Here is a 57,478-nt window from a genome sequence, read left to right as displayed (position 1 = left end):
CGCGCACTTGGTCTGAACGGCGGAGCCGGCGAGAACCTCCCCGGACCGTGCATTGCCAGGGATGGCAATGCCGAGCCCCCAGGGATGGGTTCACGGCGTGTCCGGGGAGGTTCTCCCCGGCTCTGCCCGCCCCCAAAACCAGAGGCGCTAGTCCGAGCTAGGAAGAGATCAACGACGCTTCATGGACTGGAAGAACTCGTCGTTGGTCTTGGTGTCCCTGAGCTTGTCCAGCAGGAACTCGATGGCGGCGGTGTCGTCGTCCATGGAGTGCAGGAGCTTGCGCAGGATCCAGACCCGCTGGATGTCCGCCTCGCTCATCAGCAGATCCTCACGACGCGTGCCGGAGCTGCGGATGTTGATCGCCGGATAGGTCCGCTTCTCGGCAATCTTGCGATCCAGATGGATCTCCATGTTGCCGGTGCCCTTGAACTCCTCGTAGATAACCTCGTCCATCTTGGAACCGGTGTTGACCAGCGCCGTGGCAAGGATGGTCAGGCTTCCGCCTTCTTCCACGTTACGGGCGGCACCGAAGAAGCGCTTGGGCTTTTCCAGGGCATGGGCGTCAACACCACCGGTCAGGACCTTGCCGGAGGACGGAATCACCGTGTTGTAGGCGCGAGCCAGACGGGTGATGGAATCCAGCAGGATAACCACGTCCTTCTTGTGCTCGACCAGACGCTTGGCCTTTTCAATCACCATTTCCGCAACCTGCACGTGACGGGCCGGCGGCTCGTCAAACGTGGAGGCGATGACCTCGCCGCGCACGGTGCGCTGCATCTCGGTCACTTCCTCTGGCCGCTCGTCAATCAGCAGTACCATGACATGGCACTCTGGATTGTTGCGGGTGATGGACTGGGCAATGCTCTGCATCAGCAGTGTCTTACCGGCCTTGGGCGGAGAGACGATCAGGCCACGCTGGCCTTTGCCGATGGGCGCTACCAGGTCCAGTACTCGCGAAGAAAGATCCTCGGTGCTGCCGTTACCGGCCTCGAGCATCAGACGCTCGTCCGGGAACAGCGGCGTGAGGTTCTCGAAGAGAATCTTGTTTCGGGCGTTATCCGGCTTGTCGAAATTGATCTCGCTGACCTTCAACAAGGCAAAGTAGCGCTCGCCGTCTTTAGGCGGGCGAATCTTGCCGGCGACCGTGTCGCCCGTGCGCAGGTTGAAACGGCGGATCTGACTGGGGGAGACGTAAATGTCGTCAGGTCCTGCCAGATAGGAGGCGTCAGCGGAACGGAGGAAGCCGAAGCCGTCCTGCAGAATTTCCAGTACGCCGTCGCCGTAAATGTCTTCGCCGCTTTTTGCGTGCTTCTTCAGGATGGTGAAGATCACATCCTGTTTGCGCGAACGAGCCAGGTTATCGAGGCCCATCTCTTGCGCAATATCGAGCAATTCGGGCACGGATTTCTGCTTGAGTTCAGTAAGATTCATAGTTTGTTGGATTTTCAGGAATGGAAGTAAACGAGTATTGGAATGACAGGGGTGCCCCTGAACGTATTGATCGTAAAATAACGCTGAACTTGGTGCTGGCCAGTTGGAGCAACCGGTGTAGATGGAGTCCGGAATTAAGGTACTGAAGCCAGAGAGTGGGAACAACCGTTCGCCGGGCAAGAGCGATCATCGGCCACCTGACTGGCGAATGTCAAGTGCACTGCACAAATTAACAGCAATTTCACGCCAAACCGGCCACAACCCGCCTTTGGCGCCTCCCCCTGATGGGTTACTCCCTTCCATTGGAAGCCCGTGATGGCGATACTGGCGTATAACAACCTTTCAACGATTCTGGAGCCCATCCATGAGCAGTGTACCCAGTACCGAAATGAAACCCCTGAACGTTGCCCTGCTGACCGTCTCCGATACCCGTGGGCCTGAACAGGACACGTCCGGGCAGTTTCTGGAGGATAGCGTGGTCGAAGCCGGCCACAACCTGGTCGCCCGGCGGATCCTGCCGGACGACGTCTATCTGGTGCGGGCGCTGATGTCCAACTGGATCGCCGACCCGGAAGTGCATGTGGTTATTATTACCGGTGGTACCGGCCTGCTTGAACGGGACAGCACACCGGAGGCCGTCAGGCCTTTGCTGGACAAGACCGTCGAGGGCTTTGGTGAGGAATTCCGTCGACTGTCCGCCGCCGAGATCGGATCTTCCACCGTGCAATCACGGGCGATGGCGGGAATGGCAAACCATACGGTGATTTTCTGCCTGCCGGGTTCGACCGGTGCCTGCCGCACCGGCTGGGAAGGCATTCTCCTCAGCCAGCTGGACAGCCGTCACACACCGTGCAATTTCTCGGGGCTGGTCTTGCGCAAGCCCGAGAAGCCAATGTCGCGACTCAACGAAGTCATTGGACAGCGCGCCAAGCGCTGAGGCAGAAGACATCCCGATCGGAGTTAAGATTTGATGGCCAAGCCAAACCTCACGCCCCTGGAAGATGCCCTGGACCACCTGTTGGCGAAAGCACCGGTGGTTACGCAGATTGAAACCGTCGCCCTGGCCGACTCCCTGGGCCGTGTCCTTGCCGAGAATCACTATGTCCCGGCTGACGTGCCGCCGGCCGACAACAGTGCGGTGGACGGATACGCCCTGCGCAAGCAGGATCTGCATGGCGACGCGCCCATACCCGTCTCGGCCCGGATTCCGGCCGGTGAAGCGCCGAAGCCCCTGGAACCAGGCACTGCTGCGCGCATTTTTACCGGCTCCGAGATTCCCGAGGGTGCCGATTCGGTGGTCATGCAGGAGCGGGTTGAGGTGACGGACTCCGGCATTCTTGTAAAAGCGGAGGTAGACGAAGGGCAGAATATTCGCCGCCGGGGGCAGGATCTGACCCGGGGCGATCTTGCTCTGGCTAAAGGTACACAGGTGCGTCCTAACGAGATGGGACTGCTAGCCTCCATGGGCGTTGCCCAGGTCGCCGTCCTGGCGCGGCTGAAAGTCGCGATCCTGTCAACGGGAGATGAGCTGGTGGACCCTGGCTTGCCGCTCGGGCCGGGCCAGATTTACAACAGCAACCGCTTTAGCCTGATGGGGCTGCTCACCGAAGCCGGTTGTGAGGTCGTGCTGTGCGAGACACTCAGGGACCAGCGCGAGGCGACCCGCGAAACACTGCTGCGTGCGGCCGAGGCCGCTGACCTGGTTATTACCAGCGGTGGCGTATCCGTGGGCGAAGAGGACCACGTGCGCGCAGTGCTGGAGGAGTCCGGCGGTCTGTCGCTCTGGAAAATGGCTATCAAGCCCGGGAAACCGGTGGCTTTTGGCGCCATCGGGGGAACCCCGGTGCTGGGACTGCCCGGCAATCCGGGGTCTGTGCTGGTCACTTTCCTGATGGTGGGCATGCCCTATATCCGGAAACGCCAGGGACGCAACCTGAAAGCTCTCTCAGGCGAGCGGATACCAGCAGACTTTACCATTGAATCGCCGTCGGTACGCCGGGAGTTTGTCCGGGCGCGCAAGGAACCCCGGGAATCCGGGCCGGTGGTGGCCGCATATCCCAACCAGAGCTCCGGCATCCTAAGCTCTACCTGTTGGGCCGACGGCCTGGCCGTGGTGCCTGAAAACAGCACGGTCCGCCCCGGCGACCTGCTAACCTACTACTCGTTTGCGGAACTGTTGAGCTGACCATGAGTGATAACACGATTACGGTGCGCTTCTTCGCCCGTCTGCGCGAAGACCTGAAAACCGACCAGTTGGCTATCGACGCCAGGCCTGGCCTGACAGCGGGCGATGTAATTGCAGAGCTGGCCAGCCAGGGCGGCCCCTGGGATCAGCTGCAGGGCGACCAGCCGGTTATGATTGCGATCAACCAGGCCATGGCGAAACCGGGCTCTGAGGTGAAAGCCGGCGATGAGCTCGCCTTTTTCCCGCCGGTCACCGGAGGTTGAGATGATTTCGGTCCAGTCTGAAGATTTTGATGTGGCCGCTGAATACGCGGCGCTGCGTGACAGTGGCGCCGGCACCGGCGCCATTGCAACATTTACCGGCCTGGTGCGGGACAGCGGTGACTTGCAGGGTGTTACGGGGCTTTATCTGGAACACTACCCCGGAATGACCGAACAGGTGATCCAGGGGCTCATTGATGATGCCTCGAAGCGCTGGGATGTGCGCAAGGCCCGGGTGGTTCATCGGGTGGGCAGGCTCGCGCTGTGCGACCAGATTGTCTTCGTCGGGGTGTGCAGCGCCCACCGTGGGGACGCGTTCGCGGCCTGCGAGTTCATCATGGACGCTCTGAAGACATCCGCTCCGTTCTGGAAAAAGGAAATCACCTCAGACGGAGAGCACTGGGTGGAACAGAAAGAATCCGATCGGGCGCGCTCCGAGGACTGGAAGTAACTGGCCATAAAAAAACCGCCCGTGAACCAGTGCTCAGGGGCGGTTTCTGGTGACCTGCCTGCAATCAGAGATTGCTGTCCAGGAAGGCCGCCAGCTGAGATTTGGACAGTGCGCCGACTTTCGTGGCGTCCACGTTGCCGTTCTTGAACAGCATCAGGGTGGGGATACCGCGGATGTTGAACTTCGGCGGGGTCTGCTCGTTCTCGTCAATGTTGAGCTTGCAGACTTTCAGTTTGCCGTCGTATTCGTCGGCAATCTCTTCAAGCACCGGGGCAATCATCTTGCAGGGGCCGCACCACTCTGCCCAGTAGTCCACCAGTACGGGGACGTCGGACTGCAGTACATCCTGCTCAAAAGAAGCGTCGGTTACATTTACGATATTTCCGCTCATTACCTTTTCCTGATTCATGCACTACTGCTGCACATCGGCATGTCCCTTTCAGGGAATAACCTGCCGGGCACAGGTGCTGTTGACTGTCGCTGAAGGCTGTCCGGGTTATACAGACAACCTTTCACCCAAATCACGGTAAGACATACTTTACGCGATTGATCAGCCGGATGTGAAGCGGTATGAACCGATCCATGCCTGACCCCAGTCAAATGCGCGGTTTTCCGGTTACTGACAGGCCTGAGGGATTTCGCTTATAGTACCTCGCACGTTCATCTCAAAAGGATTCCGACCACGTGACGGCCGCATCCACCGCCGAAAACGCTGCCGCCTCATCCGAGGTACTCGCAGCCATCGACATGGGCTCGAACAGCTTCCACATGGTGGTTGCCCGACTAGTGCATGGGGAAATCCGGACCCTCGAGAAGATGGGAGAAAAGGTTCAGCTCGGAGCCGGGCTGGACCAATACAACCGGCTCACTGAAGACGCCCAGGAGCGTGCCCTGGCCTGTCTGGGACGCTTCGCCCAACGGCTCAAGGGGATGCCGCCAGAGGCGGTGCAGATTGTCGGTACCAACGCGCTTCGCGTGGCGCGCAATGCCCATCAGTTCATGGCCCGGGCCGAAGAAGTGCTGGGCTATCCGGTAGAGATTATTGCCGGCCGCGAGGAAGCACGCCTGATTTATCTGGGGGTTTCCCATACCCTGTCCGACGACATCGGGCGTCGGCTGGTTATTGATATTGGCGGTGGCAGCACCGAATTCATCATCGGCCAGCGGTTTGAACCCCAGGAGCTTGAAAGCCTGCACATGGGCTGCGTGTCGTTCCGTAACCGGTATTTCCCCGACGGCAAGATAACCAGGCGGCAGATGGACAAGGCAGTGACCCACGCCGAACAGGAGCTGCTCAACATCCGCCAACATTACCGCTCCGTGGGGTGGCAAAGTGCGGTGGGCTCATCCGGCTCGATCAAAGCCATTGCCAGCATATTGGCGACCCTGAAGATCACCGACGGCACCATTACGCTCGCCGCCATGCAGGAGCTTCGCAAGCGGCTCGTCGACATGGGTAAAACAGAAAAACTGGGCGATCTGGGCGTACGCTCGGACCGCCAGAGCATCTTCCCGGCCGGATTTGCCATCCTGATGGGGGCATTCCAGTCCCTTGGCATCAAGGAGATGGCGTTCGCCGATGGTGCTCTGCGGGAAGGTTTGCTTTACGACATTGTCGGGCGAATCCAGCACGAGGATGTCCGTGAGCGAACCATTTCCGCGCTTCAGGAGCGCTACCATGTTGACCAGGAACATGGCGCCGCCGTTGAGGAGACCGCCGTGGCGGCCTGGCAGCAGGTTGCCGGCGCCTGGGCCCTGAACACCCCGGCAGATGAAGAAGTGCTGCGCTGGGCCTGCCGTCTGCATGAGATCGGCCTGACCATTTCCCATAGCCAGTACCATAAACACGGCGCCTACCTGTTACGCTACTCGGACCTGCCCGGCTTCACCCAGCAGTTTCAGCGCGACCTGGCCACCCTGGTGCGCGGCCACCGGCGGAAATTCGCCTCGGCAATCTTCGAGGGTCTGGACCCGGAAGACATTGCCAGGCTGCGTTACCTCTGCGTTCTGGTGCGTCTGGCGGTTCTGATTCAACACCCGCGCAACATGGAATCGCCTCCGGCCTTCACCCTGACTGCACACAAAGACAAGTTGGTGCTGGAGTTTCCTTCCGGTTGGCTGGATGACAGGCCACTGACCCTGGCCGACCTGGAAAACGAGCGGGACTATCTCGCCAAACAGGACTTTGTTCTGGAACTGAACGGCGGCTGAGCGCGCTCAGCCAGCCAACTCGGCCTCCAGGGACTCCACCTCTTCGCTAACTTCAAGCCACTGCGCCTCCACCTCTTCCAGGCGGGCGGTTGCGGTGGCCTGCTCCGCCAGCAACTCTTTCAGACGGGTCTTGCCGCTGTCGTCGTACAGGTCAGGGTCGGATAGCTGCTCTTCCAGAGCTGACAGCTTCTGCTGAAGCTGGTCCATTTCCCTTTCCAGGGCACTCTGTTTTTTACGATAGGGGCTGAGTTTCTGGCGAAGAGCCGCCTCCGCCCGCTTGCGCGCTTTCCGATCTTCGGCACTCTCGCCCACAGCCTCGGCGGCCTCGGCTGCCCCCTGCTGGCCGACCGGCATTCTCCTCGGCGCCTCGGTTTCGTCTTTCCGGCGGTCCGCCAGCCAGCGCTCATAGTCTTCCAGATCGCCCTGGTACTCCGTTACCCGACCATCATTGACCAGCCAGAACTCGTCCACGGTGTTCCTGAGCAAGTGCCGGTCATGAGAAACCACCACAATAGCGCCGTCAAAGTTCTGCAGCGCCATGGTGAGAGCCTGGCGCATTTCCAGGTCCAGGTGGTTGGTGGGCTCGTCCAGCAGGAGCAGGTTGGGTCTCTGCCACGCGATCACGGCCAGCGCCACGCGAGCCTTTTCGCCACCGGAAAACGACCGGATGGCACTCAGGGCTTCATCGCCATGAAAATCAAAGCCACCAAGGAAGTTCCGTATACTCTGTTCTGACGCCTTCGGGGAAAGCCGCTGAAGATGCAGGAACGGGCTGGCATCGAGATCCAGGGATTCCAGCTGATGCTGGGCAAAATAGCCGATGGCCAGATGCTCACCACAGGTACGATCACCAGACATCAAGGTGTCCTCACCCCGAAGTGCATCCATCAGGGTGGACTTGCCCGCACCGTTGGGACCCAGCAGACCGACCCTGCTGCCGGGCAAAAGGGTCAGGTTGATGCCGTCCAGGATTGCGGTACCGCCGTGCCCGGCCTTGCCATTGCGTATCGACAACAGCGGATTGGAAACCTTCTCGGCCACCGGAAACTCGAAGCTGAACGGCGAGTCGATATGGGCCGGGGCAATGCGCTCCATCCGCTCCAGAGCCTTGACGCGGCTCTGGGCCTGGCGGGCCTTTGTGGCTTTGGCCTTGAACCGGTCGATGAACCGCTGGATTTCGGCGATCCTGGCCTGCTGGCGTTCAAAACCGGCCTGCTGCTGGGCCAGACGCTCACTGCGCTGACCCTCAAAGGCTGAGTAATTACCCGTATACAGTTCCAGGTTACGACGATCGAAATGCACGACATGGGTAGCGACCCGATCCATGAAATCGCGGTCGTGGGAGATAAACAGCAGGGTCCCGGGATAGCGCCGCAGCCAATTCTCGAGCCACAGACAGGCATCCAGATCCAGGTGGTTGGTGGGCTCGTCCAGAAGCAGCAGATCGGACGGTCGCATCAGGGCCTGGGCCAGGTTCAGGCGGATTCGCCAACCACCGGAAAACGCCGATACCGGTCGGTCCGCATCTTCGTCCGAGAATCCCAGCCCGCGGAGCAAAGCCTCGGCCCGGCGGCCGGCAGACCACGCCTCGTGCACATCCAGCTCGCCGTGTATGCGGGCAATGGCATGATCGTCACCTGCGGCCTCGGCCCTGGCAAGTTCACCTTCCAGGCGGCGCAGATCCAGGTCGCCATCAAGAACAAAATCCCGGGCGCTGCGCTCGGTGGCCTCGACCTCCTGGGCCATGTGGGCAATTCGGCAACCACCCGGCAGAGAGACCGCGCCCTGCTCCGGGGCCAACTGGCCCAGCAAGAGCTGGAAAAGACTGGATTTGCCGGCACCATTGGCACCGACTATCGCGACACGCTGGCCGGGTTGCACCGTCAGGCTGACGGATTCTAGCAACCAGACGCCGCCCCGTTGTAAACTGAGATCGGTTATCGTTAACATGTTTTCATTTTATCAACGTAAAGTGTTCAGGGAAGGCACAGCGCCTATGTCGGTCGGCTCGGCTACCATCCCGGATTTCTCGACACCGCCGCTGGAATTGCCGGCAGATCTGGAACCGGAGAACCCGCTCTGGCGTTTTGCTTTGGCGTTCTGGAAACGTCCGGACGTGCAGGACAGCTGCCTGGCCCTTCAGAATCAGGGCTGGAGCGTAACGCGGATTCTCAGTGCGGCCTGGCTTGCACTCTCTGGCAGGGTCTTCGCCGGGGTCGAGGACGCTACGGTAACAGAGTGGCGCGACCGTGTAACCGTTGCCCTCCGGAGTGCGCGGAAATCGCTGCCCGGTAGCGCCGATAACTGTCAGAAGCTTCGCACCGGCATCGCCGGCCTGGAGCTTGAAGCCGAACAGATTGAACTGGCCCTGAGCTGGCGAACGCTAATGACCATCAACCCGGAACACGCAGACATGCAGGGACGCGACGCACTGATCATCAACAATCTGTTTGCGGCAGCACCGACCTTACCCATTGAGGACGATGCAAGGCCCTTGCTGAATACACTGGCCGATACTCTGGCCCACTTTCCCAAGGGAGACCATCAGCCATGATGATGAAATGGCTCATACGGCTCTCGTTCCCGGCTCTCGGGTTGTTGCTGTTGCTGATTTTCTTCGGTCTGAACGACCCGGAGCAGGTCTCCGAACCTGTGGCAGAGCACGAGCAGCCCGAGATTCCCGCGTTTGAAGGACTGGTTCCGTCCCCGATTCCTACCGAGGGTCCCGAGATCGTGTTCAAATGGCAGGATACCGACGGCAACTGGCACTACGCTGACCAGCCGCCCGAACAGGGCCGCTGGAACACCCTCGCTATCGAGCGACGTGACAAGGCCTTCCCCCGGATTCAACCGCAGGAGCCGGAAACAGACTGGCAATCGCCCTATAGCGCACCTTTCTCTCTGGGCCCTTCCGCTGCCGGCACCAACGGCAGCTGAGCTGACACGTCCGGTTTCTTAACACATGTTCAGTGGCATCTGATGCCGGAACCCGTTACCTTCTGCGTTCTGACAAACACAACGCGGGGCCCCGCCCCAAGCACCGACGTTAAAGGATAATGCAATGAAGAAAACGCTCCTTGCACTGGCAGTCACCGGCCTTGTGGCCGGCTGTTCCACACCACCCGAAGCCCCGGAACAACCGAAACTGGATTCCACCGACCAGAAGGTGAGCTATGGCATGGGCCTGGTTCTCGGTGAGCGTATGGGTAACGACCTGCCGAACCTGCAAATGGACCAGTTCCTCCAGGGCATCCAGCACGGCCATGCCGGCGATGAAGAAGCCAAGCGCATGAGCCGCGAGGAAATCCAGCAGGCCCTGATGACCTACCAGCAGCAGCTGCAGGAAGAGCAAGGCCAGCAGATGGAAGAACTGGCCCAGAAGAACCTGGATGCCGGCGAAGCCTTCCTTGCAGAGAACGCAGAGCGTGAAGGTGTGGAAACCACCGAGTCCGGCCTGCAGTACGAAGTGCTTGAGCAGGGTGACGGCGAAAAGCCGGCAGCAACAGACACTGTTCAGGTGCATTACACAGGTGAACTGCTGTCCGGTGAAGTATTTGACAGTTCCCGCGAGCGCGGCGAGCCGGTAACCTTCGCCCTTAACCAGGTGATTCCCGGCTGGACCGAGGGCCTGCAGCTGATGAGCGAGGGTGCCCGTTACAAGCTCTACATCCCGTCCGATCTGGCCTACGGCCCGGGCGGCAACAGGGCGATCGGCCCCAACGAGACCCTCGTATTTGATGTCGAGCTACTCGAGATCAACCCCGGCTCCGGAGACTAAGCGCCCGGACAGGCAGCTGTCAGTTCTGAGGCTGCCACACGAAAAAGCCCCAGCCGGCGATGCCGGACTGGGGCTTTTTTTGACTCGGGTATTTCTCAGGCAGAGGCCACTTTGCCGGCATGGGCATTGTGCAGATGCTCGATCAGGAAATCCTCCATCTCGAACCGGGTCTCCAGAGTTTCACCCAGCTTCGACAATTCACCGAACAGTTCTTTGACATCCTCTTCGGACAAATCCCGGCCATCCAGCCGGTCATTGAAGTTGAGGGCAACCTCGGTGGTTTGCTCAATGCGGGGATAAACCTTGGCAGCCAGCTCCAGCCCGCCATCGTTGAATTCCCGGGCCTCTCGCACCAACTGCTCGTAGATCTCGAAATGACCGGTAGACACGTAGTCCACCAGAACTTCACACAGGCGTACGAATTTTTCTCTCAATGCTTCGGTCTGCGAGAAGTCGCTTTCTCCGGACAGGTCGCAGTAATGCACCAGAAGCTCCTGACGCTCCTTGAGCCAGCGATCAATCAGATCGCTGACGCCGCCCCAGCGCTCCCTGGCATTTCGGCAATTTTCCAACATGACGCCTGTTCTCCGCTTGTCTTGGCTACTTCTGTTTCGGTTTTGATTTTTATTAGGTTTGGATCAAGTTACCCCATGGCTACGGTTCCCCGCAACCGTTTCAGCCTCGAATCCATTCCCGGGGTTTTTGCCGGCGAAACATCAAAACCAGACCGGTGATGACAAGCAGCGAGAAAAAGACAGCGGTCCAGCCGGGAATGCTCAAACCCAGGAACCGCCATACCACTTCAGCGCAGTCCCCGGTGCCCTGGAGCGCGGTGGACAGAACCTCGAACCACGGCAGAACATCCAGCATGTAGTCCACCGAAGGCCCGCATGCCGGCACCTGGTCCGCCGGCAGACTCTGCAGCCACAACTGCCGCGCGGCGACACCCAGCCCTGCTCCGGCGGTCAGCACCAGCAGTAAACCGTAGATTCGAACGCCAAACCCGGTCGGGCCCTGGAGAAAGGCCAGGAAACTGACCAGACCGGCACCCATGAAGCCGAAGCGCTGTAACCAGCAAAGCGGGCAGGGCTCGAGCCCCATCACATGCTCCATATAAAAAGCCACACCAAGGAGTGCGGCACATACAAGGAAAATAAGCCCGAAAACCCATCTGCTGGTCAAAAGAACACCTCGAATCGTGAATTGAAACTGCAAGCGGCCACAGGGCCTGCTATTCTCGTCACTTAACCCTAAACCACGATCAACTTCAAGCCTATGACACGCCAGCCAAAATCTGTTCTGACGCTTCTTTTTCTGTTGTTTGCAACAATCTCTTTGCCGGCCGTTTCCCAGGAAGAGGAAAATACCGAAGAGGACGTGGCTGAAGAAGAAAACAGCTTTACCGACTACATCAGCATGGATCCACCGTTCGTGACCCATGTGGGCACGCCCGGCAACAAGCCAACGTATCTGAAAGCCGCGGTCAGTCTGCGGGCAAACAGCGCGAGCGCACGACCTGCCGTGGATGCTCACATGCCCCGATTGCGACACGAACTGGTCATGCTGTTTGGTGAGCAAACGGATACGGATCGCCTCACTTCGATGGAAGGCCAGGAGGCGCTGCGCGAGGAAGCCAAACAGAGAATCAATGCGGTACTGGAGGAGCAGCAGACCGGCGAAAGCATAGCCGGCGTGCTGTTTACGGAGTTTGTGGTGCAGAAGTGAAGCTGCAACCGGTCAGAGGTTCAGGCGATACGCGAAAACAGATCGTCTGACTGGCCCCGGTCATCACGGGACATCTGATCGGCATCGTCCCAACCGGCTTCCCAGGCCGCAATAACAACTTCCCCACGATAGGGGCAGCGGGATTTGTCCATGCCCATGTTGGCAGCCATATAGCCCTGACGGTAAGCCTTGTTCAGGGCTTCCACGTCCCAGCCGAGTTTGATATCCCTTGCCATCGCAATCCCCTCCCGATCCTGATGTTACAAAAATTAACAGCCGGACCGGAGGGAGACAAATCTTTGTTTGGTTTCTGTGCGTCAGGTCCGCAGACTCCTGCGACGCCTCCCAAACTCAAGGCTCAAGAGCGCAGGTAGTGTTCCAGAAACTCGCTGAACGACAGAGTATCGGCTCGTTCCATTTCGGCCTGCTCGGTCAGGGATTCTGACGTCATGGCCTCAAACGCCTGGCGCACATCGACACCAAGACCTTCCTGCCTCAGGTTCTGCTGATGCTGCCGCGCCATTTCCATACCCCACTCCCGGTGACCCAGGCCAGAGGAACGCATTGCATCAAGAACCCGGGCAGACGGCACGGTCCATTCACCGGTCAACACTTCGCGCTGGGTGGCAAGGGCGTTGCGGTAGGTGTCATCACCCCGCCAGCTGTCGAGCAGTTCCGCCAGGGGCTCCAGCTGCGACAGAATGTCGTTCGCAGCGTTGGATACCGGGGTACGATGCCCACCGCGGCAAAGCGCCAACTCGCGATAACGCCCATTGGCAACCACATCCTTGTAGTTGTCATCGAGGCGCTCACATTCGGCATCGCCAATGCGGGGAGAGTCCGACAACAGGCAGTCGAGCAGGAACAGATCCAGGAAATCAATCTGGGCCTCGTTCACACCAACCGGAGAGAACGGATCAAGGTCCAGGCACCGCACCTCAATGTACTCCACACCCCGGGCTTCGAGGGCCTGGATGGGCTTTTCCTCACGCTGCGTCGTGCGTTTGGGGCGCACCGCGCTGTAATACTCGTTCTCGATCTGCAGTACGCTGGTGTTGATCTGGATAAACTTGTCGCCCCGGCGGGTGCCGATCGACTCATACGCCGGCCAGGTGGTGTGAATGGCCCGATCCAGAGTCTGGGTGTAGGTACTCAGCTCGTTGAAACAGATATTCAGGGATGCCTGCGCGTTGTTGTGGTACCCCAAATCACCCATCCGCAACGAGGTTGCAGACTCACCGAACCAGGTGCGCTCATCAAATCGTGAGAGATCATGGTTTACGCCGGCAACAAAGCTGGCATCCAGGGCTGGCGAGGCGCCGAACAGCAACATCAGCAACCAGCTACGGCGGCGGAAATTGCGAATCAGCCAGAAATACTGGTCCGACTTGAAGTCTTTCAGGCTTTGTTCGTTGCCCAGCAATTCCTGCCACTTATGCCAGAAACTGTCGGGCAGGGACAGATTGTAGTGTGCGCCCGCGATGCTCTGCATCATGCGGCCGTAGCGCACAGCCAGTCCCTGCCGGTAAACATGCTTGAGCTGGCCAATATTGGAACTGCCATACTCGGCGATAGGGATACTCGGGTCACCATCCAGCTCACAGGGCATGCTTGTCGCCCAGAACACTTCGTCACCCAGGTTCTGCTGCACAAAGGTGTGGATATCCCGCAGCGATTTCAGCATACCTGCCGTGCTGTCGAACACCGGCGTGATCAGCTCCAGCAAGGCCTCTGAATAGTCGGTGGTAATCCTCGGATGGGTAAGCGCCGAACCCAGGGCTTCGGGGTGCGGGGTCTGGGCGATGAAGCCGTTGCGATCCACCCGCAGCCCTTCTTTTTCGACACCCTTGAGAAAACCATCCCAGTCGCTGGCAGCGAACTGACGAAATACGGAATGGCGGGATCCAGCCATGGTCGGACTCCTGCTGCGGCCGGCTCTGTCTTGTCAGCAACCGGCCGGTGAAAAGATTGTAAACCCGTCAGCTGTCCTTGCGCGCCGAGGCAAGTGCCTGTGCCAGCGCACCAGCCATGGCGCCCTGTGGGGATTTCTGGCCGGAACCGCCATTACCGGCGTTCCGGTTACCGCCCTTGCGATTCGCTCCCGTGCGATTGGCGGCCATCGGTTTGCCTTCGTTTTTCTCGCCGGGCTGATCATCCATACGCATGGTCAAGGCAATTCGCTTGCGCGGGATATCCACATCCATCACCTTGACCTTGACGATATCCCCGGCCTTGACCACTTCACGGGGATCTTTGACAAAGGTATGGGACAGCGCGGAAATATGCACAAGGCCGTCCTGATGCACGCCAATATCCACAAACGCGCCAAAATTGGTGACGTTGGTTACCGAGCCTTCCAGCACCATGCCGGGTTTGAGATCGCTCAGGGTTTCGACCCCTTCCTCAAAACTGGCGAACCTGAATTCCGGTCGCGGATCCCGGCCCGGTTTCTCCAGTTCCGAGATGATGTCCTTGATAGTCGGCAAGCCGAACTGATCTGTTACGTAATCCTGGGGATTCAGACCACGCAGGAAAGAGGAATCGCCGATGATATCGCCCACTTCGCGATTATTCTTCCTGGCGATGGCCTCGACCACCCCATAGGCTTCCGGGTGAACGGAGGACCGGTCCAGGGGATTCTCGCCACTGGCGATGCGCAGAAAACCCGCCGCCTGCTCGAACGTGCGGCCCCCGAGACGGGTGACCTTGAGCAGCTGTTTCCGGTTGCGGAACATGCCGTTCTGGTTGCGGAACTCGATGATGTTCTGGGCGATGGTCTGGTTCAGGCCGGAGACCCTTGCCAGCAATGGCGCTGACGCGGTGTTCAGATCCACGCCCACGCCGTTTACGCAGTCTTCCACCACGGCATCGAGGCTTCGTGAAAGCTGCACCTGGGAGACGTCGTGCTGGTACTGCCCTACCCCGATGGATTTCGGCTCGATTTTTACCAGCTCGGCCAACGGGTCCTGCAGTCGACGGGCAATAGAGACGGCACCACGGATGGTGACATCCAGGTCCGGCAGCTCCTTGGAAGCAAACTCGGATGCTGAGTACACGGAGGCGCCAGACTCACTGACCACAATCCGGGCCAGCTTTAATTCGGGGTAACGCTTGCTGAGGTCGCCGACCAGCTTCTCCGTTTCCCGGGAAGCGGTGCCGTTGCCGATGGCCACCAGCTCGATCTTGTATTCCCGACACCAGGCCGCCAACTGTTCGATGGAATGGTCCCATTGGTTCTTGGGCGCGTGAGGATAAATAGCACCATGACCAGCCACCTGTCCGGTTCCGTCAATGACGGCCACTTTTACGCCGGTACGCAGCCCCGGGTCGAGCCCCAAGGTCGGTCGTGGACCGGCCGGTGCCAGCAGAAGCAGGTCTTTGAGATTGGCGGCGAACACGTTGATGGCTTCGGTTTCCGCGGCTTCGCGGACCTGTGCCATAAGATCGGTTTCAATCTGGGTGGAGAGCTTCACCCGCCAGGTCCAGCGAACCACGTCCGAGAGCCATTTGTCGGCGGCACGACCGTTGTCCCGGATATTCCAGCGAGCGGCAATGCGCTGCTCGGCCGGGTGGGGCGCACGGCGGTCATCCTCGGCATCACCAATAACAATAGTGTAGCCAAGAACGCCCTCGTTCCTGCCCCGCAGGATGGCCAGGGCACGATGGGACGGAACTTTCTTCAGGGGCTCAACGTGGTCGAAATAATCACGGAACTTGGCCCCCTCATTTTCCTTGCCTTCCACCACGGTGACTTTCAGCTGGCCTTCCTGCCAGATGAAGTCCCGCAGGCTGCCCAGCAGCTCGGCATCCTCGGCAAAACGCTCCATCAGAATGTAGCGGGCGCCATCCAGGGCAGCCTTGGTATCGTCGACGCCTGCGTCTTTGTTCAGGTAGCCCTGGGCAGTGGTTTCAGGGTCCAGGGTCGGATCATCGTAGAGAGCCTCAGCCAGCGGCTCCAGACCCGCTTCCCGGGCAATCTGGGCCTTGGTCCGGCGCTTGGGCTTGAAGGGGAGGTAAAGATCTTCCAGGCGGTTCTTGGCATCTGCTTCGTTGATGCTGGCCTTGAGTTCATCGGTCAGCTTGCCCTGCTCCTCAATACTCTTGAGGATGGTGGCACGACGGTCTTCCAGTTCCCGCAAATAGCGCAGACGCTCTTCCAGGTTCCTCAACTGGCTGTCGTCCAGTGAGCCTGTGATCTCTTTCCGGTAACGGGCGATAAACGGAACGGTCGCGCCCTCGTCGAGCAGAGCGGCGGTGGCATTAACCTGTTGCTCGCGGACACCGAGTTCGTCGGCGATACGCCTGGAGATACTGTTCATGCAACCTCTGTCTGATGCTTTGCCAATAAACCAGCAAAGGTACAGCGGCTTACTGCTGCAGGCAAGCGGCCTGGCCCCGCTTGTTCAGGAATTGCACAAGATCGGCCCAGGGCATGGGCCGGGCGTAGTAGTAGCCCTGGATTTCATCGCAATGCTGCTGGCGCAGAAATTCCAGTTGCCCCTCGGTTTCCACGCCCTCGGCCACCACACTGATCTGCAGGCTGTGGGCCAGACTTATGATGGCCCGGATAATGTGCTCGGCGTCTGCCGAATTGCCCAGCTCCTGAACGAACGACTTGTCGATCTTCACCAGCGAGATAGGAAGATGCTGAAGATTGCTCAGAGAGGAAAAGCCGGTCCCAAAGTCGTCAAGGGCGAAGCTGATACCCAACTGGTTTAACTCCCTCAGGCAGCGCTGGGCATACTCCGGATCGTGCATCATGGCGCTCTCGGTCAGCTCCAGCTCGAGCAGACTGGTATCCACGTTGGCGTTAAAGATGATGCGAAAAATGGTTTCGGTCATCTTGCGATCGTGAAACTGCCGGAACGACAGATTGACCGCGAACACCAGCCCGGGGAAACCGAGCTCGGCGGATTCCTGCAGGCGCTTGCAGGCCTGTTCGATAACCCAGTAACCAATGGGCACGATCAACCCGCTGCGCTCGGCCACCGGAATGAATTCATCCGGCCCCACCAGCCCACGCTCAGGATGATTCCAGCGCAACAGGCATTCCACACCCCGCACTTCCTCGGTAGCCAGATCAATCCTGGGCTGATAGTAAAGTTCCAGTTCCTTGCCCCGAAGGGCGTTGCGGAGGTCCGCCTCCAGACGAAGCTGGTAACCGGCGGAAATGTGCAGCTGGCGATCGTAGAAACGGTAGCTGGTGCCCGGGTCCCGTTTTGCTTCAAACATGGCACGGTTGGCCCGTCGTAACAGGTTTTCCGCGCTGTCGCCGGCTTCCGGGTAAGTTGCAACGCCAAGGCTGGCACTGACCACTACGGTCTGGCCATCTATGGTAACCGGCTCATCAAGGGCGTTGACCACCTTGCGGATAATCTGGGTGATATCCAGGGAGTCCTCGACCTTTTCGACAATAATGGCAAGCTCGTCACCGCCAATTCGCATCAGCGAATCCACGCGCCGGAGGGAATGACGAAGTCGCTCTGCCAGCTTCATCATCAACTGGTCGCTTTTCTGGTAACCGAACGATTCGTTAATGCTTCGGAAGTCATCAATATTGAGATGCAACAGTGCGAGCCGATGGCCTGCGCGCTCGGCTCGCAGAAGGGCCTGCTGGAGACGATCGAAAAACAGGTCGCGGTTGATAAAACCGGTGGCGACTTCACGGCCCAACTGACCGTGGGCAGACTCGGACAACTGGTCCCGATACCACAGGCACTTCACGGCCCGTCGGAAATTCCAGTGGTCCAGATTCTGGCGGCAGAGGTAATCGGCGGCGCCGGCAGCAAGCAATTCGGGCGCCCGCTCCCCGGGAGGCTCGGCGCTCAGGGCCAGCACGGGCTTCTCATTGCTGGCGACAGCCAGGTACTGCAGGAAAGAGGCTTCAGACCCACCGTGAAACACGCAGTCCCAGACGATGACATCAAAGCTGGCGTTGCGGATCAAATCATCACAGTCCACCAGATCCGGGCACCAGGTCGCGTCCGCACTGATTTCGACGTCGCCCGCCAGAAGAGCATTCAGCCAGAGAAAATCAGCGTAATCTGGTGTCAGAACCAACAGGCGCAACTGTCCGGGCCTCATGGTTTCCAGTGGCAGTGTCATCAAGCAGGATCCATTTATGCGTGAACAACCGAGTCCGTTCTGTTAATCATAGTCTATAGATCCCCAAGGTACAGTAACTCTGTCTGGTGTAGAATAAGCCCACGTCCGTTATCCCCACTTCGTTCCATTCTGGCCATTTATTTGTGAACAAGCTCAACCCGAGACAAAGCGAAGCAGTCCGCTATGCCGATGGCCCCATGCTGGTGCTCGCGGGTGCCGGCAGTGGCAAGACCAGCGTGATTACCCGCAAGATTGCCTATCTGATTGAGCAGCTCGGAATTCCGGGGCGTCATATTGCCGCAGTGACTTTCACCAACAAGGCTGCCCGGGAGATGAAGGAGCGGGTTGGCAGGATCGTTGACCGGAAGCTCACCCGGGGCCTGATTGTATCTACTTTTCACAATCTTGGCCTCAATATGATCCGGGAGGAGCACACGCATCTTGGCTACCACCCGGGCTTCTCGATCTTTGATGCCGAGGATGCCAGGGCCCTGTTACAGGATCTGATGCTCCGGGAAGCCAGCGCCGAGGCCGGGGACGAACTCAACGATATCCAGATGACCATCTCCTCCTGGAAAAACGCCATGCGCGGGCCGGCCGAGGCCCTGAGCAAGGCTGCGGATGAGCGCGAACAGCGTATTGCGATCATCTACAAGAAATACAACGAGTACCTGAAGGCTTACAACGCGGTCGATTTTGACGATTTGATCCTGCTTCCCGTGATGCTGTTCCGCTCGAATCCGGACGTGCTCGCGAAATGGCGGCGGAAGATTCGCTACATGCTGGTGGATGAATACCAGGACACCAACGTGTGCCAGTATGAACTGGTCAAGCAGCTGGTGGCCGAACGAGCCGCGTTTACCGTGGTCGGGGATGATGATCAATCGATCTACGCCTGGCGCGGAGCCCGCCCGGAGAACCTGGCCCAGCTCAAGGAAGACTTCCCGAGCCTGAAAATCGTCAAGCTTGAGCAGAATTATCGGTCCACTGCCCGGATCCTGCGCAGCGCAAACACAGTGATCGCCAATAATCCCCACGTGTTTGAGAAGGCGCTGTGGAGTGATCACACCATCGGCGAAGAAATCCGGATTGTCCGCTGCCGCAACGAAGACGCAGAAACCGACCGCGTTGCCACCGAGATCCTCGACCAGAAGCTGAAGAAAGGCCTCGATTTCCGGGACTTTGCCGTGCTGTATCGGGGCAACCACCAGGCACGACTGCTGGAAATGAAGCTGCAGGCCTACCAGATCCCCTACCGAATCTCCGGCGGCCAGTCGTTTTTCTCGAAGAACGAGATAAAGGACGCCATGTCCTACCTGCGCCTGCTGATCAATCCCGACGACAACGCTGCCTTCCTTCGTGTGGTGAACGTGCCGCGCCGGGAAATCGGCCCGCGCACCCTTGAACAGCTCAGCCACTATTCACGCTCTCGAAATATCAGCCTGTTCAAGGCCCTGGGTGACATGGGCGCAGAGACCCACGTGACCGAGAAGGGGCTCGACCGCCTGCGGCGTTTTGCCCACTGGGTGGATGCCACCTGCGAACGGCTGCACAGCGAGAATCCGATACCCGTGATCAAACAGCTGTTCACGGACATCGAATACGAGGAGTGGCTGCACCAACACTCCGGCACGCCCAAACAGGCCGAGCGGCGGATGGAGAATATCTGGTACCTGGTGGAGTCCATCCAGCGCATGCTCGACGACGGCAAGGGCACGGCCGATGAGCTCGGCATCGAGGATGCCATCACCAAACTGATCCTTCGGGACATGATGGAACAGCGGGAAGAGGACGACGACAGCGACAAGGTTCAGCTGCTCACACTGCATGCGTCGAAGGGACTGGAGTTTCCCCACGTGTTCATTATGGGGCTTGAGGAAGAAATCCTGCCCCACCGCAGCAGTATTGAAGAAGGCAATATCGAGGAAGAACGGCGACTGATGTACGTGGGTATTACCCGCGCGCGGGAAACGCTGACCCTGACCTACGCGGCGACCCGGAAACAGTACGGCGAGAAACTCGAAACCATCCCCAGCCGCTTCCTTGATGAGCTGCCCGAGGAAGACCTGAAGTGGGAAGGGACTGGCGACCTCGACGTGGAGGCCAATCAGAAAAAGGGAAAAGCGACTCTCAGTGCCCTTTTGGGCGATCTCGGCCTTTAAATTTCAAATTTTTTTACAATCACTGCAACTTTCTGAAGCCCTGATCCGTTTCTGCAAGCGGGATACCACATCCCGCTTCGACAACAACAAGATCAGGAGGACTTCATGTCCAGAAATTCCAATCGCTTGTGTCAGCTTACCGGTTCACTCCTTATCATCACTGCAGGGGCCACGCCAGCCAGCGCGGGGCTCCTTGGCGGGCTACTCGGATCATCTACCGATGATTCAACAGTGCAGACGAACCAGGACAGAGACCCGGCAAAAGGCTACTTCAGCGAACCTTTTGCGGAACCAACCATCATCGTCGACGGTGAGGCTGTTGAAACCGACGAAAAATGCATCACCCGTGCCGATGGCATGGATGAGTGCAAACCGGCAGCAGGCACAATGGCTCTGCTGAAAGACGGTCGCCTGCTTTATTTGAACGCGCTGGAAGGCACTGAGAATGTTGAGCTATCGATCATCGCCGAATTTGGCGAAGTTTCAGTCAATGACCAGACCCGGGTACTGTCGCTGGATGAAAACGACAACCCGTCATGGCTCAAACCCTCTCCGCTGGATGCCGGCGCCAACCCGGACGGCAATGACAGCGAAACCCTGCTCAACGGCACCGAACTCGACGGCTTGATCGATACTGCAGATAACACCAGTAAAAACGACGGTGCCCTGTTCTGCTCCGATGTTATCGGCCTCGCAAACGGCGATGTCATGGCCGTCGGCGGCACGGATTATTACTCTGAGCCGGGCATTGACGGCCTGCCCCTGGGTGTCGCGGAACTGGAGGGCATCAAGAATTCCCGGATATTTGATGAGGCGACCAACACCTGGCGCCAGAGCGGTGACATGACCTACGGCCGCTGGTACCCGTCGCTGGTAACGCTGGGCAATGGCGACGTTTTTGTTGCCAGCGGAGTCACCAAGCTCCTGAAACCGGTCTACCCGGATGAACCGCTGAACAGCGGTCGTAACGTGGTTCAAACGGAAACCTACAACCCTTGCGCGGGGTCGTGGACAGAGAACCCCTCTACCGCAGACAGGTCGCTGCCGCTATACCCGCGCATGCATCTACTGCCCAACGGTCACGTGTTCTATAACGCCGGCGGCCAGGCATTCAATCCATTTGGCCAGGGTTATGACCAGGCCTTGTGGAACATTGTCGCTAGCTACAATCCCGCAACCCAGCGCTGGAACGACATTGGCTATGCCGGACTGCCCCTGAGGCTGGATGAAGTCGGGCTGGGCCAACTCAGCAGCACACTGAATATTACCAATCTTTCCCTGGACCAGATCGGCTCAATTGTGGGCGATGTACTGAAAGCTCCGTCCGATTTACTTGAGAGCGGCGCAGAGCTGGGCGTTTCCGAGGACGACCTTCGAATGGCCATTGCCGGTGGCATGCGCGGCTCCACATCCTCAACCATGCTACCCCTGAAGCCAAACGCCAACGGTGAATACACGGACGTCGAGCTTCTGACTGCCGGTGGTGTGCCCAGTTACGCTCTGCTGACCAATCCCGGCGGCTACCTGCCCACGGACCAGAGTCGGATCGACCGCATTACAACTAACGGCGATGACATCGGCTACGAATCACGACTCACTGGCTCGCTAAACCAGCCCCGGTGGTATGGCACCAATGTTCTCATGCCAGACGGCAGCGTCATGGTATTCAGTGGCGGCAACCGTGATGGTGTCGTAGCACCCGGCCTTGAGGGCCCGATTCGCAAGGCCGAGCGCTTTGATCCTGAGACGGGAACCTGGACTGAAATGGCCACTGGACACCGGGCGCGGACCTACCACAACACGGCCGTGTTGATGGAGGATGGTCGTGTGATGATTGCCGGGCATTCGCCAATCAACACCGCTTACCTGACCTTCGTGGACCTGCAGGATTTCGGCCTGGCACCCTATGACGGTCGCGACCCGAGTTTCGAAATCTACACGCCGCCCTACGCCATGCGTGATGATCGCCCGACGATCCAGAGCGCGCCACGCAACCTGACCGTTGGTGATCGTTTTAACATCAAGGTCGATCAGGCGGATGAGATCGACAAGGCACTGTTGATTCGCCGAACGGTGATGACTCACGTGATTGACGGCGACCAGCGCGCCATCGAACTGATCATGGAACGAGGCAATGGCAACAAGCTGACTCTGACAATGCCAGACAACCACAATGTTGTTCCCGCTGGCGAATACATGCTGTTCGTGAGCAAAGAGACCAGTGAAGGATGGGTGCCGTCTGTGTCCGCTCCGATCACCGTGGTCAATGAGAACCTCGAATGCATGGTGCCAGCCCAGGTGGCAGGAGATACAACCACAGTCGACGGCATTGTCGAATCAACGCTTGAGGTTCTGTAATCAGACCAAGGGGGTCAAACGATGAACACCGAACGAATCATCACTGGCGGCTTGCCACTGGTTTTGTTCGGCCTGATGCCCCTGCTGGCTTCTGCGCCAGCGGGGGCGCATGGAGCGCCAGACACCGAAGGCGCCCCCGCAGAAATCCTGCAGGCCCGCATTACCGGACAACCGGACATTCAGGGATTAAGCACCATGATTCTCGACGCTCCCCGGCCCGGGATCCTGTTGAGCTATCAGGGAGAAACGCCTTTGACCGTGCTTGGCAACGAAAACGAGGCTTTCCTCAGGTTCACGGGCAAAGTCGTTATGGTGAATCGGGATAGCCCGAGCTGGCGAAACCTTCCCAATGCTTCCGATCTCTCGGGAATGATCGCCGATGACAATGAGACATGGGCGCTGCTGTCCCAAAGTGCCAGTTTTGGCTGGCTGGATCCACGCCTGGACGCCGCAGAGGCAATGCACCATTCGGGCTCAGAGCCAAGGAGCTGGTCAATTACGCTGCAGACCGCTTCAGGCGAAACAGCAAAGATTGTTGGCGAGCTGAGGCGAAAATCGCTGCCCTAAAAAACACGAGGCAGTGTCCAAAAAAAAAGCCCCCGGATGTCGGGGGCTTTGTTGTTTTGCAAACTCGATTTATTGGCCTTGGTCGACAAGGTACTCAACAGCGGCCTGAATCTCTTCATCCGGGCAGTTTGCGCAACCACCTTTGGCAGGCATCGCGTTAAAACCATTGATCGCATGGCTGACCAGCGTCTCGAGGCCCTTGTCGATGCGGGGAGCCCAGGCAGCGGTATCGCCAATCTTGGGTGCACCGGCAGCGCCTGTGGTATGGCATGCCATACACACTGCATCGTAAACCTCACTGCCTGAACGAGGGCCAGAGCTGGCTGCCTCGGTCGGAGCGGCGGCACTGCCACATTCGTCACCCTGCAGGCACACTTCGCCAACCGGCTGGATACGTGCACGGATTTCATCTTCGACGCTTGCCATTACGGCGCTAGCTGTCAGGCCTGCAACGACCAATACAGCAGCCAGGACTCTCTTCATCTTCACAATGCACCTCGCATTTGAGCGTTATAATCTTCGGTCGCCGCATTATAGCGACTGAAACCTGGCAAAAAAACCAAACAGCAAAATCATAAATTGATTTCAACCATTTTAATTGCGATTTCGTAAGTCAGAGGGTGTTTCGCGAATAATCCGGTTACCATGGTGTTCGCCGACGTTTCATCATTCAGGACCTGTTTCCATGACCAATTCGGAACCGACTTCACCCCACCCGTTGCGCAAACCGCTGCTGATTGCCGAATTTACGGCGCTTGCTGTTTTGCTGGCTTCCATGGGGTGGTTTTCCAGCCAGACCAGCGGCGGCCAATCTATCAGCGCCGGCTGGCTGCTGATTCCAGCCTTCGCCAGCCTCGGGGTGTTCATCAGCTTCATCGGCCTCATGTACCTGCGCTGGGTAGCCTCGGCCGAAAGTGGCAACCGGTTCAAGCACAAGGTTATTTTCTCACTTCTGGCCGTCACGCTGATCGGCGTCTGGATCTATGGCATTGCCAACACCTGGTTCAGTCTGACCGCCAGCTAGGAGAGCACCTGATGACATCCCCACACCTGTTGGCGCCGCCCACGGCCATCACTACCCTCTCGTTGATGCTGTCGGTGCCTGTAAACGTGGCGGCACAGACTGAGGAAGCGCCCTCCATTGATTCACCCGAACAGTGCGCCCTGATTGACGATGGAATCAAGCGACTGGCCTGTTTTGACAGCCTCTACAAACCCACTGAGAGCCAGGCCCGGGCATCGGAAAGCGCCAAAGAACAGGCCGAGAAGAGCGCGGAGCAACTGGCGCCCAACGGTAAAGATCTCGATGCCGTTGCCGGCAATGCCCTGGAAGGCGATTCCGACGCAGGCGTTATGTCTGCCTTGGTGGACCGCTATGTGGCGGCCGAGAAAGCCGTGTTCTCCTTCTCCGGCAGCTTTGTGGGGCACCGGCCCACCTACATCCTGCCGGTGAGCTGGGTGAAAGACCCGAACGAATCACCATCCAGCCCCCGGCTCGGGTCCATCGGTTATGACTACGACCTGGAGCGCGAAGAAGCCAAGTACCAGATCAGTTTCAAGGTCCCACTGCTGACGGGGATTCTGGATGACCGCACAACCCTCTGGTTTGGCTATACCCAGACCTCGTTCTGGCAGGTGTACAACCAGGACGACTCCGCGCCCTTCCGGGAGACCAACTACGAGCCGGAGGTATTCGCCCGATACCAGACCGACTGGGATATCGGACCGGGCCGGCTCAATGGCGTGACCCTCGGATTCAATCACCAGTCCAACGGGCAGTCAGAACCTAGGTCCCGGAGCTGGAATCGCATCATGGGGTCAGCGGCCTACAGTTATGATCGCTGGCTCTTTATGGTCCAGCCCTGGTATCGGATTCCGGAGGACAATGAAGATGATAATGCGGATATCCAGCGCTACCTGGGGTATGCCAATTACCATGCGGTGTACAAGCTGAGCGAGGACCGGACGTTTTCGTTGCGGCTGATGAATAACCTGCGGTCGGATGATAACAAGACGTCGGTGGAGTTCGGGTACAGTTTCCCAATGGGGGATACGGTTAAGGGGTTCTTCCAGTACTACAACGGGTATGGGGAGAGTCTGATCGACTATAACCACCGGATTCAGCGGTTTGGTATCGGGATTATGCTGAACGACTGGCTCTGAGCCTCGGTCAGGTGAAGGTTGAGCAGGCCGGAAGGGGATTCAGAAACACGCTCCTTACGGCACGTCCATGTGACGCTTGGGCTCCGCCATCCATGGCTCCGCACAGTTTCTGAATCCCCTTCCGACCTACTCGCCCCAGAGTTTCGGAGTCGGCCGTTTGCTAAGCCCCCTCATTCAGCCTTTGCATTTCAGCCAATAATTCTTCGGTTTTCTTTTCCATCAACGGAATATCCGCCCGCGATTCTACGTTCAACCGCACAACCGGCTCGGTATTGGACATCCGCAGGTTGAAGCGCCAGTCGTCGAATTCGATGCTCACGCCATCCACGTGGCTGACGTTTTTGGCGCCGACGCTGTATTTGGCTTCAATCGCGGCGATGACCTTCGGGGGATCGTCAATGGTGCGGTTGATTTCTCCGCTCGCCGGGTAGGCTTCGATTCGGGCATCGATGAGCGACGACAGGGTCTGACCGGACTGGCAGAGGCGCTCGGCAACCAGCAGCCAGGGGATCATGCCGCTGTCGCAGTATGCGAAATCGCGGAAGTAGTGGTGGGCGCTCATTTCGCCACCGTAGACGGCGTCTTCGTCACGCATTCTCTGTTTGATGAAGGCGTGGCCGGTCTTGCTCTCAATAGCTTCGCCGCCAGCGGCTTTCACCAGATCAAGGGTGTTCCAGGTCAGGCGTGGGTCGTGGATGACTTTACCGCCGCCGGTCTTGCGCAGGAACTGGTCGGCGAGCAGACCAACAATGTAATAACCTTCGATAAAACGGCCGTTTTCGTCGAAGAAGAAGCAGCGGTCGTAATCGCCATCCCAGGCAATGCCCATGGCGGCGCCCTCTGCGATAACGGCGTCGGCCGTCGCAGCCCGGTTTTCCGGGAGGATCGGGTTCGGTACGCCGTTGGGGAAATGGCCATCCGGCTGGTGGTGCACTTTCACGAATTCAAAGGGCAGGTGCTGTTCGAGTTCGTCGATCACCAGGCCGGCGCCGCCGTTACCGGCGTTGCAGACAATGGTCAGCGGGCTGAGAGAGCCGGCATCGATGTATCCCAACAGATGGTCCACATAGGCGCTCATCACCTCAAGCGGTTCGTAGCGGCCCTGCTGGGGCGCATCACCGAAAGGTTCCGGCACCCGGTCGCGGATTTCGTTCAGGCCGTTGTCGGAGCTGATAGGCCGGGACTCAGGGCCGACCATTTTCATGCCGTTGTGATCTTTGGGATTGTGGCTGGCAGTTACCATAATGCCGCCGTCCATCTTGTAATGGCTGGTGGCAAAATACACCTGCTCGGTGCCGCACAGGCCGATATCAAACACATCCGCACCGGCGGCCATCAAACCGGAGCTGAGCGCTTCGGCAATGTCAGGGCTGGAGAGACGGATGTCGTAGCCCACGATGACTTTTTTCGCGCCGGTAATTTCCACGTAGGCGCGTCCGATTTTTTCAGCCAGGACCGGATTCAGTTGATCCGGCACCCGGCCTCGCAGGTCGTAGGCTTTAAAACAGGACAAGTCCATTGTCTGGAGTTACTCCGCGGCGGATGACTGAAGCTGGATGTAGTTCTGGATGCCCATCTGGGAAATCATTTCCAGCTGGGTTTCCAGCCAGTCGATATGCTCTTCTTCGCTATCGAGAATGCTGCGGAAAAGTTCACGGCTGGTGAAATCCTGCACTTCCTCGCAATAGAGGATCGCTTCTTTCAGGTCGGTGTGGGCAATTTCTTCCAGTTTGAGATCGCAGGAGATCATTTCCTCGACGTTCTCACCGATCAGCAATTTGTTCAGATCCTGGAGATTGGGCAGGCCTTCGAGGAACAGGATCCGCTCGATAAGCTGGTCTGCATGCTTCATCTCGTCGATGGATTCTTCGTATTCCTTGGCTGCCAGCTTGGCAATGCCCCAATCCTTGTACATGCGGGAATGGAGAAAGTACTGGTTGATCGCGGTCAGCTCGTTGCCGAGGACCTTGTTCAAGTGCTGGATGACCTTTTTATCGCCTTTCATGGTCTGGCTCCCTGATGGCCGAATGAATCAGCCTCTTAGGATAGCCCCTTATCGGACAGGAGAAAAATAGAACCGGACAATCGTACCGGTCAGGCAGGCTGGGCGAGCATATTGGCCATGGCCAGGTAATCGGGCGTGCGGCTCTCGCGCAGGATTTCGCGGGCAGTGCAGGCGCAGCGTCCACATTGGGTGCCCACCCCCAACTCTTTGCCAAGCTGGCGCATGGATGACACGCCGTTATCGGCAGCTTCGCGAATTTCCCGGTCGGTTACGCCGTGGCAAAGGCAAACGTACATAGCAGTGACTCACCAATGACAATAAAAGTTAGTGATAATTATTGTCATTGGCATATCGAAATGCAAGCCTTCTGGCTTAAATTTGTGCAACTTTTGTGTTGCGAGACTCACAAACCCCGGGTCAGATTCCGCGAACCTGCCTCGGTGACCACCACGTTGTCCTCGATACGAATACCGCCGCAGCCTCTCAGCCGCCCAATAAGCTCCCGGTTTAAATATTGCCCCAGCTCGCCTTCCAGCAGTGGATCCAGCAGCGACGGAATGAAATAGAGACCCGGCTCGATGGTTACCACCATACCGGGCTCCAGCCGGCGGGTGAGGCGAAGAAACGGCGCGTCGTCCGGAGGCGGCGTTGGCTTTCCAGCCACGTCGTGAACCTGGACGCCCAGGAAGTGACCGATGCCATGGGGGAAGAACACACGGGTGATGCCCTTTTCGACGATGTCCTCGTCACCCAGGCCGGTAACCAGACCGGTGGCCGACAGCAGGGCGGCAAGCCCCTGATGCGCCTTGCGATGGATGTCGATGTAGTCCACCCCGGGCGCGACCATGTCGCAGAGCCTGACCTGAAGCCGGTCGAGACCGTGGATCAGCGCTGCGAAGTGCGACTCTTCCGGACCTGCCGTGGTACGGGTGATATCGGAGCAGTAGCCCCGAAAACGGACCCCGGCATCGATCAGCAGGCTGCGGGTCTGCCCCGGCGGCTGCGTATCGTAATACTGGTAGTGCAACGTCCCGGCGTGCTCGTTCAGCCCGATAATGCTGTGATAAGGCGCTTCCGCCTCCCGCTGACCGGTTGCCTGCTGGTAGGCCAGGTTGATGCCAAACTCGCTCTCACCGACCAGGAACGCCTCCCGGGCCGCCGCGTGGCCTGCCAGAGCCAGTCTGTTCGCCTGTGCGAGACACTCGATTTCGTAGGGCGTTTTGCACACGCGGGTCTCGTCCAGATCCCTCAACAGAGCCTCCGGGTTTTTCTCACCCGGAATATTCGATATCAGGGCAGGATCCCCGATCACCGCAAGGCTTTCCGGATCGTCCAGCAACGGGGCCTCGGGTGAGGCACTGCTGCGAACCTCGATGAATTGCTGCCAGGGCTCTTCCGCCAGTGGCGAATTGGCGTGCCAGAAGTCGACCGGTTCGAACAGCCAGAGCACGGGCTTGTGCCCGGCCCGGATCCAGAGCCAGCAGTGTTCGCGACCGGCCAGCCCGGTCCAGTGCAGAAACGGACCATAACCCTGGAAATGCCAGGCCTGGTCATCTCCATAACGGTAAGGCGCGGCGCCGGAAGCAATAAGCAGGCTGTCGTAGCCATGCCCTGCCAGGGCCGATTCGTATCGGGCCTGCAGTTCTTTCAGGTGATCGGTCTGCAGCGACAACAGCGCATCATCAGGCATGGCCATCTTCCAGTGTTTTCCAGAGCGTTAAAAGATCGTCCGAGCGGGTGTCACGGAGACGGATCAGGCGAATTTCCAGGGGGACATCCCAGCCTTCGTCACCGGCTCGCACCAGACTGCCGAACTGTTCGCTTTTTTCTGTCATGCGCCGGGGCAACCACCCCATGCCGAAACCCTGCTTCACCAGCGCCTTGATGCTGGCGGACTGGGTGTTCTCGTTCAGGGGTAACAGATTGGCCGTCAATCTGCTGCGGGCTAGATGGCCTTCAATCGCCGATTGCAGGAAACCACGACTGTGATAAGCGATCAGCGGTACCGGCTGTTCCGGGCTGCCCGGCAAGGCAAACCGGGGATGTCCCTGATCGTCAGCAACACTCACCGGAACCAGGGATTCACGAGCCAGCACCAGCCAGTCGTAAGTGTCGGCAGTCAGCCTGCCGCCCCAGGGCAGGTCCGGATGCCAGTAGCACAGCACCAGATCACACTCGCCACTGTCCAGCGCCTCCAGAAACTGCTCCCCCACCCAACTGGTGGCATTCAGATTGAGCTGCAAACGCTCGGCAATGCCCGCGTCTTTCGCCCAGCCCTGGTAAAAGTGCGAAAACAGGCCCTGCGTGGAACCCACACTGATCCTGGCAGACACCTCGGCTTCAAGGGCGCTGATTCGATCACGGGTATCCCGGACATCCCGGGTGATCCGCTCGCACAGCTCCCGGAATATCTCGCCAGCGGGCGTCAGCGAGAGCGGCAGCGTCTGGCGGTTGACCAGCGTGCTGCCCATGGCTTCTTCCAATAATTTGATCCGGCGGCTGAACGTAGGCTGGCTCACGTGCTGCAACTCGGCAGCACGTGAGAAATGGCGCGTACGGGCCAGCGCCAGAAAATCTTCCAACCAGCGTACTTCCATGGAGTCCCCTGAGGGTATGTCGTTGTATCGATGCGAGTTCTGCTGCTGGCATCATAGCCTATCGCAGCGGCGCCGTTACAACCTGCCCTCTTCCACCGCGTGACAGGCAACCTGAGTTCCGCCATCGGTAGTGATCAGCTGAGGCACTTCCTGCCGGCATCGCTCGTTGGCATAGGGGCACCGCCCATGGAATACGCAGCCCGACGGCAGGTTCACCGGTGTGGGCACTTCTCCTTTCAGGCGGATGTGGTTGGGGCGGTCGTCCTCCAGTTTCGGAATGGCAGACAACAGCGCCTGGGTGTAGGGATGTCGGGGCGCGGAAAACAGCGTCTTGGTATCCGCAAGCTCACAAACCCGCCCCAGGTACATTACTGCGACCCGGGTGCCGAAATGCTCCACCACCGCCAGATCGTGGGTAATGAACAAATAGGTCAAGCCCCGGCTTTCCTGGGCGTCCATCAGCAGGTTCAGTACCTGGGCCTGAATCGACACATCCAGGGCCGAGATCGGCTCGTCGGCCACGATGAACTCCGGATCGACTGCCAGGGCCCGGGCAATAGCGATCCGCTGGCGCTGGCCACCAGAGAATTCGTGGCCGAAGCGGTTGCCCCAGTCCTGATCGATGCCCACCGAGTGCATCACCTCATGGATCTTGTCCCGCACCTGCACCGGGGACCAGTCCGGATGGTGGAACCGGATCGGCTCCTCCAGGGTCTGCTGGATGGTCATGCGAGGGTTCAGGGACGCATAGGGATTCTGGAAGATCATTTGCATCTTGCGCCGGTACGGCAGTGAATCCTTGCGCTCCAGATTGTCGATGCGCTGGCCGTCGTAGTGAATCTCGCCGGCGCTGGGCGACAGCAACCCCATCACAGTTCGGGCCACGGTCGACTTGCCACAGCCGGATTCGCCCACCACGCACAGGGCCTCGCCCTTCTGCACTTCCAGGTCCACGCCATTGATGGCATGGACTGCCTCCTGTTTGCGGCGGAAACGCCCCCCCTCAAAGGTGATCTGCTCCAGCAGGCTGCCGGACAGGTCAAAGCGTTTCTCGAGACCGCGGATACTTACCAGAGGGGAGGTCATGATTCGGCCTCCTGCATGCGTTTCTCCTGTTCAATCAGGTTGGCAACTTCGTAACAGGCCACATTCACATTGCCCGAGCGCACATACTCCGGCATTGCCTGCTTGCACTGCTCGGTGGCGAAGTTGCAGCGGGGATGGAACGGACAGCCGGAGGGCACGTTCTTCAACGATGGCATGGAGCCAGGAATCTGGAACAGCCGCTCGCCGGGCTCGCCCATCTGGGGCAGCGCGTTGATCAGCCCCTGGGTGTAGGGGTGCTGGGCATCGTTGATAATTTCCCGGGTTGGCCCCTGCTCGATAATCCGGCCGGAGTACATGACCAGCATTCGCTGGGTCACCTGTGAAACCACGCCTAGATCGTGGGTAATCAGCATCAACGCCACGTTCTCCTGTTCGCACAGGTTCAGCAGCAGATCCATGATTTCCGCCTGAATAGTGACGTCCAGAGCCGTCGTGGGCTCATCCGCGATGATGATTTCCGGGTCCAGCAGCAGGGCGATGGCAATGATCACCCGCTGGCGCATACCCCCGGACAGCTCATGGGGGTATTGATCGAGACGCTTCTCCGGAGAAGGAATCTGCACCTTCTGCAGCCGGTCCAGAGCAATGGCACGGGCTTCTTTTTTACTGATTTTCCGATGGGCAAGGATCGCCTCCACCATCTGGGTTCCGATGGTGAGGACCGGGTTCAGGGTCATCATCGGATCCTGGAAGATCATGGCGATACGGTTACCACGGATTCGGCGCAGCTCGCGCTCGCTCATGGCGGCCAGGTCCCTGCCCTCGAACAGGATCTGTCCGCCGGCGATGTAGCCCGGCTTGGCAATCAGGTTCAGGATGGAAAAGGCGGCCACCGACTTGCCGGCACCGGACTCCCCCACCAAACCCAAACGCTCGCCCTTGTCCAGGCTGAAGCTGATGCCGCGCAGCGCTGTCAGGTCGCCACCACGCACGGCAAAACGTACATCAAGATCTTTTACTTCCAACAGTGCCATGGTGTTACCCCTTGTACAGCCGTGGGTTCATCACATCCCGCAACCAGTCACCCAACAGGTTGATGACCAGCACGAGCACCACCAGCACCAGGCCCGGGATCAGGGTGATCCACCAGGAACCGCTCTGGATGTAGTCAAAACCGGATTTGATCAGCGAGCCCAGCGACGGCTGGGTCTCCGGCATACCAAGCCCCAGAAACGACAGGGCCGCCTCGGAAATAATGGCGTTGGCAATCTGGACCGTGGCGATAACGAAGATCGGCGACAGGGTGTTGGGCAGGATGTGCCGGAACATGATCCGACGGGTCCCGAAGCCCATCACTTTGGCGGCGTCGACGTATTCCTTCTTTTTCTCCGCCAGCACCGAGGCGCGGACGGTCCGGGCAATCTGGGGCCACTCGGCGACCCCGATGATGAAGATCAGCATGTAGATGGCGATCTCACCGAACATCAGGTTACCGAAGCTGGCCTTGAAGACAGCGCCCACGATGATGGCAACCATCAGCGTGGAGAAGGACAGCTGCACATCGGCAATGCGCATGAGCACCGCATCCACCTTGCCACCCAGATAGCCAGCCAGCAGGCCGAACAGAATGCCCAGAAACGCCTGCAGGACCACCGCCCCGAAACCGATCATCAGGGACACCCGGGTGCCGTACAAAATGGTGGACAGCAGATCCCGGCCCTGAGCGTCGGTGCCCAGCGGGAATGCCGGATCAGCTCCGCTCATGCCCACCGGAGGCAGCTCGGAATTCATAATGTTGATCTGCGCCAGATCGTACGGATCGGCGGGCGCCAGCAGGGGCGCGAACACCGCCGCCAGCACCATCAGCAGCAGCACGGCAAAGCTGACAATCGCCACCTTGTCGCGCTTGAAGCTGTACCAGAAGAAGGACTCGCGGAAGCGGTCCCAGCGGGAAACCGTTGCCGTTGTCATGCTTTCTTTCCTGTCAGTTTGACGGTGGGATTCACCAGACCGTAGATCAGATCCACCAGGGTATTGGTAACCACGAAAATCAGGCCCACCACCATCAGGTAAGCCACGATCAGCGGAATGTCACTGCGGGTAATCGCCTCCAGGAACATCAGGCCCACGCCCGGCCACTGGAACACGGTTTCCGTGAGAATGGTGTACGCCACCATAATGCCGATCTGCACACCGCCAACAGTGATCACCGGCAGCATGGTGTTCTTTAGCGCATGCAGGAAGTTGATGCGGCCAGCACTGAGGCCCTTGGCCCGGGCGTAACGCACATAGTCGCTCTGCAGCACTTCCATCATCTCGGCCCGGATCAGCCGGATGAACAGAGGCAGCATGATCGAGGCCAGCGACACCGACGGCAGGACCAGATGCATCAGCCCGGTTCCAGTGAAAAAACCGGACTCCCAGGTGCCGAACAGGTGCGTGAGCTCATCGCCACGCCCATAGGAAGGCAACCCGCCCTCGGTGGAGAAGACATCGTTCAGCCACTGGCCCCAGCCGGTATCCGACGGGAACCAGTTAACCGTCACGCCAATGGAGAACAGTTGAATCAACATAATGGCCGTCAGGAACACCGGGATGGAGATACCCACAGTACTGACGCCCATAAAGAATTTGGATAACCATGCCTGGGGCCGGATAGCGGCATAGACACCGATCGGCACGGAGAGAAACACAATAATCAGACTGGCACCGATGACCAGCTCCAGCGTCGCCGGCAGGTGTTCGGCGATCACTTCCAGGGTCGGCTTGCTGTAGAAATAGGAGTTACCCAGGTCGCCCTGGAGCGCATTGCCTGCAAACCGCAGGTACTGCACCACCATCGGGTCGTTCAGGCCAAGCTCCTCTCGAATGGCTTCCCGCTCCTCCTCGGAGACGGACATCCCCACCATTTCCTGAAGCGGGTCCCCGAGGCCATCCTGAATGGCAAAGGCAATCACGCTGATCACAAACATGACCAGAAACGCCTGGGAAATCCGCTGAACCAAAAACGCTAACATGGAAAGCTTCCGGATAAGGCTTGCAAACAAAAGGCCGGCGCCGGATCACTCCAGCGCCGGCCGGCCATCAAAGGCAGTTACTCAACAACCAGGTCACCCAGGTACGGGAAGTTCATGACATTGAGCACCGGCTCAATGTTCACATTCTTCTTGGAGGCCCAGGCCAGGTCCTGCCAGTGCAGCGGAACAAAGGCGGCATCGTCGTACAGACGCTGCTCCACTTCCTGCAGCATGGCCGCACGCTTGTCCAGATCAGTCTCGACGTTGGCCTTCTGTACCAGGGCGTCGATTTCCGGGTTGCAGTAGTTACCGGCGTTGTACTGGCCAGCGCCACTGTCCGCATCCGGGCAGAAGGTCAGGAACTCGTAGAAGTTGGCGGAGTCCTCGGTATCCGCGTGCCAGCCGATCATCATCATGTCGGCTGCGCGGTTGTCATACTCCGGCCAGTACTGGGCCTTTGGCAGGGTTTTCAGATCCACCTTGATGTTGATGCGTGCCAGCATGGCAGCCACTGCCTGAGCGATCTTGTCGTCGTTCACGTAGCGGTTGTTCGGCGCCATCATGGTGATGGTGAAGCCGTCCTCGTACCCGGCCTCCTTCATCAGCTCCTGGGCCTTGGCCACATCGAAGCGCGGTGTCAGGGACTCGTTATAGCCCTGGTAGCCTTCAGGCGACATCTGGGCAGCAGGGGTGGCGAAGCCTTTCATGATCTTGGCGGCAATGCCTTCCTGGTTGATGGCATAGGCAATCGCCTGGCGAACCTTCGGGTTCTTGAAGGCTTCCACTCGCTCCTGGTTCATGTGGAACAGGATGATGCGGGTGCCACTCATGGTGACCAGGTTGGCGTTCTTGTCGTTGCGGATCCGCTCCAGATCATTGGGCGGGACCGGTGCGATGAAGTCAACGCCACCGGACAGCAGCGCAGACACACGGGTGTTGTTCTCTTTGATCGGAGTCAGCACGATCTTGCCAACATTGCCCGGGGACTCGGTATCCCAGTAGTCGTCAAAGCGCTCGAACTCGACGCGGACACCCTGCTTGCGTTCGGTCACGGTGTAGGGACCGGTGCCCGACAGATTCTCGGATGCGAAGGAGTTGCCATGCTTGAGGATGGCGCTCTTGTCTTTGCCGTCTTCGGTCTGGCCGCTGTAGAACTCGCTGTCGAACGGGAAGATATAAGTGGCGGTGTTCAGCAGCAGCGGATAGGGCTCGCTGGTGACCAGCTCGAAGGTGTAATCATCAATGATGTTGATGCCGCTGAAGGGCTTGAAGATGGCCTTGAAATCCTGGCTCTGCTTCAGGCGGTCGAAGGTGAACTTCACATCCGCGGTCGTCAGCTCGTTGCCGGAATGGAACTTCACGCCCTCACGGAGTTTGAAGCGCATGGTGTTTTCATCAACCCGGGTCCAGCTCTCTGCCAGACGCGGCTCGAAGCCAAGATCCTTGGTCCAGCGCAACAGCGGATCAAAGGTCATATGGGACAGCTGGAGAATGCCACCAGACAGCTGCTCATGAATGTCGAGGGTCACGGGGTCGGCGTCGTACGCCATCTTCAGTTCCTTGGTCGCCTCGGCAGACAGGGCTACCGGCGCCGCCGCCAGGGCCATGGAACCGACAAATGCTGCAATCAGTTTTTTCATCGCGTTTTCCGTCGCTGTTTTAGGAATTTTCACGGAACATCGGCGCAGAAGGGCGCCGAATGCCTGGCCAACAAGCTAGTCTCGGAAAACACTTAGGGCAATCGAAATTGCGACATGGGGCTATACGCCAGGTGAATGACCTGATTTGGCGCAGACTTACAGCCGGAAAACCAGAGGCAGGATCAGGGCAGTAAACACACCGGTAAGTCCCATTCCCAGAGACGCAAACGCGCCGGCGCTATGGCTGATTTCAAACGCCCTCGCGGTTCCGATGGCATGGCCATTCAGACCCAGGGCAAAGCCCAGAATCCGTTCGTCTTCAACAGGCAAAAGCCGCGCGAGCAGGTCAACGAAGAGGGTTGCCACCACGCCGGTGATCAGGAGCCCGCCCATCATCAGGGGCACCGAACCGCCCAACTGCTCGGTAATACCGATGGCGATAGGCGCAGTAACCGACTTGGGCGCCAGCGAGGCCAGAACCTCCGGCGTCGCGCCCAACGCCCAGCCAATCACCACTGCGTAAACCGCCGCCATGGTGGCGGCAATCGGCAGCGTGACCACAATCGGGCGCCACATGGCACGGATATGGTGCATCTGCTGGTACAAGGGAATGCCGAGTGCGACGGTGGCAGGCCCCAGCAACACCGTCAGCCAGCGCGCGCCCTGTTGGTAATCCTGGTAATCCACCGCCAATGCGATGAAGCCAGATAGAAGACACGCAGACAAAACAACCGGCGGCAGCCAGATAGGCCGGCCAATGCGGGAAAACAGCCAGTTGCCGGCAAAGAAGGCACCGAGGGTCAAACCGATCGCAAGAATCGGGGTGGCGGCAAGCGACTCCGGCAGGGCCTGGAAGCGCACAAGGAGCTCACTCACCATCGCTAACGCCTCTTTTCGTCACCGCCTTCATCAACAACAACGTCGTCAGCACACTGAGAAAGGTGCCCACCAGCAATGCCGCCGCAACCGCCAGCCACTGCCCGGAGAACTGGTTCGCCGTGAAAAACACACCCACCACCCCCGGCATGATCAAGAGCACCAGCACCGATATCAGCCCCTGGCTGGCCCGAGCAAGATCATCACTCACGTTGCCTTTAAGCATCAGCGTGAAGGTAATGACCACCATCCCCAGCACGCCGCCACTCACCGGCAACGCCAGAAGCAGGCGCACAGACTCGCCAAGAATAAAAAACAGCACCAGAACCAGAAAACCACGCAACATCGGCATGCGCTTACACTCACCCGGGAAAGAATTGCATTACACTAGCCCAAACCCCTATCCCGATACCAATGCAGGAAGCCCATGGCGCTCAAAGCAACCATTCTCAAGGCGACGCTCAACATCGCCGACATGGACCGTCACTACTACGCGGATCATCAATTGACCATCGCCCAGCATCCGTCGGAAACGGACCTGCGCGTGATGATCCGGCTGCTTGCCTTTGCCCTGAACGCCAGCGACACCCTCGAATTTACCAAAGGCCTGAGCACCGATGATGAGCCAGAGCTGTGGCAGAAAGACCTGACCGGCGAAATTGAATTATGGATTGAGCTTGGCCTGCCAGAAGAAGACCGAATAAGGAAGGCCTGCAACCGCGCCGGGAAAGTGATCCTCTATACCTATGGCGATCGCGCATTCCCAGTCTGGTGGGACAAACACCACGGCAAGCTGGAACGTTTCGACAACCTCACCATTGTTCAAGTGCAGGGCGACAGCACTGAGGCCCTGGCAGCGCTCGCGGACCGGTCCATGAGCTTCCAGGTGACCATCCAGGATGGTGAGGTCACCTTCAGTAATGACAACAATCTGGTATCGATTACCCCCGAGCAGCGACTACCCCAGAACTGAGGGCAGGACTTGCCCTCGGGGGCTGGACAGACACCCGCTACGCACGTAAGATTGCGCACTCGAAATCGGCGAGCCATCGTCGAGCTCGAAGCGCCCGTAGCTCAGCTGGATAGAGCGTTGCCCTCCGGAGGCAAAGGTCATAGGTTCGAATCCTATCGGGCGCGCCATTATTTTCAAAGGCTTGCGTGAAAACGCAGGCCTTTTTTATTTGCCTGTGCCCAAATGGTGCCTTGCTGGTGCCCAGTCACTTTAGGCAGCTGCTATATCACTCAGTAAAAGAACCCTTGCACGGTTTCCACCTCACCATCTCCAAGGCACAGCCACTCCGCGTTATCTATGAGCCCCAAATGCCTTGTTATCGAAACCTTTGGTCGCGAAGCGAACATTCAAGCGGCTGGAGCAATACTCTCCCCCCGCTGTATTAAGCCTCTTTTTTAGGAATGTTCGCAGCGACAGGGCAGAACCCGGGGCTTGCCGAATAGAGGAGGTGTGTCAGGGTTAATTTGATACCCATACAGAAATCTATCGTACCAAACCACCATGTTAATAAACTCATCAGTTCCATGATGAAGACTGTGATGAAGAATATGACAGCACAACATCGCGTCGCTTGGCGGTCCTTCCCGACAGGCCCCGTGAGAGCAGCGTATAAACGCATGGTGGATGCGGGGGAGGTGCGACGAGATGACGCGCAGGTCGCTCTGGCGGCAAAATTCGATGCCCTGCACGAGTCTCTTACCTCGCTCCCACCAGTATCAGTACGCAGCGACGAACCGACAGAGGGCAGCTTTAAAAACAGCAGTCCACTGTTACGGTTACTGGCGCGATCCTTGGCACACGTTCAGTCTTTTCTTCGAAAGAAGTTCCATTTGTGGTCTTTTGGTCCACCACCGCGAGGCATGTACATTCATGGACCGGTCGGGGTCGGCAAGAGCTTTCTAATGGATCTCTTTTACGCGTCGGTTTCTGTTCCTGATGATAATTCTTGCTGTACTAATGACAGCCACAAACACATAAACGTAACCAAACGCCGCGTCCACTTTCACGAATTCATGCTAGACGTCCATCATCGCATCTTTGCCTACAAACAGGAGTACCCACGAGGTGATGCGATTCCCATCATCGCGCAACAATTGGCACAAGAAGCCCGACTCCTCTATTTCGATGAATTTCAAGTGACAGACGTTGCCGATGCCATGATTTTGAAACGACTGTTTTCATTATTATTGGATTTGAATGTGGTGGTAGTGGCTACCTCGAATCGCTCTCCCGATGCCTTGTATGAGGGAGGCATTAACCGCTCCCTCTTTTTGCCATTCATAGACATGTTAAAACACACATTCGACATTATTTCCATGGAGGATTCCAGCAAGGATTATCGACTTGAAAATCGAGCTGATGGTCAATCCTATTTTTGGTCAAACAAGAAAGTTCATATTGATAACAATAGTAAAAACAACATGCAGGCGCAGTTGGAAAAAATATTTGGTAGCACTGCATCCGGAACTGAGGCCGAGATCATTCCCGTCCTCTTTGGTCGCACCGTCCAAGTGACCCGATTGAATGACCGGTGCGCCTGGTTTGACTTTTCCGAGTTATGCTACCAACCGCTCGGGGCGGCCGATTATATTTCTCTCTGCCGCCGATTTCCGGTCATCATCATGGAGCGCGTCCCCCCAACTGGACGCCAATCACCTCAACGAAGCACGACGATTCGTGACCCTCATTGACGCGTGTTATGAATCTCGCACCCGCTTGGTGCTGGCGGCACAAGTCCCGCTCGACGAGTTGTTTGTTGATTTTGAAGCGCAAGTCGAAAGCAGCGACGGAGATGAAGAATTGATTGTCAATGAAAAGGGGGGAAACTCAAGTTCCTTTGCGACCACCATGATTCGCACCAAAGAGGGAGAATATTATGAGTGGTCGGCGACGGGTCGAATTGGCGTGTCGCTGGCACAATTATCGTCTGCCAATGATCTCGCCTTTTCCTTTCGACGAGCCGCTTCTCGGTTGGTTGAAATGGGAGGAAATGAATGGGGACGGCAATGACTAAGGTCGCAAAGCGAACATTCAGATGGTGCGATAACTCCTCTCAGGACGCGCGGCTATGAAATGGCGGCGTAGCCACAAAGTAGTTACCATCGCCGTGACTGGCATGGTAAGAAATCACTTGGACTTAAACTAGGCCAGAACCCTCCGCCGGAGGCTGTTCAAATTCAGTCCAACACCGAAAAAATTAGGCTTAAAATCTACAACATCTTCCGAGTCAGCAATTGCATCGCGGGTTCTAGCCGCAGATTCATCAAAGTCCATCTCTTTACGCACGGCAGCCTCTAACGAAAGCGACGCCCGCCAAAACATTTGCCCTACAGCGGCTTCTTTTCTCCACTCTGGATAGCTTTCGCTTGGCAAAACCTGAATGAAGTCTCTCTCATAACCAGGCTTGGGATGCTTGTAGAAGTATGATTCGGTCTCAGTGATAACTAATCCTGATTCCTTAAGTTCCGCCGAAGCCTTTGAAGTTAACTTCAGCAAGTCTGAATAGAATAGGTAATAAAGATCATCTGGAAACCAGTACAGATCGTGAAGAAGATCAGCAATTGCCCCATGATTTTCGAAGTCGGCAGGAAGCAGATGCACCCGCCTCGGCCCAAAAGTCATTTTGGCTGGCATCGGCAATGAACTTGGCCATCTAGGCACTTCCTCAGACATCCTACCCCTCAATTTTTAATGCCAGCCAGCATGCGCGGCTACGGAATGGAGGCGAAGCCGCAATGCAGTAGACGTCGCCGTACCTGGCCTTGTTATTTATCCTTTCGCTCCAACCCAGCCAAAGACCTCTCAACTCCGGTCGCTAGATCAATTGCTTTTTCCAGTAGTTCAAAAATGGAATCTACCGTCAAATCAATTTTCTTACCATCTTTGTCGAGACCTGCTCGATGAACGCAGTCATGCCTCTTTTTAACAGCATGAAATAGCCATGAGAGATCCTCAAATCGATGACCTAGTACATCCCTATACATAGGAACGACTTTTTTGAGGTCGTGAAAAATTAGGCCTCTAAGATATGTTGAAACAGTTAGTTTTAGAGTGTCTTTCTGTTCATAAATTTCACGAAGCGTGAACTTTCGATTTGCAAATTCGGGATCCGACTCGACAAGCTTTCTGGTTAGTTCCTCAGAATTGCATACGTTATGAATAAAGGCTCCAGCAAGATATCCTTCCAGTGCAGAAACGACATGTGCATGAATCATCACTAGGAAGCTAAACTGTGCACTCTGGGGTACGTCTAGCCTGAGAATTTCGCCAACACTACTTAGTTGTTCTGCCAATAATTCAAAATGGTTTTTGTCTTCATTCTCTGAGAACCACTCATACTCTTCTTCGGAGAATTCATCGATCAAATCATCTATAAATTCCGGATCACCCGGACTTCGACCGTACATTTCACATAAGTCTTGGTAGTCACTCATTAGTTAGCCATCCCAAGTTTAAACCATAGGATTCCGATTTATAACGCTGAAATAAGCCGCTGCCCGACAGGGGCGTCCGGTGCAGGCCGCAGGCCGCAGGCCGGAAAGTACTTAATTACTGGTTAAATGAGATCATCAGAAAGTAGTCTCAAGAGAGCATTTACAGAAAGCTGTTACATTCAGCGTGGCTTTCCAATCTTTTTTACCCTTGGTTCCGTAGAGGTAGACCCATGGATTCAAGTAACCGCTCTTTCGACCAATACTTTCAAAGCGATCTACTTCCTCTACATCATAGTGAACCCTGGTCGCATGGATGATTTTGTTGCAAGCTTCTCGAAGCGTAAGAGGGATGTCGTCAGTCGGAGAGGTTCCCCTGAGATCCGGAGACAGACGCCCGACCGGCCTACGATTATTGCTATGCCAACCTCCATCGTCATTCTTAATTCGCAATGTTGCGGCGATTGAGATCAGTAGTTTAGGCACCTTCTCCAGTTCCATCCCTAGGGCCAGCTCGTGCCAGTAACGAATCCCGCTAAATGGGGGCCCAGCGTCTTCATTGTCTTCGATATCCATCTCGATAAACTGTCTGCTAGACAGATAGATAGCCATCAACGTGTAAATGTCATCGAAAAGACCCGCAGGATCGATGAGGTGGGGTCTACCATTTTCCTCTTCAGGTTTTAACTCAGACATTCCTCACCCATTTAACGCCTAAATCAGGTGCGCCGTAGGCGTCGCCTGCATTTACTGGTTAGATTTTGAGCCATGGCCGAACATCCAATTTGCGATACATATCCGTACCGTTCGCGTTACACTTCGGCGGAAGTCGTCATCGAATATTCGGTCATTACTACCAAACTTTTCAGGGATTACTTCTCCAACGAAAAGCTCTCCAGTGTGAACAACCTTTGATCTATATTTGTATATTTTCATTGCGTACTTCCTGAATTCCGGACTATCAGACCCATATTTGGCAAAAAAATCACGAAACTTTTTAGTCACCCTATATCGATCTTGGCCACACTTCCCACATTTCTCAACTTCCTCGTCTTCATGTTCGAGATTAATCAAGGTTTCCAAACTCGAAACGAAAGCGATAAATGATAGGCTTGGGTGCGAGCCCCACAATTCAGAACCTTTTTCAAACAGTGCACAAGCCGAGAGGAAGCGCTTTCTCTGATTCGCATTCAGTTCAAAATATACATCGAGCAGAAAATCGAGGTTTTCAGGAATGTCAAAAACTGCATCAAAATTTTCTGCGTACCTATTAAAATAAGCATTGCTTTCGACTTTCTCTATCTCTTCAATATCATCTACGTCGGACAGATCATCAATTGAACTGGAAAAGTCTTTGACAGTATAAAACTCTTGGCCCCACAGCGGCTCCTTTGATCCGCGATGAGATTCGTCAAGAGGTAAAAACCAGCTTTGCTTGCCTTGGTATTCGAAGAGCCGGGAATTAAGAAACACCCCTAGAACCAAGAAGATTTCCCTAGCTTTCGCGCCAGAGGCATCATTTTCATGCACCCATTGAGGCATTTCAGGTTGGCCTGGTTCCTTTTCGACGCTCTGAGGTGTTTGATATTTCCACTGAAATATTAGGGGATGATGACCCACCATCGTCTTCGGTTTCGTAAAGTCATCTTTCGGCGGCAAAATTTGAAAGAGATCTCGATAACGATACCAACCCTTTACGGGGAGTCTTGTTAAAACAACAGCCTGTCTAAATAGGTCACTCATAATAAAAATCTAACAGCAATTAGGCAGCGAGCTTGATCGTTCCAGAAATTGAACTGCGTCATTATTACTGACTGCGAGCTACCAACCACGCTGAACATAAGTCGATAAAACAATAGCCTAGCCGAGCAAAGCCATCTCTGCCATGTAATCGTTCAGCGTCTGCAATTTGCTCCGCCAATCATACTGGATCAAATGGCTGTGGTTGGATTGGGGGCCCTGGCGGAAAGCCCTGGCTCGAATGTTCGCTTTTGTTTAAAAGCGAAAGAAGCGTGCTCAGACCGGTACCCGGAGAAAGGCTTCTGAATGGCAGCACGTTGACGGACATCTTGCGACCCGATCGCATGATTGCACCTCCTCAAATCCATACCTCTGAAGATACGCAAGGGCAGCAGTCGAGCACCATGCCGAGGATGAACATACCTCTCCTTTGATCGAAATAGCCCTCTACCCGGGCGGTCGACAACCCTCTATAAAACGACTCTATGGTTTCTGACTGATTGAAGCCGCGTGGAATCTCGCACACCACTTAGAGACTTCATAAAAATACGAACCCACCCTCTGCGACAAAATGTCGCACCTCGATACTGGTAACTACCCACAGGACGTACGTACCTATTTCTGTAGCCTGTGCAACTTTTCACTACACACAAGGACCTCGCGTACATGGATAAACAGTGTGGCCGGTAGATCTCCGGCACCGGGACCCTCAGCGCCGAAGCTCGAAATTGATCGTCAATTTCCGTCCGAATTCACTGACAGTGTTGCCTCCATGTGTTGGGACGCTACAACAGGAAAAGTCCTTGTAAACGAGGCATTCAATGGTCTTTTGGGGCCTTCCAAAAGGGGAACTGAAGTAAACCTTTCGGAATTGATGACCCCACCGGACATCGCCAGGCTTCTCGAAAAGCTGGATCCGAAAAGGTCACCGATGGCTCATGATCACGGTACGTTTTTGTGCCGGCTGATAGGGAGCGATGAACAAATCCTGTGGTTGGAGACAACCGTCTGCGAGAGTTCCGCGAAGGAGGGAATTTCGTGTCGCTATGCAACGTTCAAAGATGTGACTGACAGGCTAACCAAAGAACTGTTTTTCGAAAACTTCGCCGATTCATTACCTGGCATCGTTTTCTCTTACACAGTGTATCCGGATTCAAGTCATTACTTTTCTTATATCAGCATAAAAACCAAAGAGTTTTTCGGAATTGAAAACAGGGAATTCCTGGCCAACCCGGACTTGGCGTTCGATATTATCGAGCCCGAAGATCTGCCTTTTGTTCGCGAGAGTTTGGCCGAATCGAAGCGCACGATGACTCACTGGAAAGCTGAATACCGAACAACGGTCAAAGGCAAAACTCGGTGGTTTGAGGGGGCTGCCATTCCAAAACTGCAACCAAACGGAAGCGTGACATGGAATGGCATCACGATTGCTATAGACGATAGAAAAAACCTTGAGCTTGAGCTAAAAGAAGTAGCAAGCAAGGACTACCTGACCGGGGTTTTTAATCGCCGATATCTCAGCGAGTTCCTGCGCGACCAGTCTGAACGCTTCGACCGCTACCAGGAACGTTCGAGCGTGATTCTGATCGACATTGACAACTTTAAGGCGATTAACGACGAGCATGGCCATGATTTCGGTGACCTTGTGCTACGCCAGTTCTCAGACTTGGTGAGCAAGAATGTCAGAAAGGTCGATACCTTCGGTCGAATGGGCGGCGAAGAATTTCTGATGATTCTACCGAACACCGGAGTTCAATCTGCCCTGGAAGTCGGAAAGAAAATACTCAGGAAGACCAGGTCGAAACTCCAGACAATCGATGGCATAGACGTTGCACTAACTTTCAGTGCGGGCATCTCTGAATTTTCCGCTGTTCAAAGCAGCGCAAATAAAGTCCTCAAACACGCAGACCAGCTCCTTTATGAAGCAAAGTCTGAAGGAAGAAACGGCATCAAAACTGACGGGTAACTTGCATGGAATCGATTTCTGACATTGCACTTCAATGCTTTGATTCTTCGAACAGCGGAATTGTAATAAGCAGCTGCGTAGAGGATTTCCCCATCATCTACTGCAATGATGCTTTTTGTTCCCTCACCGGGTACGAGCGGCCGGAAATCATGGGCAAGAACTGTCGCTTTCTTCAGGGAGAAGAAACCAGTCAGACCGTTATCGGTTCCATCAAGTCTGCGATTGCGCAAAGCAAAACCCATCGCATCGTCATAAAGAATTACAGGAAAGACGGTGGGGCATTCTGGAACGACCTCTACCTGACACCGATTCGCAACGGAAAAGGATCTGTGACTCATTACCTGGGTATCCAGAATGATATTAAAGATTTGGACCGCAATAACAGGAACGTTCCGTTTCACTTTCCATACGATGACCTGACTCAATTACCGACACCCGCCATGGCGGTGGAGCTCATAAAAATGAGAGCCATGAATAAGCCTGAAAGGCGGGCTTCCATTTCCTTGGGTACGATCAGCATCAACGGCTTGGTAAACCTGCGCGGCTTTATGGGTAACAGTGCGGCCGACACGGCCATTCTCGAAATTCGGGACCGGTTGCAAGCGCAGCTTTGCGACGAGGCGATTCTCGCGCGTGCTGGAGAGGGGGAATTCATCGTCATTGTACCCTCAACGAAAGACGGTGAAGACAACTTCAACAAGACGTTGGAAACTCTTTGCGAAAGCACTCTGAGACCGGTCAGGATTGATGGGCAGATGTTCCAGCTTACCTTCAACGGCGGCTTCATTAGCAGGCTGCCCTACTCTCTGATTGACGAAAGCACGCGCTTTTGCAGTTTTGCTTTGGCTCAGTCGCAGGACGAAGGTCGAAATCGCGTCGTTGAGTTCACCGATACCGACTTGAAGCGTGCGCAGGCTGATCAGCTCCTGGCCGGACATATACCGACGGCACTTCAACAGGAAGAGTTTTACATTGCCTATCAGCCCCAGCTAAATCTTGAGACCCGGGATGTCGTCGGGTTCGAAGCCTTGGCACGTTGGGAACACCCGAAACACGGCATTGTCTCGCCCGGGCGCTTTATCCCCTTGTGTGAGAACTCGGGCTACATCAATGCGCTCACGCTCAATCTTTTGGAACAAATTTGCAATGACCTGCCGGATATCTGGGAGCGGTATGGCGACATTAAGGTTTCGCTCAACCTGTCACCTTTTTCTTTGCTGGATACGCATTTCATTCAGGAATTTATTGATACCGCGACCGCCATCTGTGATGTGAAGGGAAAAGTCAGCATCGAAGTTGTGGAAAATCTCTCAATCGACGGATATCAGTCGGCGTCGAGGAACTTGGCTGCTCTTCGAAAAGCTGGCTTCGACGTTATTCTTGATGACTTTGGCACCGGCTACTCCAGTCTCTCTTATATCAGGAGCCTGGGAGCGTCAGTTGTGAAAATAGACAGGGAATTTGTCATGAATCTGAACCAGTCCAATCATGATGATCTTGCCATCATTCGCTCTGTTGTATCCCTCGGAAAGCAATTCGGTTTCGATGTGATCGCTGAAGGCGTTGAATACGCAAACCAGGCAGCAATCCTCCTTGAGGAGGGTGTCACAATCGGCCAGGGCTATCTTTTCTCCAAGCCACTAAAAATCGACCACTTTCTTTAAGCGACGATCGAGTTTATGACCGGCTTTTTGATATCGCTCACAGCTGCAACCCAGAAATGGTCAGTGGATCGGGTTATTCTCCTGACCATACTCGCGGCAGCCTGCCAGTTCTTTTTGATTATTTGGGCGCTCTCCGTTTCAAGCGAAAGCGGCGTAGCTCTGATCAGCTATTTGCTGGCCCCTGTTGTGGTGGCCTCGGCCATTCTGGGGATGGCGTCTGGCGTAGCAACCAGCATCGTTACTTTCGGCATCTTGTACCACCTGAGAACGAGCAGCGAGCATCTGTTCGCAGACATCGTCTACCTGTTCTGGCTGATCGTCATCGCTCTCGTTATTGGGCTCTTTCGTAAAATGGTGCACACCCTCGCACCTCAAGACTCTGATGCTGCCCTGGGGTCGAGCGAACAAAGTGTTCAGCTGCAAACATCGTCAAGCGACGATGGGTATGACGTCGACCCGGACCGAAAGAAATACCTCATCAAGTTTGAAAATGCTGAAAGCCTACTTGAAATAACCAGCAAAGAAACTGTGGCCCAGTTGCTTGAGGATTTCTTCCGGCATGTCAGCCAACGCGTCGAGGGCCCAAAAGAACTGGATTCCGTGACTGACGAAGATTTCATTTTTTCAGTCCTATCCAAAAAGTACTCTGCGAAGGAAATTAAAGAGCTCCTGGAGGGTTTCAATCGCTCAGATGTCTCCGACCTGTTGTTGGATGCAGATATCAGGCAGCTTCAGCCCGGTTCAAAATCCGCACGGGAGAAGCAGGCCGGAGCATCAGATTCGAAAAGTTCAACGACTGAAACTCGGCAGTCTTGGAAATCTGACGATGCAGGCGTCACCATCAATGATGTCGGAAAGGCACTGAAAAATCAGGAGCTGTTTCTCGAATACCAGCCACGTTTGGACACCATGTCCGGGCGCTTCACCGGTATGGAAGCCCTGGTTCGCTGGGATCGCGGCGGGAAAACGCTGTACCCCAGATCATTCCTGGCTTTCATTGAAAACACCCGCTTGTCACTCCCGTTCAATATATGGGTGATCGATCAGGTCATTCAGCTTATGGAGGCCCGAATCGACAAGGGCAAAAATGTCGCAGTATCAATCAATCTGAGCACAAGAGAGCTGTTTTCGGAGGAAATGCTGATGCATCTGCGCCAAAGGCTCTCCACCAGTCGAATCAGGGCATCCAGACTCGGAATAGAGATCGACGAATCGGCATTCAAGCGTGCACTGGCAACTTCCCCCGAGACACTTGCAGCCATCCGGAAACTCGGCGTTGAAATTGTCATCGATGGCTATGGCTCTCAGCATTTCAATCTCTTTAACCCCGCGGGTGTGGATTTCTTCGATGCCATCAAGGTTGATGCAGGTTTGCTTTCCTGGAAGGCCCGCGAAGCACACGAGCAGGATCAATTGAGAATAATCAAAGCACGCCTTGGCGAAGTGGACGTGCGCGTTATTCTGAAGAATATTGAAAGAAAGGATCAGCTCAAATTAGTCAAAAAAGTCGGGAGCGATGAAGTGCAGGGCTACCTGATTGCCCGACCGTTCCAGGAGGACGCTGTTCCCTGGGACCGCTTTGTCTGAACCTTGATGTTTTTTACGCTCGCAAACGCTGGGGCACTTCCTGTGCCTACCGATAAGTGACACTCCTGCCCGTCCTCCTATCCGCTTCGTAATCTGAGCTGCTGGGCGCAGTTCTCTGTGAAATGACACGGAGAATGCCCACCGGACCGTGGATGCCACTTGATGCCAGTGAATAAACCTTTCGATCAGGTGTCGGAACCTGCCGCCGCTTCGAGGATCATGTCAGCAGCCTTTTCGGCAATGGCAATCGTAGGCGCGTTGGTATTGCCGCTAATCAGCCGTGGCATGATGGACGCGTCCACCACACGGAGGCCCCCTAGCCCGTGCACCCTGAGTTGTGGGTCCACGACCGCCATCCTGTCAGTACCCATTTTGCAGGTGCCCACCGGGTGGTATACCAGGCCCACCTTTTCCTTCACCTTTTCGATGATCTGCTCGTCAGACTGGCGATCTGCGCCCGGGTGGAGTTCCTCACCCCGATAATCGTCAAAGGCCTTCGCCGCGAGAATCCGGCGGGCCTGGCGGATACCATCCACCATGACTTTGCAGTCATCGGGATCGGCAAAGAAGTTGTAGTCGATTTCCGGCGCCGCAAACGGATCGGCCGACGTTATGGTCACGGAGCCTGAGCTCTCCGGCCGCAGCACACAGACATGCACTGAATAACCGGGGTTGGACATGAGTTTCAGGTCCCGACCGCTATCATCAAACAGCAGCGGCAGCATATGTAGCTGAACATCCGGGCGATTAACGCTGTCACTGGATTTGATAAAACCGCCAGCCTCGGTGATGGATTTAGCGAGCTTGCCCCGTTTACTGAGGAAGTATCGGATGGTATCCGGGACTATTTTCAGCAGGCCCCCGAGCGAGGCCGTGAAGCCGTTGTTTTTCCGGCTTGAGACCAGCACACAGGCATCCACGTGCTCCTGGAGGTTCTTGCCCACTCCAGGTAATTCGTGCCGGCACCGGATACCGAGGCTTTCCAGCGCATCGTGATCCCCGATGCCGGAAAGCTGAAGCAACTGTGGTGAATTGATAGCTCCACCACTCAGGATGATCTCCCGGTTCGCATTCAAGACAAGGTCGCTGTCTTTGTGGCGAAGCTCCACTGCAACGGCCCGATTCCCCTCAAGCACCAGTTTTTTGACTCGCGCTTCGGTAAGCACGGTGAGGTTCTGGCGGCTCATCGCGGGCTTCAGGTAGGCATCGGCGACACCAAACCGGCGGCCGTTTTTGATGTTCAGATGGAAATACCCCACACCTTCCTGTTCGGCGCCGTTAAAATCACTGCTGTAGGGAAAACCGGTCTGCCGGGCCGCGTCCACGAAAGCCTCAGACATCGGGTATTCGGCCGATTCCGGGGCACTGATATAAAGGTTGCCATCTTTGCCGTGATAGGGAGATCCGGCCAGCGTCTCGTGGTGTTCCGATCTAATGAAGTAGGGCAACATATCACGATAACCCCAGCCTTCATTGCCAAGCGCCTGCCACTCGTCGTAGTCCTCTCTCTGGCCGCGCACATACAGCATGCCGTTGATTGACGAACTGCCACCCAGCCCTTTTCCCCTGGGGGTAAACAGAGGCTGACCACCGCGCAGTTTCTGGTCGGGCCTGGCGTTGAATGCCCAGTTGTAGGTTTTGAGAAACATGTGGGCGGCAAAGGCGCCGGGCGTGCTGATGGTGAACGAACCCCTGCCCGGCCCCGCCTCCAGCACACAAACCGAATATCGACCATCGGCTGACAACCGATCCGCCAGTACGCAGCCGGCGGAGCCGGCACCCACCACGATGTAATCGAAACACTCGTTCATCATTGCTGCTCCACCGGTTCAATGATGGCGAAGTTTGATGGCGGCTGCTCAAGCATTTGCAGCAGGCCAAAGAAGGCGTCCACTGATCCTTCAACCTGGATATCGCCTGCCTGCACCGCCTCCGGGAAACTTGTTTTTTGCAGGAGGATATTGTCCAGAACCGCTCGGGACATACTCACGCTGGCGTGGGCATGCTCGTCCAGCTCACCCGACCGATGGGTCAGCGTGGCGTTCTGGAGGTTCAGCCGATAATCTTCGCTCTTGTCGGTGATGGACCAGTTGATCACCAGGTGCTTTCCGGCCGCTTTTTCCGGGTCAATCCTGACCCCCATGGCATCAAAAAACATGCTGGTTTCCAGCGCCTGCATCAAGTCTGGCTGCAGCCCCACATGTTTCGGTGTAATCACGCCGTGGCGCAATTCGTGCGCGCCAACAAGGTAGGCACTACGCCAGGTGCCTGCCTCAGCCTGATAGCCAAGCTGCTCGAGAGCATCCGCCCCGAGTTCGCGCGCTTCACGGTTTTCAGGGTTGGCATAAACGAGATGTCGCATTACTGATGCCACCCAGCGATAGTCGCCGTCGGCAAAGTCTTTACGGGCCTTTCGGAGCACTTCCGCCTCGCCGCCCATGTAATTAATGGTGCGTCTCGATTCTTCACGAGGTGGCAAAGGGTTTAGGTTGGCGGGATTGGCGTCATACCAGCCCATGTAGCGCTGATATACACCGCGGGCATTGTGGCTGACGGTTCCGTAATAACCGCGCGCTGACCATTCCTGGTTCAGGCTTTCAGGCAACTGCAGGTTTTCAGCAATATCCCCGGGCAACATGCCACGGTTCATCATACGAACCGTCTGATCATGGATATGCTTGTACAGGTCCCTTTGAACTTCCAGAAAATGCGTGATGTCTTCCGGGTTCCAGATCGGCCAGTGATGCTGCGCCACCAGAATCTCCGCGCGATCGGCGAAGCGAACCAGCACCTTATCGATAAATTTGGACCAGGAATTGGCGTCCCGAATCGCGGCTCCGCGGATGGTGTAGATGTTATGCAGGTGTTGGCTGGTGATCTCGGCGGTGTTGAGCACCCTGAATTGGGGGAAATACATCATCATCTCAGATTCGGCTTCGGTGCCGTGGGCCATCTGGAACTCAATCTCAATGCCATCAATGGTCAGGTTGGCGTTGTCAGGTACCGTATCCGTAGGTGCAATGAGGCTGAGCCCGCCACTACCCAATGCCTTGCCAAGTCCGGTGTCAACATGGCCTCTAACCCCTGGAGGCAAGCCGGCGCCAAACTGGTAGGTGGCACGACGGGTCATCGCATTGCCGGCGATCACGTTCTCTGCAATGGCATGCTCCATGAACCCCTCCGGAGCATAGATCCGCACCTTCCCGGCCCGAACATCCTCCTCATTAACCACACCTTTCACACCCCCGAAATGATCCGCATGGTTGTGTGTATAAAGCACGGCCACAACGGGCTTCTTGCTTCGGTGCTGGTAATAGAGTTCCAGACCGGCGCGGGCCGTGGCGGGCGTAAGCAGGGGATCAATAACGATCAGGCCGCTGTCGCCTTCGATGATGGTCATATTGGACAGGTCCATGTTGCGGACCTGGTACATGCCATCCACCACCTCGAACAGCCCATGGATCGCATTCAACTGCGCCATGCGCCACAGGCTTGGGTTAACGGAATCCGGCGCTGAATCACCATTAAGAAAGGCGTAGGGCTCCATGTCCCAGGCCACATGCCCCTCTTCGTCCACTACCCGACCATTCGGCAGCGCACCCACGAAACCACGACGCGCATCCTCAAATGATCGCGTGTCAGCAAACGGCAGCTCGTTAAGGACTGCCTCGTTAACCTTTGCTGTCACCGCAGTTGCCGGCTTGGAGGTTTCGGCCTGAGCGATCGCCGGGAACAGTAAACCGGCACCTAACGCTGCCAGCATGGCCTTCTTGAATAGGGGTAGCATGCGGAATCTCCTCTTTTTGGCGGCACCTGGGTTTTGTTGGTTTTGAATCGTGCGCCACGTAACTGCAGTTTGAAGCGAGGTGTTCCGTTCATCCAATGCAATGTTTCTTGACTTAACATGCGCAAAACGCATAGATATAGTGCCATGGACACACGACACATCCGGCACTTCATGGCGTTGGTTGAGTGCGGCAGTTTTGCTCGCGCCTCTGAGGTCGTGCACCTGTCTCAACCGGCGTTAAGCCGCAGCATCCAGGAACTGGAACGCCAACTCGGGGCAAGACTGTTCGATCGGGGGCGCTTCGGAGTGGTTTTAACCGCGCATGGGCGGGCCGCTCTACCTCATGTCCGGGGCCTGCTGGCCGCGGCAGAATCTTTAAGGCAGGAAGTCGAGGCCATCGACGAGCTTGAGACAGGCGAATTGAGTATCGGAACTGGCCCCTATCCGGCGCTGGCCCTGATGGATAAGGTCTGTGCCCGGTTTGTGGATCAATACCCGGGAATCCGCCTCAACATTCGAACAGATAACTGGCAGGACTTACGCCTTGCGCTGCTGGATCATGAGATAGAGCTGTTTGTGGCCGACACCGGCGAATTGTCTGGCGATCCGGACCTGGACATTACCCATTTGCCGCAGCCCGAGGTTGTTGTGTTTTGTCGTCATGATCACCCGTTGGCTCGGAAAAAAGGGGTCGTTTGGGGCGATTTGCTCGATTACCCCCTGGCCATGACCCGTGTTCCTGAAGATATGGAACGGAATATCCAGGCCATGAGCGCGCAACAAGGCGGGCTTAAACGGAGAATAGAATGCGACAATATTGCCATGCTCGCGGCCATTGTTACCGGCAGCAAGGCCGTCAGTATTGCGCCCAGACCGATCGTGGCTGACTTGCTTGAAAGCGGAAAGGTGACAACCGTTTCTGTAACCGGGATTGAAACTCTTCGGACCCGTTATGGTGTCTTGCAACGCTGCGGGAGACCGCTTTCACCGGCGGCAGGTAAATTGCGCGCCTTGATTCTGGAATTCGCAAATCTTCAATGAACCACCATCGCGGCATCCGTCGTCCTGTCTAACGTATTGAACACCTGAGAATAACTGGCAAAGGAAGTGGCCATCGCTTTGCACTTTTAAAGCAACATGTTGACATATTATTTTGGCGAGGCGTATTGTGAAGCTAATGAGGCTGGACCAGATTTCAGCTTCAGCCAGGCCTTTTAATAACAAAAAACCGGAACGAACAGGTGAAAAAGATGGATACAGGCATCACTCTTAATCCGGAACGCCGTGCCGCGATGATCAAAAGCGGCGCGTGGAACGACAAGATCATTACCGACTACTTCGACCAGGCGGTCGCCAGCACCCCGGACAGGGAAGCCATCGTCGGTTACCAGGTCACCAGCGACACCCGCACCGCCCTCACCTATCGGGAACTCAATGACAAAGTCACTCGCATGGCAGCGGGCCTGGCGGCTATGGGCATCAGAAAGGGGGAAGTGGTGGCCTGCCAGCTACCAAACTGGTGGCAGACCACGGCCCTGCATCTGGCCTGCATGCGCATCGGCGCCATCCTGAATCCGCTCATGCCCATTTTCCGTGAGCGGGAGCTCCGCTTTATGCTCAAGCATGGCGAAGCCAAACTGCTGGTGATTCCAAAGGTCTTCCGGGACTTTGACTACGAGGCGATGGTTGACGGTATTCGCGGGGAGTTGCCGGCCCTGGAAACTCTGCTGGTCATCGGCGGAGAAGGTGAACGCAGCTTCGAACAACGCCTGATGGAGACGCCCTGGGAAGAACAGCAGGACATCACGACCCTGTTCTCGGAACGCCAACTCAACGCTGATGATGCGATCCAGATCCTCTACACCTCTGGCACCACCGGCGAGCCCAAAGGCGTAATGCATACCTCCAACACCCTGTTTTCCAATGTTCGACCCTACGCCGACCGCTTGCACCTGACTTCGGATGACAAGGTACTGATGGCCTCCCCCCTGGCCCATCAGACGGGCTTCATGTACGGCATCATGATGCCCGTCTATTTGGGCACCACTGCCATCCTGCAGGACATCTGGGACGCGGATTATGTCTGCAAGGTGATTGGCGCCGAAAAGCCGGCCTTCACCATGGCCGCCACTCCGTTCCTGGCCGATCTGGTAAAGACCGCGCCAAAGCACGAGGGTGAGCTGCACTCTCTCAGGATCTTCGTCTCCGCCGGCGCACCGATCCCCAGCGCTGTGGTTGAACAGGCCGGCAAGGTACTGAAGGCAAAGATCGTCTCCGCCTGGGGCATGACCGAAAACGGCGCTGTCACCATGACCTGCCCGGAGGATCCGGCCGAGCGGGCCAGCCAGTCCGACGGAAAGGCCATGCCCTTCATGGAAGTGAAGGTCACTGATTTCCAGGGCAACAAACTGCCTGCCGGTGAAGAAGGCAGCCTGCTGGTTCGCGGCTCCAGCCTGTTTGTCGGTTATCTCAAGCGCCCCGAACTCTATGGCGTAGACGAATCCGGCTGGTTCAACACCGGCGACCTCGCTCGAATGGATCAAGACGGCTACATCCGCATCACCGGCCGAACCAAGGACGTGGTGATTCGAGGCGGCGAAAACATTCCCGTAGTGGAGGTAGAGAACCTGCTCTACAAGTTCCCGGGCATTGTCGATGTCGCCCTGGTTGGTTGCCCGGACGAACGCCTGGGTGAGCGCCTGTGCGCCTATGTCACCCTGGATGAGAACGCCACCGACCTGACCCTGGAACAGGTGAAGACCTACCTGACCGAGCAGCAACTGTCCAAAAACTACCTGCCTGAATACCTGGAAGTGATCGAGGCCATGCCTCGCACGGCCTCCGGAAAGATCCAGAAATTCAAACTGCGCGAGCAGGCCAGAAACGTTCGCCTGGAACCGAACAAACACCATTAATCCCATTGATCTGACAACAACAGGAGCAAGTCATCATGAGAGGCCTCGAGGGAAAAACAGTCATCGTGACCGGTGGCGGGGGCGGCATTGGTCGCGCCGTGTGCCTGCGCTTTGCTGAGGAAGGCAGCCTCGTGGCGGTGCTGGACCGAGACGAGAGCACCGCCCAGGCCACGGCGGACCTGATTACCGAAGCTGGAGGCCAGGCAAAAGCTTACGCCGCCGACATCACCGATTACGCCATGATCACTGACACCGTGGCCGCCATCGAAAGCGATCTGGGCGTACCCACCGTGCTGGTCAACAACGCCGGTTTCGACCGCTTTATGCCATTCCTGAAAACCGAACCAAAATTGTGGGACCAGCTCATCGCAGTGAACCTCACCGGCGCGCTGAACATGCATCATGTGGTACTGCCGAAGATGATTGTCGCCGGCGGTGGCAAGGTCATCAACATCGCCTCCGATGCAGCCCGGGTCGGCTCTTCCGGCGAATCCGTCTACGCCGCCTGCAAGGCCGGCCTGGTGGGCTTCAGCAAGACCGTGGCGCGGGAGCTGGCCACCAAGAATGTGTGCCTGAACGTGGTCTGCCCCGGCCCCACCGACACCGCCCTGCTCAAGGGCGTGGCAGAAACCGCCCCAAATCCGGAGAAGTTGCTGGAAGCCTTCCGCAACGCGGTGCCCATGAAGCGCCTGGCCCAACCGGAGGACTACCCTGGCCTCATCGCCCTGCTCGCCAGTGACGATGCCAACTTCATCACTGGCCAGGTGATCAGCGTATCCGGCGGCCTGACCATGGCCGGCTGAGCAAACAGTCAAACGATTCAGGAGAACGGACCATGACTTACGAAGACATCCTGTACGACGAAAACAACGGCGTCGCCACCATTACCATTAATAGGCCGGACCGTTACAACGCCTTCCGAGGCCAGACCTGCATGGAGCTGCTGGACGCTTTCAACCGCGCCGGCTGGAACAAGGACATCGGTGTAATCGTGTTCACCGGCGCTGGTGAAAAAGCCTTCTGCACCGGCGGTGACCAGGGCGCTCACGAAGGCCAGTACGACGGCCGTGGCCTGATCGGCCTGCCGGTGGAAGAGCTACAACGCACCATCCGCGAAGTGCCGAAACCGGTGATCGCCCGGGTCAACGGCTTCGCTATCGGCGGCGGCCACGTGCTGCACGTGATCTGTGATCTGAGCATTGCCTCCGAAACTGCCATCTTCGGCCAGGTCGGCCCCAAGGTGGGCTCGGTGGATCCCGGTTTCGGTACCGCTTACCTCGCCAGGGTCGTGGGTGAGAAGAGGGCCCGGGAAATCTGGTACCTGTGCCGGAAATACTCCGCCCAGCAGGCGCTGGACTGGGGCCTGGTCAACGCCGTAGTACCGCCGGAGCAACTGGACGAGGAAGTACAAAAATGGTGCGAGGAAATCCTTGAAAAAAGCCCAACCGCCATTTCCATCGCCAAACGCTCTTTCAATGCGGACAGCGACAACATTGCCGGCATCGGCGCCCTCGGCATGCAGGCACTGAGTCTGTACTACGACACTGAAGAGTCCAAGGAAGGCGTTAAAGCCTTCAAGGAAAAGCGCAAGCCGGAATTCCGCAAGTACTACAAATAACGACCAGATAGCCCGGAGAACACCATGAATTTCGGATTTAATGAAGAACAGAACGCGATTCGCGAGGTCGTGGCCCGCTTCAGCGCCGAGGTTCTGGCCCCGGGCTATCGCAAGCGGGACCAGGAAGGCGTTATCGAAAAGGCTGTCATCCGCCAGCTTGGCGAAATGGGCCTGCTTGGCGGCGAACTGCCGGAGGAATTCGGTGGCAGCGGCATGGACTGTGTCACCAGCGGCCTCATCATCGAGGAGATCTCAAAAGGGGATTTCAACGTTGGCTATATTCCCCTGCTGACGTCCCTGAACGGCCAGATCATTGCCAGTCACGCAGCGCCGGATCTGGCGAAGGAATGGCTGCACGGAATGACCACCGGCCAAAAAGTAGCCTGCATTGCCTTGACCGAACCCCACGGGGGCTCAGATGCTGCAAACCTGCGCTTGAAAGCGGAGAAAAAGGGCGACGTTTACGTGCTCAACGGCGAAAAAACCTCCATCTCCATGGCTGACCAGGCCGATGTGGCGGTGGTGTTTGCCCGCACCGGGACGGTGGAACAGCGCGCTTCCGGCATCAGCGCGTTTCTGGTTCCGATGGACAGCCCGGGCATCACCACAACCCGCTTCGAAGACAACGGCCAGCGCGCTATCGGCCGCGGCTCAATCTTCTTCGATAACGTGGACGTTCACGCCAGCCAGATGATGGGCGACGAGGGCAAAGGCTTCAAACAGGTGATGCAGGGCTTCGATTACAGCCGCGCCCTGATCGGCCTGCAATGCCTGGCGGTGGCCCAGCAGTCCCTGGATGAAACCTGGCAGTGGCTGACCGAGCGTACCGCCTTCGGCCAGAACCTGTCTGCGTTCCAGGGTCTGACCCACCCGCTGGCCGAATACCAGACCTATGTTCATGCGGCCCGCATGCAGTGCTACCATGCGCTCTGGCTCAAGGACAACAATCGGCCCCACAACGCAGAAGCAGCCATGAACAAGTGGTGGGGGCCAAAGCTCGCCTTCGATGTGGTCAAACAGTGCTTGCTGGCCCATGGCCATACCGGGTGGGGTGAGGATCTGCCTTTCGCCCAACGGTTGCGGGATGTTCTGGGCCTTCAGATAGGTGACGGTACCGCGCAGATCATGAAAAACATTATCGCCCGCGAATACCTGCCAAAGTGACGCGTCCCATGCCTTC

Annotated in this window: 53 protein-coding genes and 1 tRNA gene; 26 read left to right on the top strand and 28 right to left on the bottom strand. The window is 56.8% G+C overall.

The features are described from left to right. Positions 1-168: 168 nt before the first annotated feature. On the bottom strand, positions 169-1,431 hold the full coding sequence (gene rho / locus J3362_RS15105; protein WP_148610051.1) for a transcription termination factor Rho: 1,263 nt from the start codon (positions 1,429-1,431) through the stop codon (positions 169-171). Positions 1,432-1,795: 364 nt separating this feature from the next. Here rho and moaB point away from each other — a divergent pair, with 364 nt between their 5' ends. Genes moaB through J3362_RS15085 form a run of 4 tightly spaced genes read left to right on the top strand, consistent with a single transcriptional unit; the run spans position 1,796 to position 4,327 of the window. Then, the gene (gene moaB / locus J3362_RS15100) at positions 1,796-2,368 is read left to right on the top strand and encodes a molybdenum cofactor biosynthesis protein B (RefSeq protein ID WP_349520749.1); all 573 of its coding nucleotides are present in this window, start codon (positions 1,796-1,798) and stop codon (positions 2,366-2,368) included. 33 nt (positions 2,369-2,401) lie between these two features. Further along, positions 2,402-3,616 carry a molybdopterin molybdotransferase MoeA gene (locus J3362_RS15095; RefSeq protein ID WP_349520747.1) on the top strand — a complete coding sequence of 405 codons (1,215 nt, stop codon included), beginning with the start codon at positions 2,402-2,404 and terminating at the stop codon, positions 3,614-3,616. Between the two features lie 2 nt (positions 3,617-3,618). Then, on the top strand, positions 3,619-3,879 hold the full coding sequence (locus J3362_RS15090) for a MoaD/ThiS family protein (RefSeq protein ID WP_349520746.1): 261 nt from the start codon (positions 3,619-3,621) through the stop codon (positions 3,877-3,879). Between the two features lies 1 nt (position 3,880). Continuing rightward, positions 3,881-4,327, top strand: a complete 447-nt coding sequence (locus J3362_RS15085; protein WP_349520744.1) for a molybdenum cofactor biosynthesis protein MoaE — start codon at positions 3,881-3,883, stop codon at positions 4,325-4,327. Positions 4,328-4,391: 64 nt separating this feature from the next. On the opposite strand, the gene trxA is transcribed toward J3362_RS15085, so the two are convergent. Then, a complete protein-coding gene (gene trxA / locus J3362_RS15080) occupies positions 4,392-4,718 on the bottom strand; it encodes a thioredoxin TrxA (RefSeq protein WP_008169901.1) in 327 nt (108 codons plus the stop codon). Positions 4,719-5,011: 293 nt separating this feature from the next. Here trxA and ppx point away from each other — a divergent pair, with 293 nt between their 5' ends. After that, positions 5,012-6,538: an exopolyphosphatase gene (ppx, locus tag J3362_RS15075; RefSeq protein ID WP_349520743.1), complete on the top strand. Its 1,527-nt coding sequence runs from the start codon at positions 5,012-5,014 to the stop codon at positions 6,536-6,538. Positions 6,539-6,544: 6 nt separating this feature from the next. On the opposite strand, the gene J3362_RS15070 is transcribed toward ppx, so the two are convergent. Then, positions 6,545-8,488, bottom strand: a complete 1,944-nt coding sequence (locus J3362_RS15070) for an ATP-binding cassette domain-containing protein (RefSeq protein ID WP_349520741.1) — start codon at positions 8,486-8,488, stop codon at positions 6,545-6,547. 46 nt (positions 8,489-8,534) lie between these two features. On the opposite strand from J3362_RS15070, the gene J3362_RS15065 reads away from it, so the two are divergent. The 3 genes from J3362_RS15065 (at position 8,535) to bamJ (ending at position 10,316) form a co-directional block, all read left to right on the top strand. Then, a complete protein-coding gene (locus J3362_RS15065) occupies positions 8,535-9,092 on the top strand; it encodes a TIGR02444 family protein (RefSeq protein WP_349520740.1) in 558 nt (185 codons plus the stop codon). Further along, positions 9,089-9,475 (top strand): DUF4124 domain-containing protein, encoded by a 387-nt coding sequence (locus tag J3362_RS15060; protein ID WP_014575835.1) that lies wholly within the window; start codon positions 9,089-9,091, stop codon positions 9,473-9,475. Before J3362_RS15065 ends, J3362_RS15060 begins: the two co-directional genes overlap by 4 nt. Before the next feature lie 124 nt (positions 9,476-9,599). Beyond that, positions 9,600-10,316, top strand: coding sequence for a BamJ family beta-barrel-assembly machinery protein (gene bamJ, locus J3362_RS15055; protein WP_349520738.1), 717 nt, complete (start codon positions 9,600-9,602; stop codon positions 10,314-10,316). 95 nt (positions 10,317-10,411) lie between these two features. Here bamJ and rsd read toward each other — a convergent pair whose 3' ends face one another. Continuing rightward, entirely contained in the window at positions 10,412-10,891 is a 480-nt protein-coding gene (rsd, locus tag J3362_RS15050) for a sigma D regulator (RefSeq protein WP_349520737.1), read from the bottom strand. Positions 10,892-10,991: 100 nt separating this feature from the next. Continuing rightward, a complete protein-coding gene (locus tag J3362_RS15045; RefSeq protein ID WP_349520735.1) occupies positions 10,992-11,498 on the bottom strand; it encodes a disulfide bond formation protein B in 507 nt (168 codons plus the stop codon). 93 nt (positions 11,499-11,591) lie between these two features. Here J3362_RS15045 and J3362_RS15040 point away from each other — a divergent pair, with 93 nt between their 5' ends. Continuing rightward, positions 11,592-12,041 carry a flagellar basal body-associated FliL family protein gene (locus J3362_RS15040; RefSeq protein WP_349520733.1) on the top strand — a complete coding sequence of 150 codons (450 nt, stop codon included), beginning with the start codon at positions 11,592-11,594 and terminating at the stop codon, positions 12,039-12,041. Positions 12,042-12,061: 20 nt separating this feature from the next. Here J3362_RS15040 and rmf read toward each other — a convergent pair whose 3' ends face one another. The 4 genes from rmf to J3362_RS15020 form a co-directional block, all read right to left on the bottom strand. Further along, positions 12,062-12,277, bottom strand: a complete 216-nt coding sequence (rmf, locus tag J3362_RS15035; protein WP_349520732.1) for a ribosome modulation factor — start codon at positions 12,275-12,277, stop codon at positions 12,062-12,064. Between the two features lie 122 nt (positions 12,278-12,399). Further along, the gene (gene gshA / locus J3362_RS15030; protein ID WP_349520731.1) at positions 12,400-13,953 is read right to left on the bottom strand and encodes a glutamate--cysteine ligase; all 1,554 of its coding nucleotides are present in this window, start codon (positions 13,951-13,953) and stop codon (positions 12,400-12,402) included. A gap of 67 nt (positions 13,954-14,020) precedes the next feature. Beyond that, the gene (locus tag J3362_RS15025; protein WP_349520729.1) at positions 14,021-16,360 is read right to left on the bottom strand and encodes a Tex family protein; all 2,340 of its coding nucleotides are present in this window, start codon (positions 16,358-16,360) and stop codon (positions 14,021-14,023) included. Positions 16,361-16,409: 49 nt separating this feature from the next. Beyond that, complete coding sequence (locus J3362_RS15020; protein ID WP_349520727.1) at positions 16,410-18,146, bottom strand: putative bifunctional diguanylate cyclase/phosphodiesterase; 1,737 nt, start codon at positions 18,144-18,146, stop codon at positions 16,410-16,412. Between the two features lie 143 nt (positions 18,147-18,289). Between J3362_RS15020 and rep the strand changes: the two genes are divergently transcribed. The 3 genes from rep to J3362_RS15005 all read left to right on the top strand — a co-directional run bounded on the left by rep (position 18,290) and on the right by J3362_RS15005 (position 23,233). Then, positions 18,290-20,308, top strand: coding sequence for a DNA helicase Rep (rep, locus tag J3362_RS15015; RefSeq protein WP_349520726.1), 2,019 nt, complete (start codon positions 18,290-18,292; stop codon positions 20,306-20,308). A 105-nt stretch (positions 20,309-20,413) separates the two neighbouring features. Beyond that, positions 20,414-22,666, top strand: a complete 2,253-nt coding sequence (locus tag J3362_RS15010) for a galactose oxidase early set domain-containing protein (protein WP_349520724.1) — start codon at positions 20,414-20,416, stop codon at positions 22,664-22,666. 21 nt (positions 22,667-22,687) lie between these two features. Continuing rightward, the gene (locus J3362_RS15005; protein ID WP_349520722.1) at positions 22,688-23,233 is read left to right on the top strand and encodes a hypothetical protein; all 546 of its coding nucleotides are present in this window, start codon (positions 22,688-22,690) and stop codon (positions 23,231-23,233) included. 69 nt (positions 23,234-23,302) lie between these two features. Here the strand turns inward: J3362_RS15005 and J3362_RS15000 are convergent, their stop codons facing one another. Continuing rightward, positions 23,303-23,716, bottom strand: a complete 414-nt coding sequence (locus J3362_RS15000) for a c-type cytochrome (protein WP_349520720.1) — start codon at positions 23,714-23,716, stop codon at positions 23,303-23,305. Between the two features lie 202 nt (positions 23,717-23,918). Between J3362_RS15000 and J3362_RS14995 the strand changes: the two genes are divergently transcribed. Further along, the gene (locus J3362_RS14995; protein WP_349520719.1) at positions 23,919-24,257 is read left to right on the top strand and encodes a hypothetical protein; all 339 of its coding nucleotides are present in this window, start codon (positions 23,919-23,921) and stop codon (positions 24,255-24,257) included. A gap of 11 nt (positions 24,258-24,268) precedes the next feature. Then, complete coding sequence (locus J3362_RS14990; RefSeq protein ID WP_349520718.1) at positions 24,269-25,396, top strand: phospholipase A; 1,128 nt, start codon at positions 24,269-24,271, stop codon at positions 25,394-25,396. A gap of 160 nt (positions 25,397-25,556) precedes the next feature. On the opposite strand, the gene J3362_RS14985 is transcribed toward J3362_RS14990, so the two are convergent. The 12 genes from J3362_RS14985 to J3362_RS14930 form a co-directional block, all read right to left on the bottom strand. Continuing rightward, entirely contained in the window at positions 25,557-26,915 is a 1,359-nt protein-coding gene (locus J3362_RS14985) for a phosphohexomutase domain-containing protein (protein WP_349520716.1), read from the bottom strand. A gap of 9 nt (positions 26,916-26,924) precedes the next feature. Next, entirely contained in the window at positions 26,925-27,401 is a 477-nt protein-coding gene (bfr, locus tag J3362_RS14980) for a bacterioferritin (protein WP_349520715.1), read from the bottom strand. A gap of 89 nt (positions 27,402-27,490) precedes the next feature. Next, on the bottom strand, positions 27,491-27,697 hold the full coding sequence (locus J3362_RS14975) for a bacterioferritin-associated ferredoxin (RefSeq protein WP_012139146.1): 207 nt from the start codon (positions 27,695-27,697) through the stop codon (positions 27,491-27,493). 107 nt (positions 27,698-27,804) lie between these two features. Then, complete coding sequence (pepQ, locus tag J3362_RS14970; RefSeq protein ID WP_349520713.1) at positions 27,805-29,091, bottom strand: Xaa-Pro dipeptidase; 1,287 nt, start codon at positions 29,089-29,091, stop codon at positions 27,805-27,807. Next, positions 29,084-29,998, bottom strand: coding sequence for a LysR family transcriptional regulator (locus J3362_RS14965; RefSeq protein WP_349520712.1), 915 nt, complete (start codon positions 29,996-29,998; stop codon positions 29,084-29,086). Before J3362_RS14965 ends, pepQ begins: the two co-directional genes overlap by 8 nt. A 75-nt stretch (positions 29,999-30,073) precedes the next feature. Further along, positions 30,074-31,084: an ABC transporter ATP-binding protein gene (locus tag J3362_RS14960; RefSeq protein WP_062782921.1), complete on the bottom strand. Its 1,011-nt coding sequence runs from the start codon at positions 31,082-31,084 to the stop codon at positions 30,074-30,076. After that, on the bottom strand, positions 31,081-32,079 hold the full coding sequence (locus tag J3362_RS14955; protein ID WP_014575819.1) for an ABC transporter ATP-binding protein: 999 nt from the start codon (positions 32,077-32,079) through the stop codon (positions 31,081-31,083). Before J3362_RS14955 ends, J3362_RS14960 begins: the two co-directional genes overlap by 4 nt. Positions 32,080-32,083: 4 nt before the next feature. Then, a complete protein-coding gene (locus J3362_RS14950; protein ID WP_014575818.1) occupies positions 32,084-33,016 on the bottom strand; it encodes an ABC transporter permease in 933 nt (310 codons plus the stop codon). Then, positions 33,013-34,062 carry an ABC transporter permease gene (locus tag J3362_RS14945; RefSeq protein WP_349520710.1) on the bottom strand — a complete coding sequence of 350 codons (1,050 nt, stop codon included), beginning with the start codon at positions 34,060-34,062 and terminating at the stop codon, positions 33,013-33,015. Before J3362_RS14945 ends, J3362_RS14950 begins: the two co-directional genes overlap by 4 nt. Before the next feature lie 77 nt (positions 34,063-34,139). Further along, positions 34,140-35,702 (bottom strand): ABC transporter substrate-binding protein, encoded by a 1,563-nt coding sequence (locus J3362_RS14940; RefSeq protein WP_349520709.1) that lies wholly within the window; start codon positions 35,700-35,702, stop codon positions 34,140-34,142. Positions 35,703-35,858: 156 nt separating this feature from the next. Beyond that, positions 35,859-36,581: an LrgB family protein gene (locus J3362_RS14935; RefSeq protein ID WP_349520708.1), complete on the bottom strand. Its 723-nt coding sequence runs from the start codon at positions 36,579-36,581 to the stop codon at positions 35,859-35,861. Further along, positions 36,571-36,930, bottom strand: coding sequence for a CidA/LrgA family protein (locus J3362_RS14930; protein WP_008169943.1), 360 nt, complete (start codon positions 36,928-36,930; stop codon positions 36,571-36,573). Before J3362_RS14930 ends, J3362_RS14935 begins: the two co-directional genes overlap by 11 nt. Positions 36,931-37,005: 75 nt before the next feature. On the opposite strand from J3362_RS14930, the gene J3362_RS14925 reads away from it, so the two are divergent. The 4 genes from J3362_RS14925 (at position 37,006) to J3362_RS14910 (ending at position 39,600) form a co-directional block, all read left to right on the top strand. Further along, positions 37,006-37,551: a YaeQ family protein gene (locus J3362_RS14925; RefSeq protein ID WP_349520707.1), complete on the top strand. Its 546-nt coding sequence runs from the start codon at positions 37,006-37,008 to the stop codon at positions 37,549-37,551. A 90-nt stretch (positions 37,552-37,641) separates the two neighbouring features. Then, a tRNA-Arg gene (locus tag J3362_RS14920) sits at positions 37,642-37,718 on the top strand. Between the two features lie 411 nt (positions 37,719-38,129). Then, the gene (gene zapE, locus J3362_RS14915; protein WP_349520705.1) at positions 38,130-39,281 is read left to right on the top strand and encodes a cell division protein ZapE; all 1,152 of its coding nucleotides are present in this window, start codon (positions 38,130-38,132) and stop codon (positions 39,279-39,281) included. Continuing rightward, the gene (locus J3362_RS14910) at positions 39,268-39,600 is read left to right on the top strand and encodes a hypothetical protein (RefSeq protein ID WP_349520704.1); all 333 of its coding nucleotides are present in this window, start codon (positions 39,268-39,270) and stop codon (positions 39,598-39,600) included. The genes zapE and J3362_RS14910 overlap by 14 nt, the downstream gene beginning before the upstream one ends. 132 nt (positions 39,601-39,732) lie before the next feature. Here the strand turns inward: J3362_RS14910 and J3362_RS14905 are convergent, their stop codons facing one another. The 4 genes from J3362_RS14905 to J3362_RS14890 form a co-directional block, all read right to left on the bottom strand. Further along, positions 39,733-40,263: a hypothetical protein gene (locus tag J3362_RS14905; protein WP_349520703.1), complete on the bottom strand. Its 531-nt coding sequence runs from the start codon at positions 40,261-40,263 to the stop codon at positions 39,733-39,735. Between the two features lie 92 nt (positions 40,264-40,355). Further along, positions 40,356-41,024 carry a hypothetical protein gene (locus tag J3362_RS14900; protein ID WP_349520702.1) on the bottom strand — a complete coding sequence of 223 codons (669 nt, stop codon included), beginning with the start codon at positions 41,022-41,024 and terminating at the stop codon, positions 40,356-40,358. 135 nt (positions 41,025-41,159) lie between these two features. Beyond that, positions 41,160-41,717, bottom strand: coding sequence for a hypothetical protein (locus tag J3362_RS14895; RefSeq protein WP_349520701.1), 558 nt, complete (start codon positions 41,715-41,717; stop codon positions 41,160-41,162). Between the two features lie 51 nt (positions 41,718-41,768). Next, positions 41,769-42,764, bottom strand: a complete 996-nt coding sequence (locus tag J3362_RS14890) for a hypothetical protein (protein WP_349520700.1) — start codon at positions 42,762-42,764, stop codon at positions 41,769-41,771. A 676-nt stretch (positions 42,765-43,440) separates the two neighbouring features. On the opposite strand from J3362_RS14890, the gene J3362_RS14885 reads away from it, so the two are divergent. The 3 genes from J3362_RS14885 to J3362_RS14875 are packed head-to-tail and all read left to right on the top strand — an operon-like array spanning position 43,441 to position 47,978. Then, positions 43,441-44,727: a GGDEF domain-containing protein gene (locus J3362_RS14885; protein WP_349520699.1), complete on the top strand. Its 1,287-nt coding sequence runs from the start codon at positions 43,441-43,443 to the stop codon at positions 44,725-44,727. Positions 44,728-44,732: 5 nt separating this feature from the next. Further along, positions 44,733-46,391, top strand: coding sequence for a putative bifunctional diguanylate cyclase/phosphodiesterase (locus tag J3362_RS14880; RefSeq protein ID WP_349520698.1), 1,659 nt, complete (start codon positions 44,733-44,735; stop codon positions 46,389-46,391). Between the two features lie 15 nt (positions 46,392-46,406). Further along, positions 46,407-47,978: an EAL domain-containing protein gene (locus J3362_RS14875; protein ID WP_349520697.1), complete on the top strand. Its 1,572-nt coding sequence runs from the start codon at positions 46,407-46,409 to the stop codon at positions 47,976-47,978. Positions 47,979-48,163: 185 nt separating this feature from the next. On the opposite strand, the gene J3362_RS14870 is transcribed toward J3362_RS14875, so the two are convergent. Both J3362_RS14870 and J3362_RS14865 read right to left on the bottom strand, forming a co-directional pair. Further along, positions 48,164-49,792 (bottom strand): GMC family oxidoreductase, encoded by a 1,629-nt coding sequence (locus J3362_RS14870; protein ID WP_349520696.1) that lies wholly within the window; start codon positions 49,790-49,792, stop codon positions 48,164-48,166. After that, positions 49,789-51,765 carry an alkyl/aryl-sulfatase gene (locus J3362_RS14865; RefSeq protein WP_349520694.1) on the bottom strand — a complete coding sequence of 659 codons (1,977 nt, stop codon included), beginning with the start codon at positions 51,763-51,765 and terminating at the stop codon, positions 49,789-49,791. The genes J3362_RS14870 and J3362_RS14865 overlap by 4 nt, the downstream gene beginning before the upstream one ends. A gap of 144 nt (positions 51,766-51,909) precedes the next feature. On the opposite strand from J3362_RS14865, the gene J3362_RS14860 reads away from it, so the two are divergent. The 5 genes from J3362_RS14860 (at position 51,910) to aliB (ending at position 57,462) form a co-directional block, all read left to right on the top strand. After that, positions 51,910-52,806 (top strand): LysR family transcriptional regulator, encoded by an 897-nt coding sequence (locus J3362_RS14860; RefSeq protein WP_349520692.1) that lies wholly within the window; start codon positions 51,910-51,912, stop codon positions 52,804-52,806. Between the two features lie 209 nt (positions 52,807-53,015). Beyond that, positions 53,016-54,680 (top strand): AMP-binding protein, encoded by a 1,665-nt coding sequence (locus J3362_RS14855; RefSeq protein WP_349520691.1) that lies wholly within the window; start codon positions 53,016-53,018, stop codon positions 54,678-54,680. A 35-nt stretch (positions 54,681-54,715) separates the two neighbouring features. Further along, positions 54,716-55,483, top strand: coding sequence for an SDR family NAD(P)-dependent oxidoreductase (locus tag J3362_RS14850; RefSeq protein ID WP_349520690.1), 768 nt, complete (start codon positions 54,716-54,718; stop codon positions 55,481-55,483). A 32-nt stretch (positions 55,484-55,515) separates the two neighbouring features. Further along, a complete protein-coding gene (locus J3362_RS14845) occupies positions 55,516-56,298 on the top strand; it encodes an enoyl-CoA hydratase-related protein (protein WP_349520689.1) in 783 nt (260 codons plus the stop codon). A gap of 24 nt (positions 56,299-56,322) precedes the next feature. Then, the gene (gene aliB, locus J3362_RS14840; protein WP_349520688.1) at positions 56,323-57,462 is read left to right on the top strand and encodes a cyclohexanecarboxyl-CoA dehydrogenase; all 1,140 of its coding nucleotides are present in this window, start codon (positions 56,323-56,325) and stop codon (positions 57,460-57,462) included. Positions 57,463-57,478: the final 16 nt, after the last annotated feature.

The organism is Marinobacter sp. NFXS11 (assembly GCF_040148675.1).
GTDB lineage: Bacteria > Pseudomonadota > Gammaproteobacteria > Pseudomonadales > Oleiphilaceae > Marinobacter.
This window is presented reverse-complemented; position numbering and strand designations above follow the sequence as displayed.

Excerpts from the sequence above, each read along its gene's own strand:
- rho (WP_148610051.1), bottom strand. The coding sequence starts at position 1,431 with ATGAATCTTACTGAACTCAAGCAGAAATCCGTGCCCGAATTGCTCGAT.
- moaB (WP_349520749.1), top strand. The coding sequence starts at position 1,796 with ATGAGCAGTGTACCCAGTACCGAAATGAAACCCCTGAACGTTGCCCTG.
- J3362_RS15095 (WP_349520747.1), top strand. The coding sequence starts at position 2,402 with ATGGCCAAGCCAAACCTCACGCCCCTGGAAGATGCCCTGGACCACCTG.
- J3362_RS15090 (WP_349520746.1), top strand. The coding sequence starts at position 3,619 with ATGAGTGATAACACGATTACGGTGCGCTTCTTCGCCCGTCTGCGCGAA.
- J3362_RS15085 (WP_349520744.1), top strand. The coding sequence starts at position 3,881 with ATGATTTCGGTCCAGTCTGAAGATTTTGATGTGGCCGCTGAATACGCG.
- trxA (WP_008169901.1), bottom strand. The coding sequence starts at position 4,718 with ATGAGCGGAAATATCGTAAATGTAACCGACGCTTCTTTTGAGCAGGAT.
- J3362_RS15070 (WP_349520741.1), bottom strand. The coding sequence starts at position 8,488 with ATGTTAACGATAACCGATCTCAGTTTACAACGGGGCGGCGTCTGGTTG.
- J3362_RS15065 (WP_349520740.1), top strand. The coding sequence starts at position 8,535 with ATGTCGGTCGGCTCGGCTACCATCCCGGATTTCTCGACACCGCCGCTG.
- J3362_RS15060 (WP_014575835.1), top strand. The coding sequence starts at position 9,089 with ATGATGATGAAATGGCTCATACGGCTCTCGTTCCCGGCTCTCGGGTTG.
- bamJ (WP_349520738.1), top strand. The coding sequence starts at position 9,600 with ATGAAGAAAACGCTCCTTGCACTGGCAGTCACCGGCCTTGTGGCCGGC.
- rsd (WP_349520737.1), bottom strand. The coding sequence starts at position 10,891 with ATGTTGGAAAATTGCCGAAATGCCAGGGAGCGCTGGGGCGGCGTCAGC.
- J3362_RS15040 (WP_349520733.1), top strand. The coding sequence starts at position 11,592 with ATGACACGCCAGCCAAAATCTGTTCTGACGCTTCTTTTTCTGTTGTTT.
- rmf (WP_349520732.1), bottom strand. The coding sequence starts at position 12,277 with ATGGCAAGGGATATCAAACTCGGCTGGGACGTGGAAGCCCTGAACAAG.
- gshA (WP_349520731.1), bottom strand. The coding sequence starts at position 13,953 with ATGGCTGGATCCCGCCATTCCGTATTTCGTCAGTTCGCTGCCAGCGAC.
- J3362_RS15025 (WP_349520729.1), bottom strand. The coding sequence starts at position 16,360 with ATGAACAGTATCTCCAGGCGTATCGCCGACGAACTCGGTGTCCGCGAG.
- J3362_RS15020 (WP_349520727.1), bottom strand. The coding sequence starts at position 18,146 with ATGACACTGCCACTGGAAACCATGAGGCCCGGACAGTTGCGCCTGTTG.
- J3362_RS15010 (WP_349520724.1), top strand. The coding sequence starts at position 20,414 with ATGTCCAGAAATTCCAATCGCTTGTGTCAGCTTACCGGTTCACTCCTT.
- J3362_RS15005 (WP_349520722.1), top strand. The coding sequence starts at position 22,688 with ATGAACACCGAACGAATCATCACTGGCGGCTTGCCACTGGTTTTGTTC.
- J3362_RS15000 (WP_349520720.1), bottom strand. The coding sequence starts at position 23,716 with ATGAAGAGAGTCCTGGCTGCTGTATTGGTCGTTGCAGGCCTGACAGCT.
- J3362_RS14995 (WP_349520719.1), top strand. The coding sequence starts at position 23,919 with ATGACCAATTCGGAACCGACTTCACCCCACCCGTTGCGCAAACCGCTG.
- J3362_RS14990 (WP_349520718.1), top strand. The coding sequence starts at position 24,269 with ATGACATCCCCACACCTGTTGGCGCCGCCCACGGCCATCACTACCCTC.
- J3362_RS14985 (WP_349520716.1), bottom strand. The coding sequence starts at position 26,915 with ATGGACTTGTCCTGTTTTAAAGCCTACGACCTGCGAGGCCGGGTGCCG.
- bfr (WP_349520715.1), bottom strand. The coding sequence starts at position 27,401 with ATGAAAGGCGATAAAAAGGTCATCCAGCACTTGAACAAGGTCCTCGGC.
- J3362_RS14975 (WP_012139146.1), bottom strand. The coding sequence starts at position 27,697 with ATGTACGTTTGCCTTTGCCACGGCGTAACCGACCGGGAAATTCGCGAA.
- pepQ (WP_349520713.1), bottom strand. The coding sequence starts at position 29,091 with ATGCCTGATGATGCGCTGTTGTCGCTGCAGACCGATCACCTGAAAGAA.
- J3362_RS14965 (WP_349520712.1), bottom strand. The coding sequence starts at position 29,998 with ATGGAAGTACGCTGGTTGGAAGATTTTCTGGCGCTGGCCCGTACGCGC.
- J3362_RS14960 (WP_062782921.1), bottom strand. The coding sequence starts at position 31,084 with ATGACCTCCCCTCTGGTAAGTATCCGCGGTCTCGAGAAACGCTTTGAC.
- J3362_RS14955 (WP_014575819.1), bottom strand. The coding sequence starts at position 32,079 with ATGGCACTGTTGGAAGTAAAAGATCTTGATGTACGTTTTGCCGTGCGT.
- J3362_RS14950 (WP_014575818.1), bottom strand. The coding sequence starts at position 33,016 with ATGACAACGGCAACGGTTTCCCGCTGGGACCGCTTCCGCGAGTCCTTC.
- J3362_RS14945 (WP_349520710.1), bottom strand. The coding sequence starts at position 34,062 with ATGTTAGCGTTTTTGGTTCAGCGGATTTCCCAGGCGTTTCTGGTCATG.
- J3362_RS14940 (WP_349520709.1), bottom strand. The coding sequence starts at position 35,702 with ATGAAAAAACTGATTGCAGCATTTGTCGGTTCCATGGCCCTGGCGGCG.
- J3362_RS14935 (WP_349520708.1), bottom strand. The coding sequence starts at position 36,581 with ATGGTGAGTGAGCTCCTTGTGCGCTTCCAGGCCCTGCCGGAGTCGCTT.
- J3362_RS14930 (WP_008169943.1), bottom strand. The coding sequence starts at position 36,930 with ATGCCGATGTTGCGTGGTTTTCTGGTTCTGGTGCTGTTTTTTATTCTT.
- J3362_RS14925 (WP_349520707.1), top strand. The coding sequence starts at position 37,006 with ATGGCGCTCAAAGCAACCATTCTCAAGGCGACGCTCAACATCGCCGAC.
- zapE (WP_349520705.1), top strand. The coding sequence starts at position 38,130 with ATGAAGAATATGACAGCACAACATCGCGTCGCTTGGCGGTCCTTCCCG.
- J3362_RS14905 (WP_349520703.1), bottom strand. The coding sequence starts at position 40,263 with ATGTCTGAGGAAGTGCCTAGATGGCCAAGTTCATTGCCGATGCCAGCC.
- J3362_RS14900 (WP_349520702.1), bottom strand. The coding sequence starts at position 41,024 with ATGAGTGACTACCAAGACTTATGTGAAATGTACGGTCGAAGTCCGGGT.
- J3362_RS14895 (WP_349520701.1), bottom strand. The coding sequence starts at position 41,717 with ATGTCTGAGTTAAAACCTGAAGAGGAAAATGGTAGACCCCACCTCATC.
- J3362_RS14890 (WP_349520700.1), bottom strand. The coding sequence starts at position 42,764 with ATGAGTGACCTATTTAGACAGGCTGTTGTTTTAACAAGACTCCCCGTA.
- J3362_RS14880 (WP_349520698.1), top strand. The coding sequence starts at position 44,733 with ATGGAATCGATTTCTGACATTGCACTTCAATGCTTTGATTCTTCGAAC.
- J3362_RS14875 (WP_349520697.1), top strand. The coding sequence starts at position 46,407 with ATGACCGGCTTTTTGATATCGCTCACAGCTGCAACCCAGAAATGGTCA.
- J3362_RS14870 (WP_349520696.1), bottom strand. The coding sequence starts at position 49,792 with ATGATGAACGAGTGTTTCGATTACATCGTGGTGGGTGCCGGCTCCGCC.
- J3362_RS14865 (WP_349520694.1), bottom strand. The coding sequence starts at position 51,765 with ATGCTACCCCTATTCAAGAAGGCCATGCTGGCAGCGTTAGGTGCCGGT.
- J3362_RS14860 (WP_349520692.1), top strand. The coding sequence starts at position 51,910 with ATGGACACACGACACATCCGGCACTTCATGGCGTTGGTTGAGTGCGGC.
- J3362_RS14855 (WP_349520691.1), top strand. The coding sequence starts at position 53,016 with ATGGATACAGGCATCACTCTTAATCCGGAACGCCGTGCCGCGATGATC.
- J3362_RS14850 (WP_349520690.1), top strand. The coding sequence starts at position 54,716 with ATGAGAGGCCTCGAGGGAAAAACAGTCATCGTGACCGGTGGCGGGGGC.
- J3362_RS14845 (WP_349520689.1), top strand. The coding sequence starts at position 55,516 with ATGACTTACGAAGACATCCTGTACGACGAAAACAACGGCGTCGCCACC.
- aliB (WP_349520688.1), top strand. The coding sequence starts at position 56,323 with ATGAATTTCGGATTTAATGAAGAACAGAACGCGATTCGCGAGGTCGTG.